At 73.7% G+C, this 56,350-nt stretch carries 59 protein-coding genes (2 of these 59 cut by a window edge); 34 read left to right on the top strand and 25 right to left on the bottom strand.

The genetic code is table 11. The annotated features are described in order from the left end of the window. Positions 1-2,214 carry the 3' portion of a BTAD domain-containing putative transcriptional regulator gene (locus tag BLASA_RS15145; protein ID WP_014377069.1) on the top strand. 813 nt of this gene lie to the left of the window's left edge, so the window shows 2,214 of its 3,027 coding nt (coding positions 814-3,027); its start codon lies off the left edge, out of view; its stop codon occupies positions 2,212-2,214. Between the two features lie 119 nt (positions 2,215-2,333). Here BLASA_RS15145 and BLASA_RS15140 read toward each other — a convergent pair whose 3' ends face one another. Both BLASA_RS15140 and BLASA_RS15135 read right to left on the bottom strand, forming a co-directional pair. Then, positions 2,334-3,404, bottom strand: a complete 1,071-nt coding sequence (locus BLASA_RS15140; protein ID WP_014377068.1) for a class I SAM-dependent methyltransferase — start codon at positions 3,402-3,404, stop codon at positions 2,334-2,336. A 547-nt stretch (positions 3,405-3,951) separates the two neighbouring features. After that, the gene (locus BLASA_RS15135; protein WP_014377066.1) at positions 3,952-4,575 is read right to left on the bottom strand and encodes a hypothetical protein; all 624 of its coding nucleotides are present in this window, start codon (positions 4,573-4,575) and stop codon (positions 3,952-3,954) included. 752 nt (positions 4,576-5,327) lie between these two features. Between BLASA_RS15135 and BLASA_RS15130 the strand changes: the two genes are divergently transcribed. From BLASA_RS15130 to BLASA_RS25145, 6 genes are all read left to right on the top strand, one after another. Continuing rightward, positions 5,328-7,907 (top strand): ATP-binding protein, encoded by a 2,580-nt coding sequence (locus BLASA_RS15130; protein ID WP_014377065.1) that lies wholly within the window; start codon positions 5,328-5,330, stop codon positions 7,905-7,907. Positions 7,908-8,043: 136 nt separating this feature from the next. After that, a complete protein-coding gene (locus BLASA_RS15125; RefSeq protein WP_014377064.1) occupies positions 8,044-8,607 on the top strand; it encodes an OsmC family protein in 564 nt (187 codons plus the stop codon). 30 nt (positions 8,608-8,637) lie between these two features. Further along, complete coding sequence (locus tag BLASA_RS15120; protein ID WP_014377063.1) at positions 8,638-9,417, top strand: methyltransferase domain-containing protein; 780 nt, start codon at positions 8,638-8,640, stop codon at positions 9,415-9,417. Positions 9,418-9,485: 68 nt separating this feature from the next. Next, on the top strand, positions 9,486-10,325 hold the full coding sequence (locus BLASA_RS15115) for a flavin-containing monooxygenase (protein ID WP_083878022.1): 840 nt from the start codon (positions 9,486-9,488) through the stop codon (positions 10,323-10,325). Between the two features lie 63 nt (positions 10,326-10,388). Then, positions 10,389-11,768: an FAD-binding oxidoreductase gene (locus BLASA_RS15110; protein WP_014377061.1), complete on the top strand. Its 1,380-nt coding sequence runs from the start codon at positions 10,389-10,391 to the stop codon at positions 11,766-11,768. Between the two features lie 217 nt (positions 11,769-11,985). After that, the gene (locus tag BLASA_RS25145; RefSeq protein WP_166486558.1) at positions 11,986-12,150 is read left to right on the top strand and encodes a LuxR C-terminal-related transcriptional regulator; all 165 of its coding nucleotides are present in this window, start codon (positions 11,986-11,988) and stop codon (positions 12,148-12,150) included. Positions 12,151-12,709: 559 nt separating this feature from the next. Here the strand turns inward: BLASA_RS25145 and BLASA_RS15100 are convergent. Further along, positions 12,710-13,027 (bottom strand): type II toxin-antitoxin system PemK/MazF family toxin, encoded by a 318-nt coding sequence (locus BLASA_RS15100; RefSeq protein ID WP_014377058.1) that lies wholly within the window; start codon positions 13,025-13,027, stop codon positions 12,710-12,712. After that, positions 13,024-13,224, bottom strand: coding sequence for a hypothetical protein (locus BLASA_RS15095; protein ID WP_014377057.1), 201 nt, complete (start codon positions 13,222-13,224; stop codon positions 13,024-13,026). The genes BLASA_RS15100 and BLASA_RS15095 overlap by 4 nt, the downstream gene beginning before the upstream one ends. Positions 13,225-13,353: 129 nt before the next feature. Here BLASA_RS15095 and BLASA_RS15090 point away from each other — a divergent pair, with 129 nt between their 5' ends. Both BLASA_RS15090 and BLASA_RS15085 read left to right on the top strand, forming a co-directional pair. Further along, a complete protein-coding gene (locus BLASA_RS15090) occupies positions 13,354-13,947 on the top strand; it encodes an HhH-GPD-type base excision DNA repair protein (protein WP_014377056.1) in 594 nt (197 codons plus the stop codon). Between the two features lie 99 nt (positions 13,948-14,046). Then, on the top strand, positions 14,047-14,391 hold the full coding sequence (locus BLASA_RS15085) for a DUF3099 domain-containing protein (RefSeq protein ID WP_231839468.1): 345 nt from the start codon (positions 14,047-14,049) through the stop codon (positions 14,389-14,391). Between the two features lie 7 nt (positions 14,392-14,398). On the opposite strand, the gene BLASA_RS15080 is transcribed toward BLASA_RS15085, so the two are convergent. Continuing rightward, complete coding sequence (locus BLASA_RS15080; RefSeq protein ID WP_014377054.1) at positions 14,399-15,277, bottom strand: carbohydrate kinase family protein; 879 nt, start codon at positions 15,275-15,277, stop codon at positions 14,399-14,401. A gap of 8 nt (positions 15,278-15,285) precedes the next feature. Beyond that, entirely contained in the window at positions 15,286-16,215 is a 930-nt protein-coding gene (locus BLASA_RS15075) for a pseudouridine-5'-phosphate glycosidase (RefSeq protein WP_014377053.1), read from the bottom strand. An 89-nt stretch (positions 16,216-16,304) separates the two neighbouring features. Between BLASA_RS15075 and BLASA_RS15070 the strand changes: the two genes are divergently transcribed. After that, positions 16,305-16,535: a DUF3039 domain-containing protein gene (locus tag BLASA_RS15070; protein WP_014377052.1), complete on the top strand. Its 231-nt coding sequence runs from the start codon at positions 16,305-16,307 to the stop codon at positions 16,533-16,535. A gap of 326 nt (positions 16,536-16,861) precedes the next feature. Here BLASA_RS15070 and BLASA_RS15065 read toward each other — a convergent pair whose 3' ends face one another. From BLASA_RS15065 to ppgK, 5 genes are all read right to left on the bottom strand, one after another. Continuing rightward, entirely contained in the window at positions 16,862-17,920 is a 1,059-nt protein-coding gene (locus BLASA_RS15065; protein ID WP_231839467.1) for a YihY/virulence factor BrkB family protein, read from the bottom strand. 49 nt (positions 17,921-17,969) lie between these two features. Next, the gene (locus BLASA_RS15060; RefSeq protein ID WP_014377050.1) at positions 17,970-20,159 is read right to left on the bottom strand and encodes a VanW family protein; all 2,190 of its coding nucleotides are present in this window, start codon (positions 20,157-20,159) and stop codon (positions 17,970-17,972) included. 142 nt (positions 20,160-20,301) lie between these two features. After that, on the bottom strand, positions 20,302-20,526 hold the full coding sequence (locus BLASA_RS15055; protein WP_014377049.1) for a DUF7455 domain-containing protein: 225 nt from the start codon (positions 20,524-20,526) through the stop codon (positions 20,302-20,304). A gap of 535 nt (positions 20,527-21,061) precedes the next feature. Continuing rightward, on the bottom strand, positions 21,062-22,414 hold the full coding sequence (locus BLASA_RS15050) for an RNA polymerase sigma factor (protein ID WP_014377048.1): 1,353 nt from the start codon (positions 22,412-22,414) through the stop codon (positions 21,062-21,064). 246 nt (positions 22,415-22,660) lie between these two features. Beyond that, a complete protein-coding gene (ppgK, locus tag BLASA_RS15045) occupies positions 22,661-23,404 on the bottom strand; it encodes a polyphosphate--glucose phosphotransferase (protein ID WP_014377047.1) in 744 nt (247 codons plus the stop codon). A 58-nt stretch (positions 23,405-23,462) separates the two neighbouring features. Here ppgK and BLASA_RS15040 point away from each other — a divergent pair, with 58 nt between their 5' ends. Next, positions 23,463-24,293: an inositol monophosphatase family protein gene (locus tag BLASA_RS15040; RefSeq protein ID WP_014377046.1), complete on the top strand. Its 831-nt coding sequence runs from the start codon at positions 23,463-23,465 to the stop codon at positions 24,291-24,293. Positions 24,294-24,303: 10 nt separating this feature from the next. Here the strand turns inward: BLASA_RS15040 and BLASA_RS15035 are convergent, their stop codons facing one another. After that, a complete protein-coding gene (locus BLASA_RS15035) occupies positions 24,304-24,852 on the bottom strand; it encodes a LytR C-terminal domain-containing protein (RefSeq protein WP_014377045.1) in 549 nt (182 codons plus the stop codon). Positions 24,853-24,952: 100 nt separating this feature from the next. Beyond that, on the bottom strand, positions 24,953-25,999 hold the full coding sequence (locus tag BLASA_RS15030; RefSeq protein ID WP_014377044.1) for a phosphotransferase family protein: 1,047 nt from the start codon (positions 25,997-25,999) through the stop codon (positions 24,953-24,955). Positions 26,000-26,290: 291 nt separating this feature from the next. On the opposite strand from BLASA_RS15030, the gene BLASA_RS15025 reads away from it, so the two are divergent. The 6 genes from BLASA_RS15025 to BLASA_RS15000 all read left to right on the top strand — a co-directional run bounded on the left by BLASA_RS15025 (position 26,291) and on the right by BLASA_RS15000 (position 30,254). After that, a complete protein-coding gene (locus tag BLASA_RS15025) occupies positions 26,291-26,590 on the top strand; it encodes a DUF4193 domain-containing protein (protein ID WP_014377043.1) in 300 nt (99 codons plus the stop codon). A gap of 75 nt (positions 26,591-26,665) precedes the next feature. Next, entirely contained in the window at positions 26,666-27,565 is a 900-nt protein-coding gene (locus BLASA_RS15020; protein ID WP_014377042.1) for a hypothetical protein, read from the top strand. A gap of 85 nt (positions 27,566-27,650) precedes the next feature. Further along, entirely contained in the window at positions 27,651-28,157 is a 507-nt protein-coding gene (gene dut / locus BLASA_RS15015) for a dUTP diphosphatase (protein WP_014377041.1), read from the top strand. 1 nt (position 28,158) lies between these two features. Continuing rightward, positions 28,159-28,929 (top strand): DUF3710 domain-containing protein, encoded by a 771-nt coding sequence (locus tag BLASA_RS15010; RefSeq protein WP_014377040.1) that lies wholly within the window; start codon positions 28,159-28,161, stop codon positions 28,927-28,929. Positions 28,930-28,996: 67 nt separating this feature from the next. After that, positions 28,997-29,374 (top strand): OB-fold nucleic acid binding domain-containing protein, encoded by a 378-nt coding sequence (locus tag BLASA_RS15005; protein ID WP_014377039.1) that lies wholly within the window; start codon positions 28,997-28,999, stop codon positions 29,372-29,374. Positions 29,375-29,438: 64 nt separating this feature from the next. Then, entirely contained in the window at positions 29,439-30,254 is an 816-nt protein-coding gene (locus BLASA_RS15000; RefSeq protein WP_231839466.1) for a DUF3159 domain-containing protein, read from the top strand. A gap of 59 nt (positions 30,255-30,313) precedes the next feature. On the opposite strand, the gene BLASA_RS14995 is transcribed toward BLASA_RS15000, so the two are convergent. Both BLASA_RS14995 and BLASA_RS14990 read right to left on the bottom strand, forming a co-directional pair. Continuing rightward, the gene (locus BLASA_RS14995; protein WP_014377037.1) at positions 30,314-30,994 is read right to left on the bottom strand and encodes a potassium channel family protein; all 681 of its coding nucleotides are present in this window, start codon (positions 30,992-30,994) and stop codon (positions 30,314-30,316) included. Beyond that, positions 30,994-31,662: a potassium channel family protein gene (locus tag BLASA_RS14990; RefSeq protein WP_014377036.1), complete on the bottom strand. Its 669-nt coding sequence runs from the start codon at positions 31,660-31,662 to the stop codon at positions 30,994-30,996. The genes BLASA_RS14995 and BLASA_RS14990 overlap by 1 nt, the downstream gene beginning before the upstream one ends. A gap of 172 nt (positions 31,663-31,834) precedes the next feature. Between BLASA_RS14990 and BLASA_RS14985 the strand changes: the two genes are divergently transcribed. From BLASA_RS14985 to BLASA_RS14945, 9 genes are all read left to right on the top strand, one after another. Further along, a complete protein-coding gene (locus tag BLASA_RS14985; protein ID WP_014377035.1) occupies positions 31,835-33,871 on the top strand; it encodes an APC family permease in 2,037 nt (678 codons plus the stop codon). Then, on the top strand, positions 33,864-35,186 hold the full coding sequence (locus BLASA_RS14980; protein WP_014377034.1) for a class I SAM-dependent RNA methyltransferase: 1,323 nt from the start codon (positions 33,864-33,866) through the stop codon (positions 35,184-35,186). Before BLASA_RS14985 ends, BLASA_RS14980 begins: the two co-directional genes overlap by 8 nt. Before the next feature lie 58 nt (positions 35,187-35,244). Further along, entirely contained in the window at positions 35,245-35,475 is a 231-nt protein-coding gene (locus BLASA_RS14975) for a DUF4177 domain-containing protein (RefSeq protein WP_014377033.1), read from the top strand. A gap of 80 nt (positions 35,476-35,555) precedes the next feature. Next, a complete protein-coding gene (locus BLASA_RS14970) occupies positions 35,556-35,924 on the top strand; it encodes a hypothetical protein (protein ID WP_014377032.1) in 369 nt (122 codons plus the stop codon). A 106-nt stretch (positions 35,925-36,030) separates the two neighbouring features. After that, positions 36,031-37,956 (top strand): 1-deoxy-D-xylulose-5-phosphate synthase, encoded by a 1,926-nt coding sequence (gene dxs / locus BLASA_RS14965; RefSeq protein WP_014377031.1) that lies wholly within the window; start codon positions 36,031-36,033, stop codon positions 37,954-37,956. After that, positions 37,953-38,237: a thiamine-binding protein gene (locus BLASA_RS14960; protein WP_014377030.1), complete on the top strand. Its 285-nt coding sequence runs from the start codon at positions 37,953-37,955 to the stop codon at positions 38,235-38,237. Before dxs ends, BLASA_RS14960 begins: the two co-directional genes overlap by 4 nt. A gap of 571 nt (positions 38,238-38,808) precedes the next feature. After that, on the top strand, positions 38,809-39,906 hold the full coding sequence (locus BLASA_RS14955) for a sugar ABC transporter substrate-binding protein (RefSeq protein WP_014377028.1): 1,098 nt from the start codon (positions 38,809-38,811) through the stop codon (positions 39,904-39,906). 146 nt (positions 39,907-40,052) lie between these two features. Beyond that, positions 40,053-40,859: an ATP-binding cassette domain-containing protein gene (locus tag BLASA_RS14950; protein WP_014377027.1), complete on the top strand. Its 807-nt coding sequence runs from the start codon at positions 40,053-40,055 to the stop codon at positions 40,857-40,859. Positions 40,860-40,869: 10 nt separating this feature from the next. Beyond that, a complete protein-coding gene (locus BLASA_RS14945; protein ID WP_014377026.1) occupies positions 40,870-42,153 on the top strand; it encodes a sugar ABC transporter permease in 1,284 nt (427 codons plus the stop codon). 188 nt (positions 42,154-42,341) lie between these two features. Here the strand turns inward: BLASA_RS14945 and BLASA_RS14940 are convergent, their stop codons facing one another. Together BLASA_RS14940 and BLASA_RS14935 are read right to left on the bottom strand one after the other, a co-directional pair. Beyond that, positions 42,342-43,673, bottom strand: coding sequence for an HRDC domain-containing protein (locus tag BLASA_RS14940; RefSeq protein ID WP_014377025.1), 1,332 nt, complete (start codon positions 43,671-43,673; stop codon positions 42,342-42,344). A 40-nt stretch (positions 43,674-43,713) separates the two neighbouring features. Then, positions 43,714-44,343 carry a DUF3000 domain-containing protein gene (locus tag BLASA_RS14935; RefSeq protein WP_014377024.1) on the bottom strand — a complete coding sequence of 210 codons (630 nt, stop codon included), beginning with the start codon at positions 44,341-44,343 and terminating at the stop codon, positions 43,714-43,716. Positions 44,344-44,448: 105 nt separating this feature from the next. Here BLASA_RS14935 and hemE point away from each other — a divergent pair, with 105 nt between their 5' ends. The 4 genes from hemE to hemQ are packed head-to-tail and all read left to right on the top strand — an operon-like array spanning position 44,449 to position 48,700. Then, entirely contained in the window at positions 44,449-45,516 is a 1,068-nt protein-coding gene (gene hemE / locus BLASA_RS14930) for a uroporphyrinogen decarboxylase (protein WP_014377023.1), read from the top strand. After that, positions 45,513-46,913: a protoporphyrinogen oxidase gene (gene hemG, locus BLASA_RS14925; RefSeq protein WP_014377022.1), complete on the top strand. Its 1,401-nt coding sequence runs from the start codon at positions 45,513-45,515 to the stop codon at positions 46,911-46,913. Before hemE ends, hemG begins: the two co-directional genes overlap by 4 nt. 52 nt (positions 46,914-46,965) lie before the next feature. Then, positions 46,966-47,934 carry a hypothetical protein gene (locus tag BLASA_RS14920; RefSeq protein ID WP_014377021.1) on the top strand — a complete coding sequence of 323 codons (969 nt, stop codon included), beginning with the start codon at positions 46,966-46,968 and terminating at the stop codon, positions 47,932-47,934. A 46-nt stretch (positions 47,935-47,980) separates the two neighbouring features. Beyond that, on the top strand, positions 47,981-48,700 hold the full coding sequence (hemQ, locus tag BLASA_RS14915) for a hydrogen peroxide-dependent heme synthase (protein WP_014377020.1): 720 nt from the start codon (positions 47,981-47,983) through the stop codon (positions 48,698-48,700). An 83-nt stretch (positions 48,701-48,783) separates the two neighbouring features. Here the strand turns inward: hemQ and msrB are convergent, their stop codons facing one another. Next, positions 48,784-49,200 carry a peptide-methionine (R)-S-oxide reductase MsrB gene (gene msrB, locus BLASA_RS14910; RefSeq protein WP_014377019.1) on the bottom strand — a complete coding sequence of 139 codons (417 nt, stop codon included), beginning with the start codon at positions 49,198-49,200 and terminating at the stop codon, positions 48,784-48,786. 143 nt (positions 49,201-49,343) lie between these two features. On the opposite strand from msrB, the gene BLASA_RS14905 reads away from it, so the two are divergent. Next, positions 49,344-49,997, top strand: coding sequence for a hypothetical protein (locus BLASA_RS14905; RefSeq protein WP_014377018.1), 654 nt, complete (start codon positions 49,344-49,346; stop codon positions 49,995-49,997). Between the two features lie 76 nt (positions 49,998-50,073). Then, the gene (locus tag BLASA_RS14900) at positions 50,074-50,550 is read left to right on the top strand and encodes a hypothetical protein (RefSeq protein ID WP_014377017.1); all 477 of its coding nucleotides are present in this window, start codon (positions 50,074-50,076) and stop codon (positions 50,548-50,550) included. Between the two features lie 66 nt (positions 50,551-50,616). Here BLASA_RS14900 and BLASA_RS14895 read toward each other — a convergent pair whose 3' ends face one another. Both BLASA_RS14895 and BLASA_RS14890 read right to left on the bottom strand, forming a co-directional pair. After that, a complete protein-coding gene (locus tag BLASA_RS14895; protein WP_014377016.1) occupies positions 50,617-50,820 on the bottom strand; it encodes a cold-shock protein in 204 nt (67 codons plus the stop codon). A 158-nt stretch (positions 50,821-50,978) separates the two neighbouring features. Beyond that, entirely contained in the window at positions 50,979-51,398 is a 420-nt protein-coding gene (locus BLASA_RS14890; RefSeq protein WP_014377015.1) for a hypothetical protein, read from the bottom strand. A 303-nt stretch (positions 51,399-51,701) separates the two neighbouring features. On the opposite strand from BLASA_RS14890, the gene BLASA_RS14885 reads away from it, so the two are divergent. After that, positions 51,702-51,938 carry a hypothetical protein gene (locus tag BLASA_RS14885; RefSeq protein ID WP_014377014.1) on the top strand — a complete coding sequence of 79 codons (237 nt, stop codon included), beginning with the start codon at positions 51,702-51,704 and terminating at the stop codon, positions 51,936-51,938. 43 nt (positions 51,939-51,981) lie between these two features. Beyond that, positions 51,982-52,293: a PilZ domain-containing protein gene (locus BLASA_RS14880; protein WP_014377013.1), complete on the top strand. Its 312-nt coding sequence runs from the start codon at positions 51,982-51,984 to the stop codon at positions 52,291-52,293. A gap of 3 nt (positions 52,294-52,296) precedes the next feature. Here the strand turns inward: BLASA_RS14880 and BLASA_RS14875 are convergent, their stop codons facing one another. From BLASA_RS14875 to BLASA_RS14860, 5 genes are all read right to left on the bottom strand, one after another. Then, complete coding sequence (locus BLASA_RS14875) at positions 52,297-52,812, bottom strand: hypothetical protein (protein WP_014377012.1); 516 nt, start codon at positions 52,810-52,812, stop codon at positions 52,297-52,299. 109 nt (positions 52,813-52,921) lie between these two features. Continuing rightward, the gene (locus tag BLASA_RS26335) at positions 52,922-53,044 is read right to left on the bottom strand and encodes a hypothetical protein (RefSeq protein ID WP_014377011.1); all 123 of its coding nucleotides are present in this window, start codon (positions 53,042-53,044) and stop codon (positions 52,922-52,924) included. A gap of 114 nt (positions 53,045-53,158) precedes the next feature. Further along, on the bottom strand, positions 53,159-54,226 hold the full coding sequence (locus tag BLASA_RS14870; RefSeq protein WP_014377010.1) for a DNA polymerase domain-containing protein: 1,068 nt from the start codon (positions 54,224-54,226) through the stop codon (positions 53,159-53,161). A gap of 36 nt (positions 54,227-54,262) precedes the next feature. Next, on the bottom strand, positions 54,263-55,819 hold the full coding sequence (locus BLASA_RS14865; protein WP_014377009.1) for an alpha/beta hydrolase: 1,557 nt from the start codon (positions 55,817-55,819) through the stop codon (positions 54,263-54,265). 74 nt (positions 55,820-55,893) lie between these two features. Beyond that, on the bottom strand, positions 55,894-56,350 hold the 3' end of the coding sequence (locus BLASA_RS14860; RefSeq protein WP_041775790.1) for an ATP-dependent DNA ligase. It continues 617 nt past the right edge of the window; 457 of the gene's 1,074 nt are visible here — the last part of the coding sequence; the start codon falls outside the window, past its right edge — the gene reads right to left on this strand; its stop codon occupies positions 55,894-55,896.

The raw sequence follows: 56,350 nt of genomic DNA, 5'->3' as shown, positions 1-56,350 counted from the left end.
GTGCGTCGGCCGGGAGGAGTGCCTCGGACATCGAGGGGGACGGTCGACGCCTTGCCCGATGAGGTGACGAGCTTCGTCGGTCGGCAGGCGGATCTCCGGGGCGTCACTGCAGCGCTGAAGGAGAACCGGATCGTGGTGCTGACCGGGGTCGGTGGCGTGGGCAAGAGCCGGCTCGCCGGGCGCGTCGCGCGCGAGCTGGCCGAGGACTACGTCGACGGCGTCGTGCTGTGCGACCTGGTCAGCGCCGAGGACTCGAGCGCGGTTCCGGACGTGGTCGCGACCGCGCTGGGCGTGCTGCCGTCCGAGCGCGGGAGCATCGACAGCCTGCCCGAGGTGCTGCGCGGCCAGCAGGTGCTGCTGGTGGTCGACAACTGCGAGCACGTGCTGGACGGCGCCTCCGAACTCGTGAACCGGCTGCGGAGCGGATGCCCGACCGTGGACGTGCTGGCCACGAGCCGGCAACCGCTCCACGTCGCCGGCCAGCAGGTCTGGCCGGTTCTGCCCCTGGACGTCGTGGATCGCGGGCCGGGCACCGCGGTGGAACTGTTCTGCCAGCGGGCCGCGTCGGCCGACCCCACCGTCGAGTGGACCGGCCCCGACCGGACGGCCGCCCTGGAAGTCTGCCGGAGGCTCGACGGTCTGCCCCTGGCCATCGAGCTGGCCGCGGCGCGGACGCGATCCATGACCCCTACCGACATCGCCGAGCGCCTCGATGCCCGCCTCGACGTGCTGACCGACGGCTCCGGCGTTCCCTCGCCCCGGCACCGGAGCCTGCACGCCATGCTCGACTGGTCCTACGAGCTGCTCCCCGTCGTGACCCGGCGGCTCTTCGATCGGCTCGCGGTGTTCGCCGGCGGGTTCGCGCCGGACGCCGCTGGTCGGGTCTGCGCCGGCGACGGTGTGCCCCCCGGTGCGGTGGCCGACCGGTTGGCCGAACTGGTCGACCACTCACTGGTCGTCGTCGACCGTTCGGACCGGCACGCGCGCTACCGCCTGCTGGAGACCCTCCAGTCCTACGGTGAGGCCCACCTCGAGGAGCGGGGTGAGCTGCCGTCGTGGCGTCGCCGTCATGCCGAGCACTACCTCGTGCTGGCAGCGAACGCTGCGGACGGTCTGCGCGGTCCCGACGAGGCCTCCTGGGTGCACCTTGTCGACACCGAGTTCGCCAACGTCCGGGCCGCGCAGCACCGGGCATGCACTGCCGGACAGCTCGACGTCGCACTCGGACTCCCCGGTCTGCTGGGCGACTACGCGTACTACCGGCTCAGCGACGAGGTGTACGCGTGGGCGGAGCGCGCTCTCGAGCTGCCGGGAGTCTCCACCCACCCCGCCCGTCCGGCGGCCCTGCTCACGGCTGCGATCGGCCGCATGCAACGGGGTGAGCTGGACCGGGCGCTCGAGGACGGTGCCCAGGTGCTCGCGGCGACCTCCGACGAGCAGGTGATTCTCCGTGCCACGCAGCTTGTGGCGGAGATCGCGCTCTACCAGGGCCGCCTGGACGACGTCGATCGGTGGGGGGACGAGCTCCGCGAGCGGGCGCGTTCGGCGGCGAGCGCCTACTTCGAGGCGCTGAGCCATCTCCTGCCTGTGCACGCGGCCGCCTACCGCGGGCAGCCGGAGGAGGCGCGCTCTCGCCTCGACAGCGGCTGGCAGGTCGCCGCGAGGGCCGGCACGCCGAGCCTGCGGGCGGGCTTCAGCTACCTCGAGGGTGAGATCCGGTTGGACGCCGCCCCCGAGGTGGCGCTCGCCGCGTTCTCCCAGGCCATCGAGGCCACCCGTCCGGTGCGCAACCGGTTCGTGGCCGGGGTGGCGCGGGTGTCCGTCGCCTCCCTGGCGGCGCGGCACGGGAAGCCGGAGGAGGCGCTGCTCGCCTTCCGCGAGATCGTCGACTACTGGCGGACCTGCGGTGACCGGGTCCACCTGTGGACGACGCTGCACAACCTCGTGGTCCTGCTCGAGCGCGTCGGAGCCGACGAGGCCGCGGCGGTCCTGCACGGCGCGGTGTGCACCGCCACCACCGGTGCCCCGCCCTTCGGTGCGGACGCCGACCGTCTGCAGGTCGCGGCCGTCGCTCTGCGGCGGTCGTTGGGCGAGGAGACGTTCGCAGCCGCCGACACGCGCGGTCGGTGCATGAGCGACGAGGACGTGGTCACGTTCGTGCTCGAGCAGATCGAGCGTCTGCTGACCGCGCCGTCGGCCGAGGGGAGCGGGTAGCGCCCGAGCCGGCGGTCTCCGGCGAGTGCTCGGCCAGGAAACCCAGCACCACCTCGGCGTACGTGCCCTCCGAGGTCCGGTGCGCGGTGGGCATGTCTGTGTCCTGTCGAATCCGCACGCTACGGACGGGCCTCGAACACCTGGTGGATCGGTGCCTGGGCGATCTGACGGAACTGCGTGTAGCCGGCCTTCTCGAAGATCTCGGCGATCGCCGCGGGGCCGGCCTGCCCACCCAGCGCGTACCGACCCTGTTGGGAGAGCGCGTTGGGGGTGCACACGAAGGTGGACATGCCGTAGCCGAGCCGGCCGATCGGATTGAGGTTGTCCTCGGTGCGGTCGCCGGAACGGATCTCGACGAGCAGCACCGTGCCGCCCTCGGAGAGCGCGTCCCGCGCGTGGACGACGGCTCTCTCCGGGTCGCCGAAGTCGTGGAGGGCGTCGAAGAAGCAGATCAGGTCGTAGCCGGCCGCGGGGACGGGATAGCCACCGGCGTCCGCGACGTCGAAGTGAATCCGCTCGCTGCGGTCCAGCCCGGCCTCGGCGGCACGTCGCCGGGCGGTCTCGATGGAGGCGTCATGGTAGTCGAAGCCCGAGACGGTGGCGTTCGGAAACGCCTGGGCGAGCAGGATCGACGAGGCGCCGTGGCCGCAGCCCACGTCGGCGACCCGACCGCCCGCCTGTAGCCGCCCCGCCACGCCGTCGAGCGCGGGGATCCACTCCTCGACGAGGTGGGCCCGGTAGGCAGGCCGGAAGATCGCCTCCGTCGATCCGAAGAACCGGGGGTTCTGCTCGTGCCAGGCCACGCCGTCCCCCGACCGGAACGCCGACTCGAGCTTCTCCTCGATCGCCCAGATCGCAGCCATCTGCTCGAAGCCGGCGGCCATGTGCACGGGGCTGTCCTCGTCCGTCAGCACCAGCGCGTGTTCCGGTGGGAGCCGGTAGGTGCCGTGCGTGGGCTCGTATTCGACGTAGCCTCCGGCCGCCTGGTTGGCGAGCCACTCACGGACGTATCGCTCGTGCGTCCCCGTGCGCTCCGCCAACTGCCCCGGCGTCAGCTGTCCCGCACCGGCCATCGCCCGGTACAGGCCGAGCCGATCGCCGAGGTGGGCCAGCGCGCTGGAGACCGTGGCGCCGAGGTCGCCGACGACCTGGCCCAGGAACTGCTCGACCTTCTGCTGATCGATCGACATGTCCACTCCTCGTCATCGGGTTCCGACGCCTCGGAGCATCCCCGTAGCGGCTCTCATCCGGCTTTCAGGCACCTGTCGCTGCCGGTCCGTACGCGACCGGGGCCTCGTCCTGCGGCCATGGACCGGGCAGGATCACCCGACGGACGGATGACCTGCAGGCCGACATCGCGTAAGTCAGGCCGAGGATGTGCGCTGAGTGGGAGTTCCAGGCGGCGGAGCTCCCACTCAGCGCACATCGTCCCCGCCGACCACGGCCGCGTCCCATCCGCACCACCGACACCACGCACCGCACGCTCCCCACCCGGCCGGCGGCATCCCGGGCGCCGGTCAGGGTGCTCCCGGTCCCCGCCGAGGGTGCTGTGGCCGGCGGGGGCGGGAGGAGTGGCGGCCGGGGCCGGGGCGGCGGCCGCGCAGTCGGCGCGGGGAGTCGCGGACCTACGACTTCCGCCGCCCGACGAAGCTCTCCAGCGCCGGACCTCCAGATCGCCCAGGACGCCGCGGCCGACGAGCTGCTCGGTGTGTCGCTTGCGCCAGAACAGGTGGTGCGTCACCCCCCTCGGGCCGGGCACGACGTCGAGGTGGAAGCGGTCGAGCAGCTCGTCGGGTGAGGTCCAGAGCCGTACGCCGGGGCCGAACTCCACCGGTGAGACCGCCACGTGCATCGTGTCGACGAGGTCGGCGTCGAGGAACTGCCGGATGACGGTGGACCCACCTCCGAGTCGGACGTCCCGCCCCCGCCCTGGGCCGCCTCCCGCGCCTGGTCGAGGGCCGTGGCCGGGTCGGCGTCGACGAAGTGGAACGTGGTGTCGGAGAGCGTGAACGACGGGCGCGGATGGTGGGTCATCACGAACACAGGGGTGTGGAAAGGCGGCTCGGCACCCCACCAGCCCTGCCGCTCGTGGTCCTCCCAGGTGCCACGCTGGGGACCGAACTTTTTGCGCCCCATCATCTCGGCGCCGATGCCGTGCGCGAAGTCCCGGGTGAAGTAGTCGTCGAGCCCGCGACTGCCTCCTGGGACGGCGCGATTGGGGAAACTTGCCGTGGCGAGGGCCCACGTCATGAGCGCACCGGGATCGGCGTGACCGAACGGCCGCTCCAGGCTCTGGCCCTCGCCGGCACCGAAGCCGTCGCTGGAGACGGTGAAGTTCTGGATTCTGAGCAGCTGGTCCACGTGGCTGCTCCTCGCGCGGTCGATGACAGGTGGACCGTCGGCCAGCGGGGAACTCATCGCCGCCCGGGAAGGCGGGACGCAGGGGGTACCGGGCAGCGGCCGGCGATGCCCGAGCTGAGTGCTCAGGATGCGGTCTGCGCGGCGGGAAGGACGCCGTGTCGGCCGCTGAAGCTGTCCAGCCGTCCGGTCTGCACCTCGGCCTGGCCGCGTGGCAGAGGTGGGCGCCGTCCGTGGCCGGGCGGTGCGCTCCGGTACGCAGCCACCGTGTCGGCGACGGCCGGAGTCGTTCCGCGGCAGCCTGGTCGGACCCACCCTGCCCCCGCGCGATCGAGCCGACTGCTCAGCACCGGGTGCACCGGACCTCTCACAGCCGAGCGGCTTCATCAGGGCTGGCGGTAGCCGGCACAGCGGCCAGACGTCATCCTGTGGGCGGGTGCGGCAGGACTCGAGCGTCCGACCCTGACCATCACGCAGGACCCTGCCGCCGACGAGCTGCTGAGCCGGGACCCGCTCGCCCTGCTGATCGGGATGCTGCTCGACCAGCATATGCGTCGACGAAGCAGCGGAGTGTCCGCACGGCAGCAGATCCACCGGCCGATGCGTTCCTGACGATCGGATGTCCGATCCGACGGAGGGGTACCGAACCGCTGACCGGTCGACCTACCGTGGGATGACCGCATCCATCACAGGACGGGAAGACGGGACTGCAGGGCCCGGACGGTTCCGGGCGAGCAGAGCCCGGAGGAGTGCAGATGCCCGACCTCGTGGAACGCACGGCAGCACTGGACGCGCTCGAGGCCGTGTTGCAGACAGCGGCGGATGGACGCGGATCGGTCGTCCTGGTGACCGGCGAGGCCGGCATCGGGAAGACGGCGCTGGTGACGCACTTCGCCGACCGTCACCGGACCGACGTCAGGGTCCTGATGGGGCTCTGCGACGACCTGGCCACGCCACGGCCGCTGGGGCCCTTCCGCGATCTGGCCGACCAGCTCTCCGGTGCTTGCGCCGAGCTGCTGCGCCGCGAGCCCGCGACGGGTGCTGCCTCGGTGCACCGGATGCTGCTCGACGACCTGCGTCGAGGACGGACGCCGACCGTGCTCGTCCTCGAGGACGTCCACTGGGCGGACCAGGCGACCATCGACGCCATCACCGTGCTGGGTCGGCGGCTCGCCGATCTGCCGGTCCTGCTGGTGCTGACCCTCCGCCTGGGCGAGGTGGATCCCGGCCACCCGCTGTGGTCTGCGATCGACGCTCTGCAGCGGGCGTCCACGGTCACCGTCGACCTCGCGCCGCTGTCCCGCCAGGCAGTGGCCGCACTCGCGGGTGAGGACGCCGACCGCATCTACGCCCTCAGCAACGGCAACCCGTTCTTCGTCGCCGAGCTCCTGGCGTCCGGCGGCGGGCCGCCCCCTCCCTCGCTGGCCAACGCGGTCCTGAGCCGCGTCGCGCGACTGCCCGACCGGCCCCGGCAGCTGCTGGAACTGGTGTCGATGGTCCCGTCCCGGATGCCCACCCGGCTGCTCGACGTCCTCGACCCCGACTGGGCTCCCGCGGCGGAGCCGGCCGAGCGCCGGCAGCTGCTGACCAGCGATCCCCAGCACGTCCGCTTCCGTCACGAGTTGACCCGGGCCGCCGTCCGGTCCAGCGTGCCGCCGGGTCGTCGCCGGCAGCTGCACCGGATGCTGCTGCGGGCCCTGCAGGACATCGGCGCCGAGCCGGCCGAACTGGTCCACCATGCCGAGGCCGCCGGGGTTCCGGACGTGGTGGCCGACTACGCACTGCCGGCTGCGCGGCAGGCGCGAGCGCTGGACTCCCATCGGGAGGCCCTGGCTCACTTCCGGCGCGCCGCGGGCTGCAGCGGCCGGTTCGCTCCGCCGGAGCGGGCCCGCCTCTGGGAGGAGCTGGCGGAGACCGCGCACCTGGTCGGACGCAGTGACGAGGCCGTCGGGGCAGCGGACGCGGCCATCGACCTGGCGGAGGCGGTGGGTGACGAAGAGGCGGTAGCACGCTGCAGGCAGCTGCGGTCACAGCTGCACTGGTTCGCCGGGGACGGGGCATCGGCGTGGCACGACGCGTGCTCCGCGCTGCGGGCGCTGATCCGCAGCGGATCCTCCGCCGAGGTGGCCCGCGGCTACGTCGGCTGTGCCGAGCTGGCGATGCTCGCCAGCCGGGCGGAGGACGCGCTGCGCTGGGGGACGCGGGCGCTGGAGCTGGCTGCCGATGACGACGTCGTCCTCGGCCGGGCTCTTGCCGCCGTCGGCGCGACGCGCATGCAGCTCGACCCGTCCGACACCGGCCTGCTCCACGCCGCCCTGCACGCCGCCCGCAGAACCGGATCCCACCAGCACGCAGTGTTGAGCTACACGGCCCTGGCCTTCTGCAACCTGCTCTGGGTGCGGCCCGAGCAGTCGCTCCGTTCCCTCGAGGAGGGTGTGGGGTACGCCCGCGAGCACGAGGTCGACACGATGGTCGGCTACCTGGAGGCGGTCCGCGCCTGGCTGCTCCTGCGGCGGGGCGAAGGGGATGACGCCTCCATCGTTGCCCGGGCGGCGCTGGCCCGTACGGCCGCCCCCGAGAGCACGGTTGCCGGCCTGGTCGCCCGCACAGTCCTCGCCGAGCGGGCCGTCCGGCGCGGGGACGACGACGCCGACGCCCGGTTGGCCGCAGCGGCGGCGGACGCCGACCGCACGGGAGAACTCAAGCGCATCGCCCCGGTGCTGGAGCTGCAGGTCGAGCGGGCGCTCACCTGCGGTGCCCCCCTGCCGGTGGCCCGGCTGGAGGACATCACCCGGAGGGTCGGCCTTCAGCCGCTGCGCTGCGGTGCGGCAGGCGCGCGGGTCGCGGCCTGGGCCACCGTGTGCGGCGTTCCCCACGACTTCCAGGGGCCGGCCCCGGAGCCGTACGCCGCCATGATGGAACGGGACTGGCGGGCGGCGGCCGATGCGTTCGGCGCCGTGGGCTGGCAGCACGACCGAGCCCTCCTGCTGTCGCTCAGCCACGCCGAGGAGTCGCTGGCCGAGGCCGTCGAGATCGCCCGGGCCCTGGAGGCCCGTCCCCTGGAGGAACGCAGCTGCCGCCGTATGCGGGATGCCGGACTGACCGTGCCGCGAGGGGCGCTCCCCTCCACCCGGGCCAACCCCGCACACCTGACCGACCGCCAGCTGGAGGTGCTCGCCCTGGTCCGGGAGGGGCGCGGCAACGCCGACATCGCCGCGGTGCTGCACCTGTCACCGCGAACCGTCGAACACCATGTGGCCGGCATCTTCACCAAGCTCGGGGTGGCCAACCGCGCCGAGGCGGTCGCGCGCAGCGCCGACCTCCACCTGGTCTAGGTATCCGCGGCCGCCGAGGCCCGTGTGCAGGCGGCCCGATGCCCGTGCAGATACCGATGTGCCGGTCCGGCGTCCTTCCTACGTTGGTTGCGGCGGCCCAACCCGGGCCGCCGACCGGGACAACAGGGAGGACACCATGACCACCACCACCGTCTCCAACGGGATCGACGTCCGGGCGCTCACCGAGACCGTCGAGGCCGTCAAGGACGACCCGAGCCTGGGTGCGTTCACCTTCCGTGCTCGCAGCAGGTGGCAGGACGGGACGTACAACACGGGGGAGATCCACACGTTCCGCCAGGACGGCGGCGAAGACCGCAGCCGGGCGGCCGCCTTCACCCTGCACGGCGACGAGCCGCCGGTGCTGCTGGGCGCCAACCGGGGGCCGAACGCCGTCGAGCTGCTGCTCCAGGCGCTCGCGTTCTGCTACGCGGTGGGCTACGTGGCCAACGCCGCCGCCCGCGGTATCGAGATCACCCGCATGGACTACGAGGTGGAGGGCGACTTCGACGTGCGGCCGTTCCTCGGCCTGGACGGGCCGCGGCCGGGCTTCACCGTGATCCGGGCTCACGGCCGCGTCAGCAGCCCGAACGCCACTCGCGAACAGCTCGAGGAGCTGTGCCGGTACGTCCAGGAAACCTCCCCCGTCCGCGACTCGCTCATCAACCCGGTGCCGGTCGAGACCACGCTCGAGGTCGTCTGACGGGGTCGCACGACCAGAAGGGAGATCGTCATGACGCACGCCACCACCATCGACACCGAGGCGCTCACCGGCAAGGTGCAGGAGATGTACCGGGCCGTGGCCCGGACGCCGCAGCGGGAGTTCCACTTCGAGACCGGCCGGGCGCTGGCCGAGCGGCTGGGCTACCCGCCGGCCGAGCTGGACCGTCTCCCGGACGGGGCGATCGAGTCCTTCGCCGGGGTGGGTTGGTTCTTCGACCTGGCCGACCCGCGCGAGGGGGAGACCGTGGTCGACCTCGGGTCGGGGTCGGGGATGGACGCGTTCTTCGCCGCGCTGCGGGTCGGCCCGGCCGGAGGTGTCGTCGGGGTCGACATGACCGACGCGCAGCTGGAGAAGGCCGAGCGGCTCCGCGCCCAGCACGGCCTCGGCCACGTCACGTTCCGGTCCGGGCGGATCGAGCAGTTGCCGGTCGAGGATGCGAGCGTCGACGTGGTCATCTCCAACGGGGTGATCAACCTGACCCCGGACAAGGACCGGGTGTTCCGCGAGGTGGCGCGGGTGCTGCGGCCCGACGGCCGGCTCGCCATCGCCGACATCGTCACCGACACCGCTCTCACCGACGCGATCGTCTCCGACGTTGACCTGTGGGCCTCCTGCATCGGCGGCGCGCCGCAGCAGCGGGCCTACCTGGACGCCATCGCACGCGCCGGCCTGCGGGTCGAGCAGGTGCGACCCAACGACTACCAGTTCCTGTCCGAGCAGGCGCGCGCGGCCAGCGGCACCTACGGCGTCCGCAGCGTCTCCGTGCTCGCGCGGAAGCAGGCGCCCTGACCAGCGCACCCGCTCCTGGTAAAGCGAGGGGCACGGCGGGTCGAGCGAGATCGACGGAGGTCGCCACGATGACGAGCGACACAGCACGTACCGATTCCGGGGAGATGCTGCCCGTCGTGGTGGTCGGAGCCGGACCGACCGGCCTGGCCACCGCCGCCGCCCTCGACCGCCGCGGGGTGCCGGCCGTCGTCCTCGAGCAGGGGGACGGCGTCGGCGCCGCTTGGCGTCGTCGCTACCGCGGCCTCCGGCTGAACAGCGGCCGGGCCTTCTCGGGGCTGCCCGGGATGCGGATGCCCCGCGGGGCGGGCACCTTTCCGGGCCGGGACGACGTGGTCACCTACCTCGAGGCCTACAGCGCCGCCGCCGGGCTCGACGTCCGCACAGGCGTGCACGTGCGGCGGGTGACCGAGGACCGAGGCCAGTGGCGGGTCGTCACCGACCACGGCGACTGGCGCACCGGGGAGGTCGTCGTCGCGACCGGGCTGCTGGCCCGCGGCGCCGTGCCGCCGGAGTGGGGTGCGGATCGATCCTCGATCCGCACCCTCCACTCCACCGACTACACCGATCCCGTCCCGTTCGCCGGGGCCGACGTGCTCGTGGTGGGGGCCGGCTCGTCGGGGTTCGAGATCGCGCACGACCTGGCGCACGGTGGAGCCCGTGGCGTCTGGCTCGCGGTGCGCACGCCCCCGAACATCCTGCCCCGGTCGGTGGCCGGGAACGGGAACGCCACCGCGTTGCGCGCGCAGATCGGCGTCCCCGTCACCGGAGTCGGCGGCGCCGACGGCGTGCGGCAGGACCTGACGGCGCGACTCGGCGCTGGAGCGACCGAGCAGGGCCTGCGGCGCGGCGCCGGCCTGCCGCTGGCCGAGCTCGTTCCGGACGACGGCGGGCCTTCAGCAGGCGGTTAGCCGACGGTTAGCCCGTCCGGTGACCTTCGGAGGACCGATCCCCCCACGAGAGGACTGGCGACCATGACCCTGACCCCCACCGTGCCCGGCGCGGCCCTCGACGACCTCGGAGAGCGGCTGCACGGCCGACTCGTCCGGCCCGCCGCCGACGACTACGACGCCGCCCGATCGGTGTTCAACGCGATGATCGACCGCCGACCCGCGGCCATCGCCCGCTGCCGGGACACCGCCGACGTGGCGGCCGGCATCGCCTTCGCCCGGGACCACGACCTGGTGCTCTCCGTCCGCGGCGGCGGCCACAACGTCGCCGGCAACGCCGTCTGCGACGGCGGCCTCATGCTGGACCTGTCCGGCATGAAGGCACTGGACGTCGACCCGGAGAAGCTCTTCGCCGGCGCCGGCCCCGGGCTGACCCTCGGGGAGCTGGACCGAGGCACCCAGCAGCACGGGCTGGCCACCCCGCTGGGCATCGTGTCCGCGACCGGCATTGCCGGCCTGACTCTCGGCGGCGGGCTTGGCTGGCTCAACGGCCGCTACGGTCTGGCCTGCGACAACCTGCTCGGCGCCGAGGTGGTCACCGCCGACGGTGAAGTGTTGCGCATCCGGGTGCAGGAACACCCCGACCTGTTCTGGGCGATCCGCGGCGGCGGCGGCAACTTCGGCGTCGTCACCTTCTTCACCTACCGGCTGCATCCGGTCGGCCCGGTGCTGGCCGGCGCCATCACCTACCCCTGGCAGCGGGTCCGCCAGGTGCTGCGGGTGCACGAGGAACTCGTCGCGTCGGCGCCGAACGAGCTGTCCACCGCGGTCTCCCTCGGTCGCGGCCCGGACGGGCAGCCGATGCTGTCGATCATCGCCTGCTGGTGCGGGCCCGTCGAGGACGGTGCACGGGTACTGGCCCCGCTGCGCACGGCCGGCCCACCGCTGGCGGACACCGTCGGCGTCATCCCCTACATGGCGATGCAGAGCGCCCCGGACGAGGGATTCCCGACCGGGCGGCTGCACTACTGGAAATCCGGCTACCTGCGGCACCTGACCGACGCAACCGTCGACGTGCTGCTCGAACACGTCCCCGCGATGCCGTTGGGCTTCAGCGGCGTCGGGCTGCAACGGCTGCACGGCGCCGCCGCCCGGGTGCCGACCGACGCGACCGCGTTCCCGCACCGGGCCGAGCAGTACGACCTGCTGATCCTGGCCCAGTGGGCCGACCCGGCCGACACCGACCGCACCATCGCCTGGGCCCGCGGCCTGTTCGAGGCGCTACGACCGCACCTGCAGGACGCCGTCTACGTCAACAACCTCGGCGCCGAGGGTACCGACCGGGTCCATGCCGCCTACGGGCCCAACCTCCCCCGCCTCGCCCAGGTCAAGCAGACCTACGACCCCGACAACGTCTTCCGCATGAACCAGAACATCGTTCCCCTGGCCGTGGCAGGGGCGTGATGCGTGCTCCCGAGACGCTGTCTGCATGAACCGCTCCCAGATCCGCCCGGGCAGGCGGAGCAGTCCAGGCAGGTGACCGCAGAACCGGCCGCCTTCATCGAGGGCCGAGAACCCCACTCCAGGAGACGGGGACCGCGCAGCTGGAGGCAGCCGAGGTCCATGTCGACGCAGGCCGGCTCGGCAGCGCCCGGCGGGAGCCCGAGGCCGCGCGCATCGGGTGGCCAGAGGCCTGGGCGCGGGGGCCGACCGGTCCAGGGCGGAGCGGCAGCTCGCACGGCTACGGCCGGGTGGTCCCGGTGTTCGCGAGCTCACCGCGCGCGAGCTGGAGATCCTGGTCCTGATCGCCGAAGGCCGCTCCAACGGCGACATCGCCGAGCCCTGATGCTGTCTGGGCGCACGACGGAGCGTCGGTATTCCACTGCCCGACCGTCTCGCTGGCCTACGGCGGAGAGGCTTGGCACGGCGTGGGATGAGCAGCTCGCCCGGCAGATGCTCGCCGAGGCCCTTCGGCTCGGCCGAGACCGCGCACGTGGACGGCGACCCGCTGAACCTCTGCTACGCCGCGCACAAGGACGGCTCCCGAGCAGTCGGCGGCCAGCCCGGCGCCGACCGATTCCCACTGGTGCGGTCGGGCCGTGGTCAGCGTGCACCGCGGCTGCCGTGCCGCATGAGCTGCCGGTAGGCCGCGGTCCCTTCTGCCTGTGCGTGGCGGCGGATGCGTCGCCACCGGGGGCAGCTCTGCTTCGCTGATTGCGGCGGGATCGCCCTACGGCACCATCTCCGATGTGCCGACCCCTCCGCATCGCCCAGGACGCCGCCGCCGACGAACTGCTGAGCCGCGACTCGCTCGCCCTGCTGATCGGGATGCTGCTGGACCAGCACATGGGTGGACGAAGCAGCAGGCTGGCCCTGTCTCAGGGGGCGGTGCGGGCGAGTGCGGATCAGAGGCCGAGGTAGCGGCTGACGGCGACCTCGACCTCCTCGAATTCCTCGCGATGGAGGAAGTAGGCGGGCTCTCCGTGGAGGAACCGCACGTCGATGCTGCGTAGCTGATCGACGAGGAACCGGGTGGGAACTCCGCCCAACTCGATCTCGGGCCGGAAGACGGCCGGCTGTGCCCGTGTCGACGTCGGAACGATCGTGGCGACGCTCCACGCCATGTCGGTCGGGCTCAGGACCAGGCCGTAGCGCCGGCTGCGTTGCTCATGCCCACGCCGCGCCTCGCCGAGGTCGACCCGGTAGACGGCGCCGCGGATCACCAGGCATCGGCCTCGCCTGACAGATCCTCGTCCGCCAGCCGCTCGGCGTCGCCCCGCGCTCGCGCGAGCCACGCTTCGCGGTCCAGGAGGCGGAGCGCGCGGCGGATGACGTCGGCCGTTCGCTCGCCGTCCCGCATCCCCTCGCGGATGATTCGCTCGTCCTCATCGGTCGGACGAAATCCGATGGTCTTGGTCACGCTGTGAGGCTATGCAAATGTTTGACAGCTGTGCAACAGTCGGCAGTCCAGGTGGTCTAATCGCGCAGTGGCCGTTGGGTACCGCCAACGGATGACTGCTGCGGCACGGCTCTACGGCACCATCTTCATGTGCCGACTCTCCGCATCGCCCAGGACGACGCCGCCGACGAGCTCCTGAGCCGCGACCCGCTCGCGCTGCTGATCGGGATGCTGCTCGACCAGCAGTTCCCCATGGAGCGGGCGTTCGGCGCACCGCGGCTGCTCGCCGACCGGTTGCGGGTCGACACGCTCTCGGCCGAGCAGTTGGCGTCGATGGACTCCGACGAGCTCGTGCGCGTGTTCCAGGGACCGCCGGCGCTGCACCGCTACCCGGGGTCGATGGCCGCGCGCGCCCAGGAGGTGTGCCGGGCGCTGGTGGCCGACTACGACGGCCAGGTGGCGGGACTGTGGGCCGACGGTGCGGAGGGGGCGACGCTGCTGAAGCGGCTCAACGCGCTGCCGGGGTTCGGCGCGCAGAAGTCGAAGATCTTCCTCGCCCTGCTCGGCAAGCAGTACGGCATCACCCCATCCGGCTGGCGGGAGGCCGCCGGCGACTACGGCCTCGAGGGCTCCCGGCGCTCGGTCGCTGACATCACCGGTCCGGAGTCCCTGGCCGAGGTGCGCGCCTTCAAGCAAAAGCAGAAGCAGGGGGCGAAGGCGGCGAAGCAGACGGCCGGGAACTGATCGCCGGGCGCCTGCACCGGACCCTGCGCGGTGGCACCATGGGAGTGGTCCGGGAGCCGGCGGGGTGATGCCCGCGGACACCGGCCAGCGGAGGGAAAGGTGCCCGTGGCCTCGAGCCAGCAGTTCCCGCGGTCGCGCAGGCCGGAGCCGGTGCTCATCACCGAGGCGGCCCCGAGCCTCACCGACCAGCAGGCCACCCGCAAGCGGCGGTACGCCATCACGATGGCCATCCGTGGCGTGGCGCTCGTCCTGGCCGCGGTCTTCTACCAGACCGTGTGGCTGATGGTCATCCTCGCCGTCCTGGGCACGGTCCTGCCCTGGATCGCCGTCGTCATGGCCAACGACCGGCCCCCGAAGGCCAGGACCCGCCTCCCGGGCGTCGATGCGCGCCCCGACCGGGTCCTGGAGAACCCGGCGCGGACCGGGCGGATCATCGAGGGCTGAGCGGATCTCAGCGGGCTCCCGGCCGGCGGACCACCTCGGCGGCCCGAGTTAGGCCGGCGTCCAGGGCGGCCGCGGGTGAGCAGCTCCGATCCTTCAGCCACGCACGGAGCAGGCCGGCGGCGAACGCGTCTCCTGCGCCGGTCGTGTCCACGACCGTCGTCGCCACGGCAGGTCGGTGCACCACGGTGTCCCCGGAGGCCCACAGCGCCCCGTCGGCCCCCAGGGTCAGCACGGCGATCGGGTGCCGACGCGCCAGCGCCCGCGCCGCCTCGGCGGCGTCCGCACAGCCGGTGAGCAGCCGCGCCTCGTCGGCATTGGGCAGCACCAGCGTCGCCCCGCCCGTGTCGCTCAGCCACCGGTCCACCCCGTAGGCGCGCAGCGGGCCGGTCGAGGCCGGGTCCACCGAGCTGGTGCAGCCGGCTGCGGTGGCCGCGGCCAGCGCCGCCAGTCCCGCGGCGCGCGGGCCGGGGTCCAGCAGCGTGTAGCCCGACAGGTGCAGGTGGCCACCCGGGGGCGGGGCCGGCACGTCGGAAGGGCGGAGCGCCAGGTTGGCTCCCCGGTCGGCCAGCATGCTGCGCTGCCCACCCGGCTCGACCAGGCTCACGATCGTGCCGGTCGCCGTCCGCGGCACGGTGCGCAGCCGCAGCCGCACCCCGGCGTCGGCCAGCTCGGCGGACAGGTTCGCCCCGGCCGCGTCGTCGCCGACGCAGCCGGCGAGCACCACGGGCACCCCCGCCCGGGCCAGGTGGACCGCGACGTTGGCGCCCGCGCCGCCGCCGCGGGTGCGGATCGACGCCGGCCGGTCCGACCCCGGCGCCGGCTCGCCGGAGAGGACCACCACCACGTCGGTGGCGACGTCCCCGACGACGACGACCGGGCCGGCCACGACCGTGCTCAGGCCGGGGAGGCGGCGAGCGCCGCGGCGATCCGGCCGGCGAGCTCCGCGTTGCGCAGGACCAGCCGGACGTTGACCGCCAGGGTCGCGCCCTCGCTGGCGCGGTGCAGGTGGTCGAGCACGAACGGCGTGACCGCCTTGCCGCGCACGCCGGCCGCGTCGGCCGCCGCCAGTGCATCGGCGATCACCCGGTCGTGCAGCACCGGGTCGAGCTGCTCGTCGGCGGGGAGCGGGTTGGCCACGACGACCGCCCCGCGGGTGAGCCGGCGGCGCACGGCGAAGACCGCGGCCGCCTGCTCGGCGTCGGCGACCGACCAGTCCAGCGTCGAGCCCGAGTCGGCCACGTAGAAGCCGGGGAACGTGGTCGTGCCGTAGCCGACGACCGTGACCGACAGCGACTCCAGCCGCTCCAGCGTCGCCGGGACGTCCAGGATCGACTTGACGCCGGCGCACACCACCACCACGGACGTGCGTGACAGGGCGGTCAGGTCGGCCGACTCGTCGAAGGTCTCGCTCGCCAGCCGGTGCACCCCGCCCAGCCCCCCGGTGGCGAAGACGGCCACGCCCGCCGCCTCGGCCAGCAAGGCCGTGCTCGACACCGTCGTCGCGCCGCTCAGCCCGAGCGCGGCGGCCACCGGCAGGTCGCGGACCCCGAGTTTGGCCAGGTCCGGATCGGCGCACACCCGGTCGACCTGAGCCGGTGTCAGGCCGACGTGCGGAACGCCGTCGAGGACGGCGATCGTCGCCGGGACGGCGCCCCCGGCGCGGACCGCGGCCTCGACGTCGTCCGCGGCGGCGCGGTTGTCGGGCCGCGGCAGGCCGTGCGCCAGCAGCGTGCTCTCCAGTGCCACGACGGGGCCGCCGGCAGCCAGGGCGTCGGCGACCTCGGCGGACAGGACCGGGTGGGGAGGGGAATTCGCGGGGGCCACCCTGTCATCATGGTGGGCGGGTGCGGGAGCACCGCGGCCCCCCGGCCGCGCGCCGACCGCACGACCCGACCGTCGAGCAGGGAGCCCGCATGAGCAGCAGCGACATCCTCGAGCGGCCGGACGTCCGCGAATCGGACACCGGCAACGCCAACGAGGTCTTCCACTACGTCAAGAAGAACAAGATCGCCGAGAGCGCCGTCATGGGCACCCTCGTCGAGGCGCTGTGCGGCGAGGTCTTCCCGGTCACCAAGAGCCCCAAGCCCGGCAGCCCGGTGTGCCCGGCCTGCAAGGAGGTCTACCAGCAGCTCAAGAAGGACTGAGGAAGGCCTGGTCTTCCCGAGTGGACCCCGGAGGGGTCCGCGCAGGGACGACGGAGGCGCTCAGCGCAGCCGGGGGACGGCACCTGGTCGCGGTGCGGTCCGGAGGAGCGCGAGGTCATGGTCCGCGCAGGGACGACGGAGGCGCTCAGCGCAGCCGGGGGACGGCACCTGGTCGCGGTGCGGTCCGGAGGAGCGCGAGGTCATGGTCCGCGCAGGGACGACGGAGGCGCTCAGCGCAGCCGGGGACGGCACCTGGCGGCGGTGCGGTCAGGAGGACCGCGATGTCACGGCGGTGCGGTCCGGAGAACCGCGATGTCACGGCGGTGTCACAGCCCGAGGCGGCGGGCCTCCTGTTCCAGCTTTGCCTGGCGGCGGGCCTTCCGGCGCCGGTCGTGCCGGCGCAGCGGTGCCGGCCAGCGGGACTGGATGGTGGCGTTGAGCTCGGCGCCCAGCAGCACCGCCATGCCGAAGAAGAAGCAGAACAGCAGGGCGGCGATGGGAGCGGCCAGCGCTCCGTAGGGCAGCGCCGTGGTGAGGATGTCGGTGACGTACGCGCGCAGCAGCAGTGCGGCCACCAGGAAGAACCCCAGGCTGAGCAGCGCGCCGGGCAGGTGGCGCCGCCACGGCAGCCGGTTCGGCAGCACGACGTGGAAGAAGCTGGTCAGGCCCAGCAGCAGGCCCACCACCACGATCGGCCAGTAGACCGCGCCGATGAGCATGTCCGTGGTGTTCCGCCAGTCCGGTGGGACGAGTGTGATCAGCACGTCCCGGCCGAGCACCAGCAGCGGCAGCGTGAGCACCGCCAGGAACATCCCGACGACGAACAGCCACAGGGCCTTCAGCCGGGTGCGGATCGGGCCGCGCACGTCCCGCTGGTCGTAGGCGATGACGATGGTGTTCATGAAGGTCGCGGTGGCCGAGGAGCCCGCCCAGAGCGACAGCAGGAAGCCGAGGCTGACCACCTCGAGGCGGCCCGAGCCCAGGATGTCGGTCAGCGTGGGCTGCACCAGGCCGTCGACCACGTCCGTGGTGAGTGCCCGCGCGGAGGCGTCGAGCAGACGCTCCTCGATCTGGCTGACGGCGTCGTTCCCGATGAGGGCACCCAGGTAGCCCAGCGAGCCGAGCAGCCCGATGAGCAGCGGCGGGACCGACAGGATCTGCCAGAACGCCGCCTCGGCCGACAGCCCGAGGATGCGGTCCTGCCACGCCTTCGCCAGCGTCCGGCCGGCCACCTGCAGCGGTACCCGTACCGGCGTGGGCCAGTGGCGCAGCTTCGGAGGTGCCGTGGTGTCCGTCCGCGTCGAGCCGGACGTGGCGGGGCTCGCGGCCGTGGGCTCCCCCGCCCCGGTCCGGGTGGGCGAGTCGCTGGGCAGGACGGCGCTCACCTGCACAGTGTGCACGGCGGGTGGTGTCCGATCGGTCCGGCAGCCGGCGTCAGGCCGCCCGTCCGTGCGCCGGCCGACGTCCGCCGGGCGCCGGCGCGGGGCTGGGGGCGGTGCCCTCGGGAGCCGGCGCGGGCGGCTCGGCAGGGACGCAGTTGATGATCGGCTCGGCGGCGTACCGGGTCACGAAGTTCTCCCGCTTCAGCTCCGCGCCCGTGGTGAGGTCGCGGAAGATGCGGGTCACGGTGATGTCGAAGCCGGTCGACCCCGACTGCGGCTCGCAGGTGGGGCTGTCGGGCTTGTCCTGCACCACGGGCTGCCGGATGTTGTACCGCTCGCTGCTGACCGACTGGATCTCGTAGCGCTCGGTCCCGTAGAAGGTCACGGTGAGCGACTCGGGCGTCCACGCCGTGTCGACGTAGACGCCGGTGTCCCCGTCGTTGCGCCACGTGAGGTCGATCGAGTCGTAGTAGACGGTCGCCTCGCGGCCGGCCGGGTAGCGGCTGATGTAGTAGCTGTGCGGTTTGTGGAAGACGTCCTCGAGGCCGGCGAAGAACACCGCGTTGAACATCGTCGTGGCGAACTGGCTGATGCCGCCACCGACGGCGGTGGTGAACTCGCCGTTGTTGATCACGCCGGCCTCCACGTACCCCTGAGCGGTCCCCCGGGGGCCGGTGAAGCCGTTGAGGCTGAAGGTCTCGCCCGGCATGATCACCGCGCCGTCGACCTCCTTGGCCACCACCCGGATGTTCTCGCCGCTGGCCGGGTTGCCGATCCTCGTGGTGAAGCTCGAGATCTCCTCGCGGATGCCGAGCGCCTCGGCCTCGGCGGTGGTGAACTCCGCCGGGACCGGACCGAGCTCGGCGGTGACGCTCCGCGGCGCCTCGTCGTCGAGCACGGGCAGCAGCTGCTCGACGAGCTGCGCCGGCGCGATCCCGGTCCCGTCGACCGACGGCACGACGGTGACCGCGCCACCGGAGACCTCGAACCGGGCGTCCTGGGCGGGCGTGCCGAAGGCGCCCAGCTCGTCGCCGAGCGCGGCCTGCAGGGCCGGGGCATCCAGCCCCACGGCGAGTTCGCCGTCGTCCTGGGGGGTGAACGTCAGCGCCGCGGCGATCGCCTCGACCGGGACCTCTGCGGAGGTGCCGCCGTCCTGGCTGACGACCCGCACCGGCGCGGACAGCGCCGGGGTGACCGTCTCCTCCAGGACCCGCTCGGCCTCCTGGACGTCGACGTCGACGCGCGTGACGTCGACGGGCAGCTCGATGGGCACGCTGGGGTCGCCGCCGGAGGCCAGCGCGTCGGTGATCGCCTCGGCCGCGCCGTCGCGGTCCAGGGCCCGGCCGTCCGCCGGCTCCACGACCGACGGGGTGGTGCCCTCGATCGCGATCGTCGCGTCCTGGGGGGCGCGGTCGACCTGCGCGGCGATGCCCTCGATCTGGGCGGCCAGCGCCGTCTCCTCGCCGGTGATGACCGGCTCGACCTCGCGGTCGGAGAAGACGGTGACCAGTCGGGTCCAGGGGTTCAGCGGCTGGTCCTCGGCGGCGTCCACGGTGCGGGCGACGTCGAGGGTGATGCCGGCGGTGGCGGGGGAGAGCGTGCCGGTCACGTCGGCCGCGGTGACCGTGTGGTCGGCCACCACGCGGGGAGCGAGCTCCTCCTCGAGCAGTTGTGCCGCGCGCGCGGGAGCGAGCCCACCGACGTCGACGCCGGCCACCACGGTGTTCCGCGGTATCTCGCCGGAGGCTGCCAGCAGGTCCACGCCGTAGGCGGCGGCCAGCACGGCGAGGAGCCCGGCGGGGACCAGGGCCGTACGGCGCCGCCACCACGGGCCACGCGGGCCGCGGGGGCTGCCCGCCGGCGGCCGGTGGTCGGAGGGGGGCCCGGAGGGCGAGTCCCCTCCGGGGTCCAGGGGCGGCACCACGGCGGTCCGCGCGGTGTCGTCCTCCGGTGCCGGCGCGGGGCTGACGCGATCGAAGCGCTGGGTGCCGTCGGCCTCGTCGGCCTTCGCGGTGACGGGGGGGACAGCTGGATCGTCGTCCGTGGGGAGCGCCGCGCGCTCGTCCGTGGGAACGCCCGGCGCGCGCTCAGGGGCGCCGCGCTGCCAGTCCCGGCCGACCGGCCGGGTGTCGTCCGGCTCGGTCCCGAACGCCTGGGACGTGCTGGTCGGCTGCGGGCGCCCGTCGGTGCCGTCGGTCCGCATCCGTACGGTCTCGTCGGACGAGGGGGACTGCTGGGACATGGGGGGTTCCTCCGGTTGCCGCCGACCGGGGGTCCCCGGAGACGACGGAGCCGCCGGCCCGGTGCCCGCACGAGGCGGGGCATCGGACGCGGCGGCGTCGTCGGGTGAGGCGGTCATCGCGGGCGCGACGATATCGCCTCCCTCACGCGGTTACGTGCTGCTCGCCCTCTGTGTCGATGATGTCGACGGCGATGTCGCGGAGCTTGCTCTCGTACTCGCGGGCGTGGTGCCCGCAGAACACGAGATCGCTGCCGCTGGCGAGCACGACACGGACCTTGGCCAGGGCACCACAGCGGTCGCAGTGGAACGGCACGACCAGGTCGTCGGCGGCGGGGGTCGTCGTCAGCGTCTGGGTCATCTGGGTCATCACTCGCTCTCTACCGCACGGACCCGCGGCTGCGGATCGGCCTCCTGCACAGCGCCAGGATGGCCCCTCGGATTCCCGTTCCCGCCCGGATCGTCGTGGACTCGCCGAAAGAGATGAGTCCGTAACACACCGGGCGTGGGCGGAGCGGGTTCAGCAGGGGACGTCACTGGGTGGAACTGGTGGTGCACGTGCTGGTGGTCGTCTGCCCGTCCGGTGGGAACCGGCCGGACCGTGGGTCCGCTGCTGTTCTGACGGCGCCCACGCTACGCCGTCTACCCGACAGGTGTCGGCATACACCGGCCGCTATCAGTCTGTGACCCATCCGGGTCACACCGCGGCCAGGGTGCCGTCCCCCGGTCGTGTGGCGCCATGACACGGGGGTCCTCCGAACCGCACCGCGGCCAGGTGCCGTTCCCGGTGGCGCGGAGCCGCTGCGCCGGCCCTGCGCGGATCCTCCGGGCCCACTCGGGACGACAAGGGTGCGCGACGACGAGGGCCCGGTGTGCGATCGCACACCGGGCCCTCGTGTCATCGCTCAGTCCAGGTAGTCGCGCAGCACCTGGGAACGGCTGGGGTGGCGCAGCTTGGACATCGTCTTGGACTCGATCTGCCGGATCCGCTCACGGGTGACCCCGTAGACCTGGCCGATCTCGTCCAGCGTGCGCGGCTGGCCGTCGGTGAGCCCGAACCGCAGCCGGACGACGCCGGCCTCCCGCTCGGAGAGGGTCTGCAGCACGCTGGTCAGCTGGTCCTGCATCAGCGTGAAGCTGACCGCGTCGACGGCCACCACCGCCTCGGAGTCCTCGATGAAGTCACCGAGCTGGCTGTCGCCCTCGTCGCCGATGGTCTGGTCGAGGCTGATCGGCTCCCGGGCGTACTGCTGGATCTCCAGCACCTTGTCCGGGGTGATGTCCATCTCCTTGGCCAGCTCCTCCGGGGTGGGCTCGCGGCCCAGGTCCTGGAGCAGCTCGCGCTGGATGCGGCCGAGCTTGTTGATGACCTCGACCATGTGCACCGGGATGCGGATGGTGCGGGCCTGGTCGGCCATGGCGCGGGTGATGGCCTGCCGGATCCACCACGTCGCGTAGGTGGAGAACTTGTAGCCCTTGGTGTAGTCGAACTTCTCGACCGCGCGGATCAGCCCGAGGTTGCCCTCCTGGATGAGGTCCAGGAATGCCATGCCGCGGCCGGTGTAGCGCTTGGCGAGGGAGACCACGAGGCGCAGGTTGGCCTCGAGCAGGTGGTTCTTGGCGCGCTCGCCGTCGCGGACGATCCAGTTGAGGTCCCGGCGCATCTGCGGCGAGATCTTCTGGCCCTCCTCCTCGACCTGGCGCAGCCGCTCGGAGCCGTAGAGCCCGGCCTCGATGCGCTTGGCGAGGTCGACCTCCTCCTCGGCGTTGAGGAGGGCGACCTTGCCGATCTGCTTGAGGTAGGCGCGGACGGAGTCCGCCGACGCGGTGAGCTCGGCGTCCTTGCGGGCCTGCCGCAGCGCCTCGGACTCCTCCTCGTCGTCCCACTCGAAGTCGGTGCCGCCCTCGGCGGTCTCCTCCTCGGCGGCGGCGACCTCGACGCCGTCCTTGCCGGTCACGACCGTCTCGTCGAGCTTGAGGCCCTCCGAGCCGGCGTCGACCACGGCGACCGCGGAGTCCTCGGTGGCCACGGCGGTGAGGACCGTGCCCTCACCGGCACCCGGCGACGGGGTGATCGTCGGCTTGGCGCGCCCCTTGGCCGGTGTCTTGGTGGCCGGGGTCTTGGCCGGCGCCTTCTTCCGGCCGGCGGCCGGCTCAGCGGCCGTCTTCTCGGTGCCGGCACGGGTCCCGGCTGCGGCCGTCCTGGCGCGCGGGGTGCTCGCTACGGCTGCTTCCGGTGCTGGCTGATCGGCGGGCACTCAGGTTCCTTCCCGTACTGGGTTCGTTCCCCGGGGACCGTGTGGTCCGCGGGCAGCGGCTCCGCCTGGGCTCTCGAGGACCGGAGGACCCGCGGACCGGCGCGGCGTTTGACCGCGATCGGGACGGGGGAATCCCTCCCGGCTGGAGGGCGACGGGCTGGGGCGTCACCATTGTAACGGCGTCTGCGGGCGAAACCAGCGCCTCGGATCCGAGGCCCTCGCTCGGACGGGGCGGAACCGGTCGGCTCAGCGCTCGGGGCGTTCCGCGGCGGCCAGTGCGGCGCCCACGATCCCGGCGTCGTTCTGCAGCTCGGCCGGCACCACGGGGGTGCGGGTGGACAGCAACGGCACCCACTTGTGCGCCTTCTTGCTCACCCCGCCGCCGACGATGATCAGATCCGGCCAGAGGCCTGCCTCCAGGACGTCCAGGTACCGGTCGACGCGCTTCGCCCACTCGGGGTAGGTGAGTTCCTCGCGCTCACGGGCGGCCGCCGACGCCCGCCGCTCGCCGTCCTCGCCGTCGACCTGGATGTGGCCGAACTCGGTGTTGGGCACCAGCCGCCCGTCGACGAACAGCGCGCTGCCGATGCCGGTGCCGAATGTGAGCATCAGCACGACGCCGCCCCGGTCACGGCCGGCGCCGTAGCGCATCTCGGCCAGCCCGGCGGCGTCGGCGTCGTTGAGCGTCTCCACCGAGCCGGGGATGCGGCTGCTGAGACCCGAGTCCACGTCGGTGCCCAGCCAGCTCTTGTCCACGTTGGCCGCCGTGTGCGCCACCCCGGCCTTCATCACCCCGGGAAACGTGACGCCGACCCGGCCGGCCCACTCGAAGGCGCCGACGATCCGGGCCACGACGTCGTACACCGGTTCCGGCAGCGAGGGCTGCGGTGTCTCGATCCGCTGCCGTTCGCCGACGAGCCGGCCCTGGTTCAGGTCGACCAGGCACCCCTTGATGCCGCTGCCGCCGATGTCCACCCCGAAGCCCTGCACACGGACAGGTTAGTGATCGCGTCCACGGCGTGGTCACCGCTGCGGCAGGATCGGCGTCGTGACCCCGCCCCGTGCCGCCACCCCGGCTTCTCCGGACCCGCGTGCGCTGCTGGAGCTCGCCGTCTCGGCCGCCCGGGAGGCGGGGGCCCTCGTGGCCCGTGGCCGCGACACCGCAGCCCGGCACGTGACCACCAAGTCGAGCCCGGTCGACGTCGTGACGGCGGTGGACGCGGCGAGCGAGGAGCTCCTGGTGCGGCGTCTGCTGGAGGCCCGCCCGGACGACGGGGTGCTGGGGGAGGAGGGCGCCGCCCGGGACGGGACCAGCGGGGTCCGCTGGATCGTGGACCCGATCGACGGGACGGTGAACTACCTCTACGACGTCCCCGCCTACGCGGTGTCCGTCGCTGCGGAGGTCGACGGCGTGGTGACCGCCGGGGTCGTGCTCGACGTGGCCACCGGGGGCCTCTTCAGCGCGACGGCCGGCGGGGGGGCGGAGCTGGCGTCGCCCGGTCGGCCGGTGCGCCGGCTCACGGTCAACCGCCCGGGGGCACTGGACCGGACGTTGGTCGCCACCGGCTTCGGGTACCGGGTGGAGCAGCGGCGCGCCCAGGGAGCGGTCGTGGCACGGCTGCTCCCGCAGGTGCGTGACATCCGGCGGTTCGGCAGTGCCGCCCTGGACCTCTGCGCCGTGGCCGCAGGGCGGGTCGACGCCTACTACGAGCTGGACCTCAACCCGTGGGACCACGCGGCGGGCGCGCTGGTGGCCGCGGAGGCCGGGGCGGTCGTCACCGGCCTGTCCGGCGGCCCGGTGGGCGACCCGATGGTGATCGCGGTGGCCCCCTCCGTGGCCGGCCCCTTCCTCGACCTGCTGGCCGAGCTGCACCGCTGAGGCGACGCTCTCAGCAGGCGGTGTCCGCCTCCTCCTCCGCAGGCGTGAACGCCGCGGCGACCTCCTCCGGCGTGGCCATGCTGTCCGGGAAGACGAACTCCGGCCCGAGGACGATGTCCACCACCGCGTCTGCCCGGGTGTCGCGGTACGTGCCCGCCCCGGGCACGAAGACCGCGAGGAACCGGGCGGCGTCCCGGCCGCGGGGGCCGTACCGGACCTCGCCCACTCCCTCGACCTGCCGGTCGGTCGGGTCGTTGGCGACCTCCCCGACGGTGAATCCGCGCGCCCGCAGGTCCTCGGCGACGCTCTGGGCCAGCCCGCCGGTGTCGGTGGCGTTGAAGACGCGCACCGAGACGGTGGCGGGATCCAGCTGCGGCGGCGCCTCCTCCGCGGATTCACACGCCTGCGCCGCCTCGGCCCGCTGCGCCCGGTCCTCCTGGATGACCGTCCACCACACGGCCCCGGCCGCCAGCGCCAGCACCAGCAGGAAGATGAGCGGCGGCAGCGGGCGCCGCCCGCTGCGTGGGCGCACCGCAGGGCGCACGGAGCGCTCGGTCACGGTGACTCCTCGCGGGTTGCGGGGCGCGGCGCGGAGGGTGCGGGCGCCTACGTCCTGGTGCGGGCGGCTGTCGGTCCGAGCTTAGGGGCCGCGGGGCGGCCTAGATCGAACCGTCCTCCAGCGCGGCGCGTCCCAGCTCCACGCACGGGTCGATGCGTTCCGCGTAGCCGCTGGTGTCCTTGCCCGCCATCGCCCCGGCCGCCGAGCGGGCCAGGATGCCCGCGATGATCGCGGCGAACTTGAAGAAGCCGAACGCCACGTACCAGTTCAGGGCCGACAGGTCGGTCCCGGTGCGCGCCGCGTAGCGATCGGCCACCTCCCGCCTGGTGGGGAAGCCGGGCAGGGTGGTCACCGGGCTCTGCGAGGAGGGACGGTTCTCGCCGGCCTCGGGCCAGTAGACGAGCATCATCCCGAGATCGGTGAGCGGGTCGCCGAGGGTGGACATCTCCCAGTCGAGGACCGCGGCGATCCGGCCGGGAGCGGCCGGGTCGAGCAGGCAGTTGTCCAGCCGGTAGTCGCCGTGCGTGATCCCGGGCCGCTGGGTGACCGGCACCGTCGCGGCCAGCCGGGCCGCCAGCGCGTCGAGGTCGGGGCGGTCGCGGTCGCGGGTCGCCTCCCACTGCGTCGTCCAGCGGCGGACCTGGCGGGCCACGAAGCCCTCCGGCCGGCCGAAGTCGGCCAGCCCCACGGCGGCGGGGTCCACCGCGTGCAGGTCGCCCAGCGTGTCGACGAGCGCGTCGCCGATCGCCCGGCGCTCGGCGGGGGAGTCGGCGTACCCGGCCGGGAGGTCCCGCGCGACGTGCACCCCGGCGACCCGCTCCATCACGTAGAACGGTGCGCCGAGCACCGCGGGGTCCGTGCACAGGTGCAGGGTCCGGGGCACCGGCACGGGCGTCGGCCCGAGTGCGGAGATCACCCGGTGCTCCCGCGCCATGTCGTGCGCGGTGGCCAGCACCGCGCCGGTCGGGGGTCGGCGGAGGATCACCGCATCGTCGGGCGGACCGCCTTCCGGCGTCACCACGTAGGTGAGGTTGGACATGCCTGCCGCGATCAGTTCGACGGTCACCGATCGCCAGCGCTCGTGCCTCAGCACAGCGGCCAGATACGGGCCGACGACGGCTGGATCGGCACCCGGAGAAGTCGCCACGGCGGCAGGGTAACCTCTGGCGCTCCCCAGCCCACCCGACCGTTCCCGGTGCCCGATGTGTCACCTGTCCGGAGGCGGGCACAAATCGGTGCCGGACGGCGTTGGGGGGCCTGCCGGCTTCACCGCGAGGAGGAGCCGGTGAGACGTGGACGGGCGCCCCGGCAGCGGGCTGCTCCCACACCGACCACCGATCGCCCACCGGCGACCGGCCCAGGACGACGGCGCGCACCCCGCGCCGCGTCAGACGAGCGGGCACGACGCCCGCGACGACCCCGGAGGAGGGGCACACCCATGGCCACCGACTACGACGCCCCGCGCCGCAACGAGACCGACGAGCTGGGAGAGGACTCGCTCGAGGAGCTCAAGGCACGCCGGGCCGAGGCCCAGTCGGCGTCGGTCGACGTCGACGAGACCGACTTCAACGAGAACCTGGAGCTGCCGGGCGCCGACCTCTCGAACGAGGAGCTGACCGTCCGGGTCCTGCCCAAGCAGGAGGACGAGTTCACCTGCTCGCGCTGCTTCCTGGTGCAGCACCGCAGCCGGCTGGCCGCCACCCGTGGGAACCAGGTGTTCTGCCGCGACTGCGCCTGAGCCGCCCCCTGACCCCCGCCACGCGCAGGCTCGCGGCGGAACCCTGCGGGGGAGCCGGCTGAGGAGGGACGACCGATGACCGGAGGCCCGCGGACCGGTGCGCCGCGTGACGTTCCGGCCCCGCGGCCGGTGCCGGCTCCGCCGACGCCGACCGGGGCCGAGGACGGCCCGCTGGCGCGCGCCGGCCGGGCGGTCGCCGAGGCGGTCGCCGGCCTGGCGGGCACGGGGGCGGAGAGGACGGGCGCCCAGAAGTCCGCGGGCAGCGGGCTGCGGGACGTCGTGGGGGCCGTCGCAGGCGCGGTGGCCGGCGCCTTCGGCAGCGGGTCCGGGGCCGACGGAGCACCCGGCGCGCGGCCGGCGGACACCGGTCGCACGGGGGTCGGCGAGGACCGCAAGCCGGGTGCGCTGCTCGGCGACCTGCTCGCCGCCGCGGTGCCCCGGCTCCCGATCCGCGACGGCACCCGGATCCGGGCGGCCCACCCCGGGGCGACCGACGCCGAGATCGCCGAGGCGCTGGTCCAGCGCGCCGCCCGGGTCACCTCCGGGATCGGCGCCGCCACCGGGGGGTTGTCCGCGGCGCACTGGTTCGCGCCGGCGTCCCTGCTCGCCGTCCCGCTGGAGCTCGGCGCGGAGACGGTCCTCGTCGCCGCCGTCGAGGTCGTCCTCATCGGGGAGCTGCACGAGCTGCACGGCCGGCCGGCGTGCGGCGACGTGGCCGAGCGGGCGCAGGCCTATCTGCGCAGCTGGTCCGACCAGCGCGCCGTCGTCGGTACGCCGGGGGCGGACCTGGGGTCGCTGCTGGGTACCGCGGGCCTGCGGGCCCTGCGCCGCCGGATGACCCGGCGGCTCGCCGGCGCGGTGCCGTCGGTCGCCTCGGTGCTAGTGGGCGCCGCGCTGTCCAGCCGCGGCAACCGCCGGGCCACCGAGTCGCTCGCCCGCCGCATCCTGGCCGATCTGCGCCGGCCACCGGCCTGAGGGCGGGCTCCCCGGCCTCCCTGCAGGAGCCGGCCGCGAGCGTGCGCGCGGTGGGGCGCAGTGTGGTCCTTATAGGGTCGCGGTCGTGCCCGAACCCTCCGCCGAGCTCGACGTGCCGGTCCTGCTGGCCGTGCCCGACGGTGCGGTCCCGCGCTATGCGGTGGCCGGGGATGCCGGCGCCGACCTGACCGCGGCCGAGGACGTCGAGCTCGCCCCGTTCGAGCGGCGGCTGGTCGGTACCGGGGTCGCCGTGGCCATCCCCGAGGGCTATGCCGGCTTCGTCCACCCCCGCTCGGGGCTGGCCCACCGGCTGGGCCTGAGCATGGTGAACGCGCCGGGGACCATCGATGCGGGGTACCGGGGCGAGATCAAGGTCAACCTCATCAACCTGGACCCGACCACGCCGCTGCGGCTGTCCCGCGGCGACCGCATCGCCCAGCTGGTCGTCCAGCCGGTGGCCCGGGCGCGCTTCGTGCCGGTGGCCGAGCTGCCGGCCAGCGAGCGCGGTGCGGGTGGGCACGGCTCCACCGGCGGGTACCGGGCGGCGGCGCCCGGATCCGGCGACACTCCAGCACTCGAGGGGCGGAACTGACATGCCGTTCGGACGGCGCCGCAATCGGATCGACCGGAGCCTGCGGGAGCGCGGGGTCCCGCCGGAGGCGCAGCAGCGGGTCCGTGACATCCCGGAGACGACCGGACCCTGGGACGAGGCGGACGCCCCGGACGACGGCGTGACCCGCATCGACCTCGGCGCGATCCGGCTGCCCGCGCTGCCGGGCATGGACCTGCGGGTGGAGCTCAACCAGCAGCAGAAGGTCATCGGCGCCACCCTCCGGCACGGCGGTTCCCTGCTGCAGGTCGCGGCGTTCGCGGCGCCGCGGGCGGCCGGGATCTGGGACGACGTCCGCGCCGACCTGGCGCGCACGGCCTCCGGGCAGGGAGCGTCCCTGCGCGAGGTCGAGGGGCCGTTCGGCATCGAGCTGGCCGGGACCGTCGTCGCTGCGCTGCCACCGCAGCCCGGGCAACCGGCCGCGCAGCCGGTCCGGCGGCCGGCCCGCTTCCTCGGCATCGACGGCCCCCGCTGGTTCCTCCGGGGGCTGCTCAGCGGCTCGGTCGCCGAGGGCGGCGAGGCGGAGGCCGCGGCGCTGGAGACGGCGTTCCGGGGCATCGTCGTCGTCCGGGGGAGCGAGCCCATGCCGGTCCGCGAGCCGCTCCCGCTCGCCCTTCCGGCGCAGGCCGCGGCGCAGTTGGCCGCGCAGCAGGTGGCCCGGCAGGCGACGCAGGAGCAGCAGGCGGCGCAGCGCCAGGCGGCCCAGCAGCAGGCGCAGCCGCCGGCCGGTGGCGCGGGTCCCGACGCCGGCTGAGTCGACGCGACGCAGCCGACACCGGTCCGCGGCCGCCTGCGCGGCGCACCGCACTACGCTGGTCGTCGTGACGGAGACCCGATCGGCGGGCTGGTGGTCGCGCACGCTGCAGCGACTCACCGCCGACGACCACACCATCGACGCCCAGCAGCTGCGGGCCGACACGGCCAGTGCCGGCTGCGAGTCGGTCAGTTCCTGCCGCAAGGGTGCGGTGGTCACGGTGACCGGACGGCTGAAGTCGGTCGTCTACACCCCGCGGGAGACCGTGCCGACGCTGGAGGCCGAGCTGTTCGACGGCTCCGGTTCGGTGACGTTGGTGTGGCTGGGGCGGCGCCGGATCCCGGGGATCGAGCCCGGGCGGTCGCTGACCGCGCGAGGCCGGTTCGCCGCCTTCGACGGCCGCCAGGTCATCTACAACCCTTGGTACGAGCTCTGTTCCGGCTGACCCGGGCACGTCGGGTAGCTCCCGCCGCCGGCGGGCCGGAGATCGTCGAACAGGGGGGACGAGGGTGACCGCAGCAGGTCCGCCGGCCGGTGACGAGCAGGGCCACCGGACGGACGCCGGTGCGGACGCGCCCCGATCGATGTTCGACCGCGAGGAGCTGCTCGGCCAGCTCGGCGGCTGGCGCGGCATGGTCGACGTCACCCTCCCCACGCTCACCTTCGTGGTGGCCAACGGCATCGGCGGGCTGCGGGCCGGCATCTGGGCGGCGGTGGGTGCCGCGGTGCTGGTCTTCATCCTGCGGCTGGTCCGCCGGGAGAGCACCCAGCAGGCGGTCAGCGGCCTGCTCGGGGTCGCCATCGCCGTGGCGATCGCCGCGGCGTCGGGGGAGGCCCGCAACTTCTACGCCCCGGGCATCATCCGCAACGCCGGCATCGGCGTGGTGCTGCTCGTCTCGGTGCTGGTGCGCTGGCCGCTGGTCGGGGTGGTCGCCGAGTTCCTGGCGCCCAGCCACCTCGGCGGCCTGGCCGCCGGTGGGGTTGCCGGTCTGCGCGGCAAGGGTGGTACCGCGGCACCGGTCGACGCGCCCGCCGATGGCGGCGGCCGGCCGCGCAGCGCCGACCCGGCGCCGGAGCGGCACTGGCGCGAGGACCGGCGGATGGTCCGTGCCTACTCCTGGCTGACCGTCCTGTGGGCCGGGACCTTCCTCCTGCGGGTCGCGGTGCTGGGCCCGCTGTACCTGGCGGACGAGGAGGACCTGCTCGGCGTGGCCTCGATCGCGCTCGGCCTCCCGGTGACCGCGGTCGCGCTCCTGGTCACCCTGTGGGCCGTCTCCCGGCTGCACCGCCACCGCGCGCCGTCGGTGGACGACCCTGCCGTCTGAAGAAGGACCCCGTCCTCCGCACCCCTCGCATGCTCGGGGCGAGCCTCCGGACGGGGCCTTCAGGCTCCGGCGCTGCCCGGACCGCCGGGGGCGAACACGTACTGCAGTTCCTCCTCGGTCTCGCCGTGCGAGACGAACAGCAGCTCGTCCCCGCTCTCCAGCGGCTCGTCCGGCGACGGGGTGACCACCCGGTCGCCGCGGAGGATCGCGGTCAGGACCGTCTCGCGGGGCAGCGGCACCTCGCGCAGCGGGTGGCCGACCCACGGGGTGTCGTCCCCGAGGGTGATCTCCACCAGGTTGGCCGCGCCCTTGCGGAAGCTCATGAGGCGGACGACGTCGCCCACGGTCACCGCCTCCTCGACCAGTGCGGCCAGGACCCGCGGGGTCGAGACGGCGACGTCGACACCCCATGCCTCGGTGTAGAGCCACTCGTTGCGCGGGTCCTTCACCCGGGCGACGACGCGGTTGACGGCGAACTCCGTCTTGGCCAGCAGGGAGACGACCAGGTTGGCCTTGTCGTCCCCGGTCGCGGCGACGACGACGTCGCAGGTGGCCAGCTGGGCCTCCTCCAGGGAGGAGACCTCGCAGGCGTCGGCCTGCACCCACTCCGCACCGGGGACCGAACGGGTGCGGACCTTGCGGCCGTCCTTCTCGATCAGCATGACGGTGTGGCCGTTCTCCAGCAGCTCGCCGGCGATGGACCGCCCGACGGCACCGGCCCCGACGATGGCGACGCGCATCAGTGCTCGCTCCCCTGGGGACCGCGGTCGATGACCTCGTCCACGCGGGCGGTGAGGTCGTCGGTGGCCGCGACGACGAGCTGGTCGCCGTCCTGCAGGACCGTGGTGGGCGTGGGCAGCTGCGCCTCGCCGAACCGGACCAGCCAGGCGGCGCGCGCGCCGGTGGCTGCCTCGAGGGCGGCCAGCTTCCGGCCGACCCAGCCCTCGGTGACGGTGACCCGCATGAGCAGCACCTTCCCGGTCGGTTCCCGCCACAGCTCGCTGACCTTGACCGACAGCAGCTCGCGCAGGAGCCGGTTCACCGTCCACGGGACGGTCGCCACGCTCGGGATCCCCATGCGCTCGTAGACCTCGGCCCGCTTCGAGTCGTAGATGCGGGCCACGACGTGCTGGACGCCGAAGGTCTCCCGCGCCACCCGGGCGGAGATGATGTTGGAGTTGTCGCCGCTGCTGACCGCGGCGAACGCGCCGGCGGAGTCGATGCCGGCGTCGAGCAGCGTCTGCCGGTCGAATCCCAGCCCCGTGACCTGCCGGCCGCTGAAGTCGGGGCCGAGCCGCCGGAAGGCCTCGGGATCCTGGTCGATCACCGCGACGCTGTGGCCGATCTGTTCCAGGCGCCGGGCGATGGCCGAGCCGACGCGGCCGCAGCCCATCACGACCACGTGCACGTGTCACTCCCCGCAGATCCGGTCGCGCGGGCGTCGTCCGCCCGCGCATTCCGGCCGCGAAGCTACACCCGCGCGGACCCCGCGAACCCGTGGGCGTCCCGCTTCCCCCCGTCGGGGCGGGGTGGGCCGGGTCACCCCCTCCGGCGGCCCCGGCGTCCGTACCATCGCCGCCGTGCCAACCCTGTCCGACCTCGGACAACTACCGAAGCGACTCGTCCTCGGCCGCCCGGTCCGCAGCGACCGCGCCGGGGAGTCGCTGCTCCCCAAGCGGCTCGCGCTGCCGATCTTCTCCAGCGACCCGCTCTCCTCCGTGGCCTACGCCACGCAGGAGATCCTCATCGTCCTGACCCTCGCCGGCACCGCGTACCTGTACCTCACCCCGTGGCTGGCGGCCGGGGTGGTCCTGCTCCTGGCCATCCTGGTGCTGTCCTACCGCCAGGTGGTGCGCGCCTACCCCTCCGGCGGTGGTGACTACGAGGTCGCCCGGCGCAACCACGGCCCGTTCGCCGGGCTGGTCGTGGCCAGCGCGCTGCTCATCGACTACGTGCTGACCGTCGCGGTGTCGGTCGCGGCCGGCACCGACAACATCATCTCGGCGTTCCCGTCGCTCGACGCCCACCGGGTGCTCATCGCGCTGTTGCTGATCGCGGTCCTGGCGGCGGCCAACCTGCGCGGGGTTCGCGAGTCGGGGCGGGCGTTCGCCGCCCCCACCTACCTCTTCGTCACCGCCATCCTGATCATGGTCGGCACCGGTCTGGTCCGGCACTTCTTCACCTCCGCCGATGTCGTGGCCGAAAGCGCCGGCTACGCCGTGACCCCGGACGCCGGCTACGGGGAGGCGGGGGCGCTCGCGCTGGTGCTCCTGGCCCTGCGGGCCTTCGCCTCGGGCTGCACCGCCCTCACCGGGGTCGAGGCGATCGCCAACGGCGTGCCTGCCTTCCGCCCGCCGAAGAGCCGCAATGCGGCCGCCACGCTGGCCCTGATGGGCGGGCTGGCGGCCGTCATGTTCCTCGGGGTGAGCTCGCTGGCTGTCGTGGCCGGTGTCACCTACACCGAGGACGCCTGCGACCTCGTGGGCTTCGCCGACTGCGCGACCGAACCGCAGCGGACCGTCATCGCCCAGCTGGCCGCGGCCACCTTCGGCGGCTCCTCGGTCGGCTTCTTCGTGGTGCAGGCCGCGACCGCGCTGATCCTCCTGCTGGCGGCCAACACCGCGTTCAACGGCTTCCCGCTGCTGGGCTCCGTCCTGGCCGAGGACCGCTACATGCCCCGCCAGCTGCACACCCGCGGCGACAAGCTGGCCTACAGCAACGGCATCCTCCTGCTGGCCGGGTTCGCCGCGCTTCTCGTGCTGATCTTCGACGCCTCGGTCAGCCGGCTGATCCAGCTCTACATCGTCGGGGTGTTCACCGCGTTCACGATCGGCCAGTGGGGCATGGTGCGGCACTGGAACCGGGAGCTGCGCGGCGCACGGGACCGCGCGGCCCGGTCCCGGATGCGCTGGTCCCAGGCGATCAACCTCGTGGGCGGCTCGTTCACCGGCATCGTCCTGGTGATCGTCGTCGTCACGAAGTTCACCAACGGCGCCTGGCTGGTGATCGCCTCCATGCCGGTGCTCGTCGTCCTCATGAGGGCGATCAACCGGCACTACTGCAACGTGGCCGACCAGCTGGTCCCTGACGCCGACTCGCGCACGCTGCCCAGCAAGGTGCACGCCGTCGTGCTCGTCTCGAAGGTGCACAAGCCCACGCTGCGGGCGCTGGCCTTCGCGCGGGCCACCCGCCCCGATGCGCTGACCGCGCTGACGGTCAACGTCGACGACGAGGAGACCCGCGCCCTGCAGGCCGACTGGCAGCGCTTCGACATCCCGGTGCCGCTGACCGTCCTCGAGTCGCCGTACCGGGACGTCCCCCGCCCGGTGCTCGACTACGTGAAGGGGATCCGCCGCGACAGCCCGCGGGAGCTGGTGGTGGTGTTCGTACCGCAGTACGTCGTCGGCCACTGGTGGGAGAACATCCTGCACAACCAGACCGCCCTGCGGCTCCGGGCCCGGCTGCAGTTCCAGCCCGGCGTGATGATCACGACCGTGCCGTGGCAGCTGGAGAGCACGGCCGGCCACGAGGACGACGAACGCCGGGACGGCCCGGCCCCGGGCGACCTCCGCCGTGGCCTCACCGACGATCCGGTGGACGTGAGCCCGTATGGCTGAACGACGGCGCGCCGATCGCCGGGGCCGTCGGCCGGCGCCCCCGCGGGAGGACCGCGGCGGCGGCTGGACCGGCCGGGAGTTCGAGGTCGAGGTGGGCGCGGTCGCGCACGGCGGGCACTGCGTGGCCCGGCACGAGGGGCGGGTCGTGTTCGTCCGGCACAGCCTGCCGGGCGAGCGGGTCGTGGTCCGGGTGACCGAGGACCGCCACCCCGGCTTCTGCCGCGCCGACGCCGTCGAGGTGCTGACGGCGGCGCCCGCCCGGGTCGAACGGCCGTGCCCGTACAGCGGTCCGGGGAAGTGCGGCGGCTGCGACTGGCAGCACGTCGACCCGGCGGAGCAGCACCGGCTCAAGGCCACGGTCGTCCGGGAGCAGCTGGTGCGGCTCGGCACGCTGGACGCCGGCGATCCCGTGGTCGCCGGTCTCGCCGTCGAGCCGCTGCCCGGCGGCGCGCTGCGCTGGCGCTCGCGGGCCCGGTTCGCCGTCGACCGCACCGGGGCGCCGGGGTTGCGCCGGCACCGGTCGCACGACGTCGTCGTCCTCGACGACTGCCCGATCACCGTCGAGCCGGCCGCCGCCGCGGTGCTGAGGCGGAGCTGGCCGGGGGCCGGCGCGGTGGACGTGTCGATCGACTCCACCGGCGCGGTGACCACCACCCGGCTGGACCGGCGCGGTCGTCCGCAGTCGGCCGCGGTGCTGCAGGCGGGGGAGGAGCTGCCCGCAGCGCCGGCCGGCCGCGCCGAGCGGCGGGCCGGGGGCCGGGACTGGGAGGTCGAGGGCACCGGCTTCTGGCAGGTGCACCCGGCCGCCGCGGACGCGCTCGTCGCGGCCGTCGCCGAGTTCGCGGCGGTCCGGCCGGCGGAGAGCGTGCTGGACCTCTACGCCGGGGTAGGCCTGTTCGGGGGCGCGCTCGCTCCCGCAGCCGGCGGGCAGGGCCGGGTGGTGTGCGTGGAGTCCGACCCGGCAGCGTGCGCGGCGGCCGACGCGAACCTCGCCCACCTGCCGCAGGCGGAGGTCTGGCAGGGCGAGGTGGAGGCCGACGGGCTGACCGAGCTGCTCGCCGAACTCGGTTCGGCCCCGGACGTCGTCGTCCTGGATCCGCCGCGCGCCGGTGCCGGCCCGGCGGTGAGCCGGCTGCTGGCCGGTACCGGGGCGCGCGCCGTCGTCTACGTCGCCTGTGATCCGGCGGCGCTGGGCCGGGACGTGGCCGCCTTCACCGGGGCCGGGTACCGGCTCGCCGCCGTCCGCGGTTTCGACGCCTTTCCGATGACCCAGCACGTGGAGTGCGTCGCGCTGCTGGTCCCCGCCGGGCGGTAGCCGGCCCCTCCCGTCCGCTGCCGGTACCTGCGGTACGGCCATTGGATACCGTCTGGGGGTGCCCACGTGGGAATACGCCTCGGTCATCACCGCCAACGACGCGGAATCGCAGCGGGCCGGTGTGAGCGTCAAGCTCCCCGGTGGTCCGTCGGAACGGCAGCAGGGGGACACCAGCTCGGTCCTGAACAAGCTCGGCGCGGAGGGGTGGGAGCTGGTCAACTACCACTCCAGCGGCGCCGGCACCTGGGGCTTCGAGCAGTTCTGGCTCAAGCGGCAGACCGGCTCCTGAACACGGGCGTCGCCGGGCGACCCTGAGGGGCTGCGGCACCTCGTCGAACGCTTGTTCGATGCGTGCGGCAGAATGGCCGGGTGGACGCGACGCTGCCGCCGGGCTGGCCCGAGGAGGTGCGCCCGCCGGGGGCGCCCGACTGGGAGCACACCGCGGTCGTCTGGCTGTTCGACCTCGTTCCACCGGACTACCGCGCGCACGAGGTGCTCCGCCGGTACCCGGTGCTGCTCGCCCGGTTCGCGGCCGACCACGTCTCGGCCGGCCTGGAGGCCGCCCGCACGGGGTGGCGGACCCTCCGGGTCGAGCTGGCCGACCAGTTGCCGGCCGAGGCCGTCGAGGCCGCGATGGTCGCCTACGAGCGCGAGGGTGCGCGGCTGGCGGCGGCCGCCCGTGGGGTGGAGGTCGTGGCGGGGGCGCTCCGCGGGGAGCGGTGGGTCCCGCGGCTGTGAGTGCATCCGGTCGGACCGCTCGACCGGAAGTCCTGGGAAACCGCGGTTACAGTGGGTCGGCGGCTGCCGAGCAGCTGCCGCCCGACCGAGAGGACACCGCCGCACCGTGCCGCTCCTGCGATCGCTGCGGGGCCCCGACGATGTCAGGGCCCTCCCGTCCGAGACGCTTCCCGCCCTCGCGGCGGAGATCCGTGACGCGCTGGTCACCAGCGTGGCCAAGACCGGTGGTCACCTCGGTCCCAACCTCGGCTGCGTCGAGCTGACCATCGCGCTGCACCGGGTCTTCGACTCCCCGCGCGAGCCGATCGTCTTCGACACCGGCCACCAGTCGTACGTGCACAAAATGCTCACCGGCCGGGTCGAGGGCTTCCAGCGGCTCCGCCAGCGCGGTGGGCTGTCGGGTTACCCGAGCCGGGCCGAGAGCGAGCACGACTGGGTCGAGAACAGCCACGCCTCGACGTCGCTGTCCTACGCCGACGGGCTGGCCAAGGCCTTCGCCATCCGCGGCGACAAGCGCCCGGTCGTCGCCGTGGTCGGCGACGGTGCGCTCACCGGCGGCATGGCCTGGGAGGCGCTGAACAACATCGCGGCGGCCCAGGACCGCCCGCTGATCATCGTGGTCAACGACAACGGCCGGTCCTACTCGCCGACCATCGGCGGCGTCGCCGACGCGCTGGCCACCCTGCGGCTGCGGCCCGGCTACGAGAACGCGCTGCTCCAGGTGCGCCAGGCGCTGCACAAGGCCCCGGTCGTCGGCTCGGCCCTCTACGACGCGCTGCACGCGATCAAGAAGGGCCTCAAGGACGTCCTGTCCCCGCAGGGCATGTTCGAGGACCTCGGCCTCAAGTACGTCGGCCCGGTCGACGGGCACGACATCGAGACGGTGGAGTCGGCGCTGCGCCGGGCGCGCTCGTTCGGCGGGCCGGTCATCGTGCACGCCGTCACCACCAAGGGCTTCGGTTACCCGCCGGCCGAGACCGACCAGATCGACGCGTGGCACGCGACCGGGGTCTTCGACCCGGACAGCGGCGCCAGCGTCCGCAAGACCGGGCTCGCCTGGACCGATGCCTTCTCCGACGAGCTGGTGCGCGTCGGTGCCGAACGGCCAGACGTCGTGGCGGTCACCGCGGCGATGCTGCACCCGACGGGCCTGGCGCCGTTCGCCGAGCGGTTCCCGGAGCGGACCTTCGACGTGGGCATCGCCGAGCAGCACGCGCTCACCTCGGCGGCCGGCATGGCGATGGCCGGGCTGCACCCGGTCGTGGCCGTCTACTCGACCTTCCTCAACCGGGCGTTCGACCAGCTCCTCATGGACGTCGCGCTGCACCGCCAGCCGGTGACCGTCGTCCTCGACCGCGCGGGCGTGACCGGCGACGACGGTGCTTCGCACAACGGCATGTGGGACATGTCGATCCTGTCCGTGGTGCCCGGCCTGCACCTGGCGGCACCCCGCGACGAGTCGACGCTGCGCGAGGCGCTGCACGAGGCGGTCGACATCGCCGACGCGCCGTCGGTCATCCGCTTCCCCAAGGGTGTGCTGCCCCCGGACATCCCGGCGCTGGAGCGGCGGGGGCCGGTGGACGTCCTGCGCCGGGGGGAGCGGCCGGACGTCTTGCTCGTCGCAGTCGGGTCGATGGTGCCGATGTGCCTGGCGGTGGCCGAGCGGGCCGCCGACCACGGCATCGAGGTCACCGTCGTCGACCCGCGGTGGGTGCTGCCGGTCGCCGACCAGCTCGTCTCGCTGGCGTCCGGTTACCGGCTGGTGGTCACCGTCGAGGACGGCGGCCGGGCCGGGGGAGTGGGCACCACGCTCACCCAGGCGCTGCAGGACCGAGACTGCGACGTGCCGGTACGCACCGTGGGCCTGCCGCAGCGGTTCTTCGAGCACGGCAGCCGCGGCCAGGTGCTCGCCGACGTAGGACTGACCGAGCAGGACGTCGCCCGGCGGATCGCCGAGTGGACCGCCGTGCTCGCCGAGCGCGCGGAGGACCGGGCGGCCGTCGCCGAGCCGGCCGTGGAGGAGCGGGCATGACCGTCATCGCCGAGATCCAGGTGGCGCCCTCGCCCCCCGGCACCGCGGAGAACCCGCACGCGCACGTGGAGGCGGCGATCGCCGTCATCCAGGCCTCCGGGCTCCGCTACGAGGTCGGCGCGCTCGGCACCACGCTCGAGGGCGAGGCCGACGAGGTCTGGGGTACCCTGCGGGCCGCGCACGAGGCGATGCTGGCCGCCGGCGCCACGGCCGGGCTCTCGCACATCAAGATCGCTTCGGTGAACCGCACGATGGACAGCCTCACCGCCAAGTTCCGCTGACCCACCCTGTTGATCAGGTCACCTGATCAACAGGGGTCCTGGCTCACCGTCGACAGTGAGCCAGGATCCCTCATGCTGAGCCAGGACGGCGTCAGGCGGGGAGCGAGGCCGCGCCCTCCGGCAGGAACCGGGCCCCGGTGACCTGCTCCGAGACCCCGGCGCGGTCCAGATAGGCGCAGATGCCGCCAGCCAGAACGGCCACCCGGCGCCGAGGATCATGCACAGGTCTCGCGGATCCAGCGGACGACCAGGTCGTCGGCGCGCGTCGCGGCGTAGCTGCCCTTCGGTCCGGCCTTGCCGAAGGGGGTGCGTGCGCCGTCGACGAAGACGACCTCACGCAGCGAGTGGAACCTGGGGTCTCCGCGGAACTCGACACCGCCGGGCAGGGGCCGCGCAGGAGTCGAGTCCCCGTCGGTAACCGGCCGCCCACGGCAGCTTCCACGCGAGGGTCCGGGGTGCTGTGGTCACGGTCCGGCAACAGCCGAGGGGGGGCCGTTGCGGTGTCGCGCGACCGGCGCGCAAGATGACGCGCTGGAATTTATCTGTAACCCCAACGAATAGAGGTCCCCTCATGGCGCGACGGCGCACTGTGACGACGGCGATCGCAGCAGCCATGGTCTTCGGCCTGGCTGCGTGTGGTGGCGACGACGGCGGCGACGCCGGCAGCGGCGGTGGCGACACCGGCGGCGGGGAGGCGGCCGGCAAGGTCGGCGTGATCCTCCCCGACACCGCCTCCTCGGCCCGCTGGGAGTCGGCCGACCGCCCGCTCCTCGAGGCCGCCTTCGAGGAGGCCGGTGTCGAGTACGACATCCAGAACGCGCAGGGCGACGCCCAGCGGATGGCCACCATCGCCGAGCAGATGATCACCGAGGGCGTGACCGTCCTGGCGATCACCAACCTCGACTCCGCCTCCGGTGCGGCGATCCAGCGCCAGGCCGAGCAGCAGGGCGTGCAGACGATCGACTACGACCGGCTGACGCTGGGCGGCGAGAGCGACTTCTACGTCTCCTTCGACAACACCGAGGTCGGTCGCCTCCAGGGCGAGGGCCTGGCCCAGTGCCTCGGCGACGAACCGGCGAACATCGCCTTCCTCAACGGCTCGCCGGACGACAACAACGCGACCCTCTTCTCCCAGGGTGCACACGAGGTCCTCGACGAGATCGACGCCTACACGCAGGTCGCCGAGCAGGCCGTCCCCGAGTGGGACAACCAGCAGGCCGCCACCATCTTCGAGCAGATGTACACCCAGGCCGGCGGTGACATCCAGGGCGTCCTGGCCGCCAACGACGGCCTGGCGAACGCCGTCGTCTCGATCCTGGCGCGCAACAACGTGGCCGGGCAGGTGCCGGTGACCGGGCAGGACGCCACCGTCGAGGGGCTGCAGAACATCCTCGCCGGCAACCAGTGCATGACGGTCTACAAGCCGATCGCCGAGGAGGCGCAGGCCCTGGCCGACCTGGCCGTCGAACTGGTCAGCGGTCAGGAGCCGACCGTCGCCGGCTCGGTCGAGGACCCGGAGGGCGGCCGTGAGGTGCCCTCGGTCCTGCTCGAGCCGGTCTCGATCTTCCGGGACAACGTCAAGCAGGTCATCGACGACGGCTACCAGAGCGCCGCCGACGTCTGCACCGGCGAGTTCGCGGCTGCGTGCCAGGAGCTCGGTATCTCCTGAGCCGTCCGGGCCGGGGCATCCGCCAGCCGGGTGCCCCGGCCGTCTGCTCCTGCCCTGCGGGTCCCGGTGTGCCGGCACCAGCAGGGCGTCAGACTGTCGCCCTCCGGTCCGTCCCGCGACCGGCCCCCTGCAGGAAGGACGCATCGGTGTCCACAGCGGAACCGACCTCGACCACCACGACCCTCGACCGGCCGACGCTGAGCCTGCGCGGGGTCACCAAGAGCTTCGGGGCCGTCCAGGTCCTGCACGACGTCCACCTCGACGTCTATCCCGGCAAGGTCACCGCACTGGTCGGTGACAACGGCGCGGGCAAGAGCACCCTGATCAAGGGCATCGCCGGTATCCACCCGTTCGACTCCGGAGAGATCGAGTTCGAGGGCAAGCAGGTCACGCTGCACGGCCCCCGGGACGCCGCCAAGCTCGGTATCGAGGTCGTCTACCAGGACCTCGCGCTGGCAGACAACCTCGACGTCGTCCAGAACATGTTCCTGGGCCGTGAGCGCAAGCGCGGGATGCTGCTGGACGAGCAGTCCATGGAGCAGGCCGCCCGGGACACGCTGACCAAGCTGTCGGTGCGGACCCTCAAGTCGGTGCGCCAGCTGGTCTCGAGTCTGTCCGGCGGTCAGCGGCAGACCGTCGCGATCGCCAAGGCCGTGCTGTGGGAGTCCAAGCTGGTCATCCTCGACGAGCCGACAGCGGCGCTGGGTGTCGCCCAGACCCGCCAGGTGCTCGACCTGGTCCGGCGGCTGGCCGACGCCGGGCACGCCGTCGTCCTGATCACCCACAACATGGTCGACGTCTTCGAGGTCGCCGACCGCGTCGCAGCGCTGTACCTGGGCCGGGTCGCGGCGGACATCCCGATCGACCAGGTGGACCGGACCCAGGTCATCGAGTTGATCACCTCTGGCCGCTCCGGTGACCTGGGCCTCTCGGCCGAAGACCTCGAGGACTGAGAGGACCATCATGTCGAGCAACACGCTGACCGCCGCCGAGGCGAGCGGACCGCACAAGCCGGCAGCCGGCTTCGAGGGCGACCGGCAGGACAACACCGTGGGCGGCGCCGTCCGCGGCTACGTGGACAAGCTGCGGGGCGGTGACCTCGGGGCGCTGCCGGCGATCCTGGGCATCATCACCCTGGGCGTCCTGTTCACGGCCCTGCGGCCGGACACCTTCCTGACCCCGCTGAACCTGGCGAACCTCGCCGTCCAGGCGACGCCGATCATCGTGCTGGCCATGGGGCTGGTCTTCGTCCTGCTGCTCGGCGAGATCGACCTGTCGGCCGGTGTGGTCAGCGGGGTCTGCTCGGCGGTGCTGGCGCAGATCCTCGTGCAGACCGGGTTCGGCTGGCCGGTGGCAGTGCTGGCCGCGATCGTCGCCGGTGCGGTGATCGGCATGTTCACCGGCAGCCTGGTCGGCATCATCGGCATCCCGTCGTTCGTGGTCACCCTGGCGCTCTTCCTCGGTTTTCAGGGCGTGACCCTGCGACTGATCGGCCAGGGCGGCACCGTGCCGGTGCGCGAGCCGGTCATCCGCGCGCTGGCCAACGAGAACGTGCCGGTCACCATCGGCTGGGTCCTCGCGGTGCTGGTCGCGCTGGCGTACGCGGGTGTGGAGCTGTACCGCTGGCGGGCCAAGCGGTCCCGGGACCTGGCCCACCAGCCCCTCGCGCTGGTGATCGCCCGGATCGTGATCATGGCCGTCGTGATCCTGGGTGCGACGGCGATCCTCAGCGTGGACCGCGCGCTGGCCGCGGCCGTCGACCTGGTCGGCATTCCCTACGCGATTCCGCTGGTCGCGGTCCTGCTGCTCGTCTTCACCTTCGTGCTGTCGCGGACCAGCTTCGGTCGGCACATGTACGCGGTCGGGGGCAACGCCGAGGCAGCCCGCCGGGCCGGCATCAACGTCACCCGCATCCGGGTGGCGGCGTTCGTGATCTCCTCCAGCCTCGCCGCGATCAGCGGCATCCTCGCCACCTCACGGCTGAGCTCGGTCACCCCCGACGCCGGCGCGGGCAACACGCTGCTCTACGCCGTCGGTGCCGCCGTCATCGGCGGGACCAGCCTCTTCGGTGGGCGGGGCCGCGCCCGGGACGCCGTCCTCGGTGGCCTGGTGATCGCGATCATCGCCAACGGTCTGGGCCTGCTCGGGGTCGCCGCCTACCTCAACTTCGTGATCACCGGCGGGGTGCTGCTGCTGGCCGCGAGCGTGGACGCGCTGGCCCGCCGGAGGGCCGCCACGGCCCGATGAGAACCCCTGCCGCCCGCCGTGCTCCGCGCCGGCGGGCGGCAGGCGCCCACGACGACGCCGGGAGCACGCGCGCACCCCCGCACCCCGGCTCGCCGATCGCACCGGGCAGTCGGGGCACGCGGGCATAGGAACCTATGCCTACGGGTCCGGGCACCGATCCGTAGGCATAGGTTCCTATGCCCAGCGGTTCAGTCGCGGCCGATCGCGTCGGTCAGGACGTCGAGGGTGAGCTCGATCTGCCACTCCCGGGCGCCGCCGTCGCGCAACGCGTCGGTGACCGCCGCGGCATCGCGGGGCCGGGGTGGGCTCCACATGATCCGGCGCACCAGGTCGGGGGAGACGATGTTCTCGACCGGCACGGCGTGCTTCTCCGACAGCTCGGCGAGCCCGGCGCGGGCCACCTGCAGGCGGGCGGCGGCCGCCGGATCGCGGTCGGCCCAGCGGTTCACCGGCGGCGGACCGTCGCCGGGCTTGCTGTGCAGCGGCAGCTCGTCGTCGGGCTGTGCCTTGCCACGCGCGAGCGCGGTGAACCAGTGCGCCACCATGCGCCGGTTGGCCCGGCCACGGAAGACCGGCAGCTCCAGCAGGGCGCCCTCGTTCTTCGGGTCGGCCTGCACGGCCGCGACCATCGCCGAGTCGGGCAGCACCCGACCGGGGGCGATGTCGCGGCGCCGGGCGAGGTCGTCGCGCGCCTCCCAGATGGCTCGCAGCATGCCCAGCTGACGGCGGCTGCGCAGCCCGTGGACGCCGGAGGTCCGCCGCCACGGGTCCTGCTTGGGCGCCGGCGGACCGGCGGCCAGGATCGCCTCGAACTCCTGCCGGGCCCACTCGGTCTTGCCCTGCTCCCCGAGGATCGCGGCCAGCGCGTCCCGCAGGTCGACCAGTACCTCGACGTCCAGAGCGGCGTAGACCAGCCACTCCTCGGGCAGGGGCCGGGTGCTCCAGTCGGCAGCCGAGTGCCCCTTCTGCAGCGAGTACCCGAGCAGCGACTCGACGACGGCGCCGAGGCCCACGCGGGGCAGTCCGGCCAGCCGGGCGGCGAGCTCGGTGTCGAAGATGCGCGCGGGCACCAGGCCGATCTCGGCCAGGCACGGCAGGTCCTGGTTGGCGGCGTGCAGGACCCACTCGGTGTCGGCGATGGCCTGCTGGATGACCGACAGGTCGGGGAGCGGGACGGGGTCGACCAGGCCGGTGCCGGAGCCGTTGCGGCGCAGCTGCACCAGGTAGGCCTTCTGGCCGTAGCGGTAGCCGGAGGCGCGTTCGGCGTCGACGGCGACCGGGCCGGTGCCCGCGCGGAGCGCCGCGGCGTACTCCACCAGCTGGGTGGAGGTCTCGATGACCGGCGGAAGCCCGTCCCGGGGGGCGAGCAGCGGGATCGCCTCGGGTACGTCGTCCGGCGGCTGGGGAGTGGGCTCGGTGCTCAGTTGCCGTCCACCTTCTTGCCGGTTCTCGTCTGTCGGTCCACGCGCTCGGCCGCGGTCCGCCGTGACGCAGCCTGCGGATCCCGGGACGAGGAGCACCGGCTCAGTGGGCTCCGGACCCGCTGTGCCAGGAACGATGTTAGAGAGTCTCGCTACCGACCCGGTCGGAGGGACCCAGCAGCCGCACGCCGGGCGGCGGCAGGCCGGCCGCATTGCCGACCACCTCCAGCCAGGCCAGCAGGTGCCGGTCGAGGTCGGTGTCGCCGGCCGTCCACGACGCCCGGATCTCGACGTCGACCGAGTGCTCGGGGCCGGCCAGCTCGCCGAACCGGGTCGACGCGGTGCGGGTGACCGTGCCGCCGACGGTGTGGTGTGCGGCGCCGGAGTCCCCGAGCGCGTCGGTGAGCCAGCTCCAGGCGACCTCGGAGAACATGGCGTCGTCGACCAGCTCCTCGTCGGTCGCCGCGGAGAGGTAGCCGACGCAGCGCATCGTCCCGTGCCAGGCTTCGTGACCCTGCGGGTCGAACAGCACGATGAAGCGCGCGCTGGCGATCTCGTCGTCCTCGTCCTCGCCGTCCGGATCGGGCACCCGGGCACCGATCGCGTGGGCGAAGGGGGCCAGCCGCTTCGGTGCGGGGATGTGCTCCAGCTCGATCTCCGGCCGGGCCCGCACCCCGGCCAGCGCGTCGAGGGCGGCGCGGAACGCGGCGGGGACGCCGTCGGCATCCCCGCTCTGCTCCTGGGCGCCGGCCAGGTCGCGTGGCTCCACGTCTCGCAGAGTAGGCCGGGAACCGGCACACGGGCGCCGACGCGCCGCACGCCGGCGGGACGCGACGATCGGGCCGCCGGCGGGCGTCTGGGAGGATCGGCGGTCGTGAGTCCCGCTCCCGTGTCGGCGTCCCCGGCCGATTCCGACCTCGTCCGCGCCGCACGTGGCCTCCCGGTGAGCCGCACCCCGGTCTGGTTCATGCGCCAGGCCGGCCGGTCGCTCCCGGAGTACCGCGCCCTGCGGGCCGGCACGGCGATGCTCGCCGCCTGCCAGGACCCCGACCTGGTCACCGAGATCACCCTGCAGCCGGTGCGCCGGCACCAGGTCGACGCCGCGATCCTGTTCTCCGACATCGTGCTGCCGCTGGTGGTCGCCGGGGTGGACATCGAGATCAAGCCCGGCGTGGGCCCCGTGGTGGCGAACCCGGTGCGCACCGTCGCCGACGTCGACGCGCTGCCCGACCTGGAGCCCGAGCGGCTGTCCTTCCTGCAGACGGCGGTCCGTCAGCTGGTCGCCGAGCTCGGTGCGACGCCGCTCATCGGGTTCGCCGGGGCGCCCTTCACCCTCGCGACCTATCTCATCGAGGGCGGGCCGTCGAAGGAGCACGCGCGCACCAAGGCGTTCATGTACGCCGAACCCGAGGCCTGGGCGCGGCTGCTGCAGCGCCTCTCGGTCTCGGCGACGACGTTCCTGACCGCGCAGGTGGACGCCGGCGCCTCCGCCGTGCAGCTGTTCGATTCGTGGGCCGGCGTCCTCTCGGCGGCCGACTACGCGGAGCGGGTGCTGCCGCACTCCCGCGCGGTCTTCGACGGGCTGGGCGAGGGGCGGGCGGGGGAGGACAGGGTGCCGCGCATCCACTTCGGCGTGGGCACCGGTGAGCTGCTGCCGCTGATCGGTGACGCCGGGGCCGACGTCGTCGGCGTCGACTGGCGGGTGCCGCTGGACGAGGCAGCCCGGCGGGTGGGCCCCGCGCGGTCGCTGCAGGGGAACCTCGACCCCGCCGTCCTGCTGGCGGACCGGGAGACCGTCGACCGGGAGGTGCGCCGCGTGGTGCAGCAGGCGTCGACCGCCCGCGGGCACATCTTCAACCTGGGACACGGCGTGCTGCCCGACACCGATCCGGATGTGCTCACCCACGTCGCCGCGCTGGTCCACGAGCTGACGGCGCAGTGACTCCGTCCCGCCCCACCACCCCGGCGACCAGCCGCCGCCTGGTCGTCGTCGGGGCGGGTATCACCGGTCTCGCCGCCGCCTTCGAGTGGCGGCGCCGGCGGCCCGACGACGAGATCGTCGTCCTCGAGGCCGGGGACCGGATCGGCGGCAAGCTGCACCGGATCCGGCTGGCCGGGCACTGGTACGACACCGGGCCCGAGGCGATGCTCGCCCGGGTGCCCGAGGCCGTCGGGCTGGTCGAGGCGCTGGGGCTCGGCGACCGGCTGGTCTCCCCGGGGACCACGCAGGCGTCGGTGGTGCTGCCCGAGGGGCGGTTCCCGCTGCCGGCCGGCACGGTCCTCGGGGTCCCGGCGTCGGCCGACGGGCTCGACGGTTTCCTGTCACCGGACGGCGTCGCGCGGGTCCGGGCGGAGGCCGACCTCCCGCCGCTGGTCCTCGACGGTGACGTCGCCGTCGGCGGCCTGCTCCGCGAACGCCTCGGCGACGAGGTGGTCGACCGGCTGGTCGAGCCGCTGCTCGGCGGTGTCTACGCCGGCCGGGCCGACGAGCTCTCCCTGCAGGCCACCATGCCGGCCCTGGCCGCGCAGCTGACCGCCGAGCGGTCGGTGCTCGCCGCCGCCGCGGCCGCGCGCGCGGCCGGCGACCGCAGCCGGGGCGACGCGGACGGCCCGGTGTTCCGGACGGTCGACGAGGGCATCGGCTCGCTGCCGGCCGCACTGGTCGCCGCCGCCCGCGCCGAGGTCCGGCTGCACACCCCCGCCCATGCCGTGCGCCGGACGCCGTCGGGTCTCGAGGTGTCCATCGGGCCGACGGCCGCCCCCGAGTTGTTGACCGCCGACGCCGTGCTCGTCGCCGCCCCCGCGGGCAAGGCCGCCCGGTTGCTGGGCGAGGTCGCCCCGGGCGCGGTCGAGCCGCTGCAGGGCATCCCGTACGCCTCGATGGCCGTGGTGGCGATGGCCTTCCCCGCCCAGGACGTCGACGCCGGCTCAGGCCTGCTGGTGCCGCCGGTGACCGGCCGGCTGGTCAAGGGCGTGACGGTGTCGTCGGCGAAGTGGCCGCACCTGGGCGGTGACGTGCTCCTCGTCCGCTCCTCGGTGGGCCGGTTCCGCGACGAGTCCGAGCTGCAGCGGACCGACGACGACCTCGCCGCCGCCGTGGTGGCCGACGTCGCCGACCTGCTGGAGCTGTCGCGGCCCGGACCGGTGGAGACGGCGGTCGCCCGCTGGGGCGGGGGACTGCCGCAGTACCTGGTCGGCCACCCGGCGCGGGTGGCCGCGATCCGCCGCGCGGTCAGCGACGTACCGGGCCTGGCCATCGCCGGAGCCGCCTTCCAGGGCGTGGGCATCCCGGCCTGCGTCCGCGACGCGCACTCCGCGGTGGACGCGCTCCTCGGCTGACCGGCGCACCGGCACGGCTTGACGTCGCCGTCGCACCTGACAGGGTCGGTGCATGACCGGGACCTTCGCGCGGGGGCTTGCCGCAGGTGCGGCCGGCAGCGTCGCGCTCAACGCCGTCAGCTACCTCGACATGGCCCTGCGGGGACGTCCGGCGAGCACGGTGCCCGAGCAGGTGGTCGACGCTCTCGCCGCGCGGATGGAATGGGAGATCCCCGGCCGGGGCGCGGTCCGCGACGCCCGGCGGACGGCGCTCGGCGCGCTCGCCGGCACGGCCAACGGTCTGGGCGTGGGCGTCCTGGCCAGCGTCGTCCGGTCGCTCGGCGTGCGGCTCCCGGCGCCGGTGGGCGCGGTGCTGGCCGGCGCCGCGTCGGCCGCGGCCACCGACGGCGCGGTCGCGGCCCTCGGCGTCGGGGACCCGCGGACGTGGTCGGCCGGGGCCTGGCTGACCGACGCCGTGCCGCACCTGGCCTATGGGGTGGGGGTGCAGACGGTGCTGGGGGCGGTGCCCACCCCGCGCGAGCGTGCGGTGGTCCCTGCACGCGCCGGCCTGGTCCTCCGGTCGGCCGTGCTCGGGCTGGCCACCGGAAGCCGCAGCGCCCTGGGATTCGCGGCCCCGATCGTCACCGCGCCGACAGCGGCCGGGGCACCGGGCCGGGTGTCCACGAAGCGGAAGGTGTTCAGCGTCGCCGGCGTCGTCGTCGAGATGCTCGCCGACAAGCAGCCGGGCATGCCGCCGCGGACCGACGGCGCCGCCATGGTCGCGCGGCTGCTCGCCGCGGCCGAAGGGGGTGGGCGGCTGGCCGCGCGGGACCGCGCCAACGGCGCACTGCCGGTGACGGTGGGGGTCGCCGGAGCACTGGCCGGGTCCTACGCGGGGCTGGGCTGGCGGCGCTGGGCGGCCGGGCGGCTGCCCGACACCGCGGCCGCGCTCATCGAGGACGGCGTCGCGCTGGCGCTGGCTGCGCTGGCCTGCCTGCCCGGACGCAACCGCCGGCACCTGACCGTGATCCCGCACACCTGACCCGCCCGGCCCCCGTGCCGCCCTGGCCGCGGAGGAAGATGAGGTCATGAGCGAGCAGCAGGTGGAGGAACGCAGCCTCGGCAAGCGGGCGAACGAGCTGAACGAGATCGTCCGCTACACGATGTGGTCGGTGTTCAAGCTGGCGCGGCCCTTCGGGGACGAGCAGCGCGGGGCGGCTGCCGACGAGGCCGCCGCGCTGGTCGAGGAGCTGGCCGGCAAGGACGTCGTCGTCCGCGGCACCTACGACGTGAGCGGGCTGCGGGCCGACGCCGACCTGATGGTCTGGTGGCACTCGTCCTCGGCCGAGGCGCTGCAGGACGCCTACACCCGGCTCCGGCGCACCGCGCTGGGCCGGCGCCTGGAGCCGGTGTGGTCGCAGATGGCGCTGCACCGGCCGGCGGAGTTCAACCGCAGCCACATCCCCGCGTTCCTGGCCGACGAGGAGCCGCGCCGGTTCGTCTGCGTCTACCCGTTCGTGCGGTCCTACGAGTGGTACCTGCTGCCCGACGCGGAGCGGCGGGACATGCTCAAGGAGCACGGCATGCAGGCGCGGCCGTACCCCGACGTGCGGGCCAACACGGTGGCGTCGTTCGGGCTGGGCGACTACGAGTGGATGCTCGCGTTCGAGGCCGACGAACTGCACCGCATCGTCGACCTGATGCGCGACCTGCGGGCCAGCCGCGCCCGCCGGCACGTGCGCGAGGAGGTGCCGTTCTACACCGGCACCCGCAAGCCGGTCGCGGAGCTGGTCGACGACCTGCCCTAGAGACACGCCTCTGGGGGTGTTCCTCGCGCCGGCGGGGTCCTGCAGGACATCCGGAGCGCGGGCAACACCCCCAGAGCGGCTGGCTACTCCGCCGGGGCGAGCCGGATCGAGACGCTGTTGATGCAGTAGCGGTCGCCGGTGGGCGTCTGCGGCGCGTCGTCGAACAGGTGGCCCAGGTGGCTGTGGCAGGTGGCGCACAGCACCTCGGTGCGGACCATCCCGAGGCCGCGGTCCTCGCGGAGGATCACGTTGTCCTCGGCGGACGCCTCGTAGAACGACGGCCAGCCGCAGTGCGAGTCGAACTTGGTCTCCGAGCGGAACAGTTCGGCGCCGCAGGCCCGGCACTCGTAGACGCCGACGGTCTTGGTGTCGACGTACTCGCCGGTCCAGGGGCGCTCGGTGCCGGCCTGGCGGAGCACCGCGTACTCCTCCGGGGAGAGCTGCGCCCGCCACTCCTCGTCGGTCCTGCTGACCTGGGGCTTCTGGGGGGAGGTCGTCATGCCTGGTCGAACGGAACCGGCAGCACCGCCATTCCCCGGGCTCAACGGAAGGACGCTGCGCCCTGGAGGCCCGGGACGCGCCCCGGCCACGGTTCCGGTCAGGCGGTGCGCAGTGCACCGCACGACGACGACGGAGAACCACGATGTCTCTCAGTAGCTCCCCGGCGCCCGCCCGCACCGACACGGTCGCCGCGACCCCGGCGCCCCGGACCTCGACGCGACCGGTCGCCTCGACCCGGCTGGTCCGCGCCGCCGGTACTGCCGTCGCCACCGGCTCGGCCGCCTGGGCGGCCGGCATCCTCGCCTTCGACGTGGACCCCGCCCCCGGCTGGCAAGGCACCCTCTTTCGACCTTCCTCGTTGCTGTTCCAGCTCGGTCTGGCCGCGCTGGTCACGGTGCAGCTGCGCACCGGCGCGACCGGCACCGGACGGCTGGCGCGGGGATTCCTGCACGCCGAGCACCTGCTCCTCGGGCTGGCGATCACGTCGACGCTGACGTGGATGTTCTTGCGCGAGCACGAGGACCAGGCCTGGTTCATCGCCCTCGACGCCTTCTGGCCGCTGTCGATGCTGGGCATGGCCGCCATCGGGGTGCGGATCGCCATCGCCGGTCGCTGGCAGGGCCGGGCGCGCTCCTGGCCGCTGGTGGCGGAGAGCTGGGCGCCGGTCACCGTCCCGACCGCGTTCCTCCTGCCGGCGATCACCCAGTACGTGCGCGCCGCGCACCTGCTGATCGGGTACGTCGTCCTGGGCGTCATCCTCGCCACCCGGCCGCACCTCACCGGCGCCCGCGACTGAACGACCGACCGCCGCCCCGTCTCCCGCCCGGGAGGCGGGGCGCCGTCGTGCCCGGGGCCCGGAGGAGACTAGGGGGGTGACGCCCGCCCCCCAGCCGCCCGACGGCCTCCTGCCCGATGTCTGGTTCACCCGTGACCTGCCGGTGCTGCGGGCCACCGCCCGTCTGGTCGACGAGCCCAAGCACGGCGGCGCGCCGTACCTCCTCGGCTCGGTCGTCCCCGCGAGCGGGCTGCCGAAGGCGGAGGTCATCGCCGCGGCGAAGGCCCTGGCGTCGGCCGGCTACATCGAGCCGTTGACCAACCACGCCGGCGACATCGTGCGGATCACCGCCATCTCCGCCGAGGCGCGGCGGCTCGCCGGCCTCTGGCCGACCCCGCAGGGGGAGTGGGAGCGGCTGCTCGAGCAGTTGGCCGCCCGTGCGCAGCGGGCGCCCGCCGACGTCGAGCGGCAGCGCTGGCGGGCCTTCCTCGACGCGGCGGCGGCCGTGGGGGAGCACGACGGGGCGCTGCTCATGTCGGCCCTCATCGGCGGCTACGTGCCCCGGGCCCGGTAGCCGGCCCCCGGAACGACAGCGCCCCCGACCGGAGATCCGGGCGGGGGCGCTGTGCTGATCAGGAGATCAGAGGGGCGTCACGTTCGCCGCCTGCGGGCCCTTCTGGCCCTGCTCGATGTCGAACGCGATGCGCTGGCCTTCATCGAGCGAGCGGTACCCGCTGGACTGGATGGCCGAGTAGTGGACGAACACATCCGGTCCGCCACCGTCGGGGGTGGCGAAGCCGAACCCCTTCTCGGCGTTGAACCACTTGACAGTTCCTTCGGGCATTGCTCGCTCCTAGCTGAGGTGGTGCGCCGGGGTCCTGCCATAGCGCAGGGCCTTCCCGACGGCACAACCCTAGCCAAAGATCTCCAGAAGGGAACACCGACGCCGCACAACTGTGACCTGCGCCTCTCCCGCCACAGCGGTGCCGGGACGCACGGGGCTCACAGCAGGTGGCCGGGCTCCTCCGGGAACGACGGCGCCAGCCGCCGCCCGCGCCGGCCCGTGCCGGAGCCGTAGGCGCCGACGGAGTACGTGCTGCGGCCCGGGGCGGGCGCGGGTGCCGCGGCCGGGAGGGCCGGCGGCGCCGGGCGCCACGAGCGGACACCGATCGGGCGCTCCGGGTCGGCGGGGGCGACGGCCGCGGCCGGTCGCCCGGCGAACAGCGGCGCACTCCAGCGCCGTGCCCCCAGCTGGGCGGCCAGCAGGACCGCCAGCGCCACGGACACGGTGAGGAAGGCGTCGACGAGCGCAGCGGCCACGTCGAGGGCGGTGAGCTGCGGCCAGCCGATCCGCTGGAGAGCGGAACCCGTCAGCTCGATGACGACGTACAGCACGCCGTACACCAGCAACCAGACCCTCACCCGTTCTCCTCTGCCGCGACCTCCACGTCCATCGGCCACGGTCACCTGCTGCTGGAGCGCCGGCACGTCCCGGGCGGGGCGCCTCACCCGTCCGGGTGGACGGGACCGGCCGTCCGTGGGTTCGGGGCGCCGGCGCTGCTACCGAGGGACACCGAGCCCGCACCGACCCGCAGCGGGCCGGCGTCGCCGGGGCGACGGTCTTGCGGGAACCCTGCGCTTTCCTCGGCGGCGTCGTGCGGCTGGTCCTCGACGGTGAGAACCAGCCGGACCGATCCGGCGCGTCACCGATCCAGGAGAACCGTCATGCAGCACCTCGCCACCTCGCCCGCATCCGCCCCGACCGCCGTCCCCGTCGTGCTGCGCGACATCGAGGACCTGCACGACGCCGACCTGGACCTGGTCCTGGCCGACCGGCTGACGGAGTCGGCCGACGCGCTGCGGGCGGTGGCGGCGGCCACGGAGCTGGCCGTGCAGGTCGCGGCACCGGCCGCCCTGCGGGCGCACTCCCTGGGGGCGGTCGCCCGGCGCCTGGTCGGCTGAGCTGTTCCCGCTCGTCCGGCCGGAGGGCCTGGCGCGGGCGCGCGTGTCACTCGACGTGACGCTGCCGTGGGCCGGTGGCCTCGTCACCGGCACGACGGTCGACCTCAGCGAGGCCGGGCTGCGTGCGCTCGTGGACGGCTGGGGGCTGCCTCCGAAGCCCGGGACGGCGACGCAGGTCAGCATCACGGTGGATGACGACACCCTCGACATCTCGGGTGAGATCGTCCGCCAGCAGGTGCAGGGGCCGCGGTGGCTGCTGTCGATGCAGTGCCACGAGATGCCGGAGAAGACGGCGGACCTGCTCCGCCGCCGCGTCTTCCGTGCGCTGCGCGAGGAACGAGCCCTGGCCGACTGAGATCTACTGCGCGGGCTCGAGGATGGTGGCGACGAGGTAGATCTCGTCCTCCCATTCCTCGAGCTGCTGCTCGTCCAGGGACATGCCGAGATCCTCGGACACGGTCCCCGCGTCGAAATCGCCGACGGGCGTCGCCGCGATGAGCAGCGATTGCCCAGCTTGCGGATCGACGTCCCCAGCGTCCGCGGTCGCCACCACCAGCACCGGTTCCAGCTCGCTGCCGTCGGGAGAGGTGACGGTGAAGACCCTCGGGGAGATCACCTCGGCCACGTCGGCGAGGAGGGTCACCTCGATGTCCTCATAGGCATCCAGGTCCTCCCGGAAGGCGGGGTCGAGCAGACCGCTGTAGGCATCGTCGATGTCCTCGGCCCCGCGGATGTCCGGAAGCTCGGCAGGGGCGTACGGCGCCAGCGGGTTGTCGTCGTCCATCCCCCCGCAGGCCGACAGACCGGCGCCGGCGAGGGCCATGACGGCGGCCAGCCCAGGTCCGGTCAGTCGCTGGGACCGAGGCTTCACCATGGCTGCGTCTCCCTTCGCCGTCGCGCGCGAGGTCTGACCACGACGGGCACATGCGCTGGCGCTCGATCGAGCACGTCGGGGAAGTAACCAGCGTTCCTGCAGTCAACCGTCATACGGGTCGCCGGCTGCGGGCGCAGGCGTCCTCCCGCAGGATTTCCGGGTACGAGGTCTCGGCCATCCAGGCGGCGATCGCGCGCCGGGTCAGCTCGTCGAGGTCCGGCCCGCGGCGCATGGGAGGCGGCGCGCAGCAGCCGCCGGAAGGATGCCAGCAGGTCCTGCAGCCGGACGGTCACCGCGGCAGGTCATCCGGGGAGTGGACGCTGCCGGACCGTCGGCCACGCCACGCTCATGACTCTTCGCTGGTAGGACGCCTGGCGCGGCTGGGTTGGACCCGCATCGGCTCGCCCGGCATCTTCGGGTAATCGGGGGGATAGGGCAGGTCGCCGAGGCCGGCGTCGGTCTCCTGCTTCTCGGCCAGCTCCAGCAGCGGCTCGATGCCGAAGGCGTGCTCGGCGAGACCGGCGTGCTTGTCGCCCACCTCGCGGAAGCGGGTGGGCATGGTCAGGACGTCGAAGTCGAATGGCGAGACATCGGGCAGCTCGTCCCAGTCCACCGGCGCGGAGACCGGGGCGTGCGGCTTGGGCCGGATGGAGTAGGCCGAGGCGATGGTGCGGTCCCGGGCCATCTGGTTGTAGTCGAGGAAGATCTTCTCCCCGCGCTCCTCCTTCCACCACGACATCGTCACGTGGTCGGGCAGCCGGCGTTCCAGCTCCCGGCCGAAGGCGATCACCGCCCGCCGCACCTCGGAGAAGGTCCAGCGCGGCTGGATCGGCACGTAGATGTGCACCCCGCGCCCGCCGGATGTCTTCGGCCAGCCCTGCATGCCGAATTCGTGCAGCAGTTCACGGACGTGCGGGGCCACCCGGACGGCATCGGCGAAGTCGGTGCCCGGCTGCGGGTCGAGGTCGATGCGGATCTGGTTCGGCGACTCGACGTCGGTCCTGTCCACCGGCCAGGGGTGGAAGGTCAGCGTCCCGAGGTTCGCGCACCAGGCGACGACGGCCACCGAGTCGGGAGCGATCTCGTCCGCCGTCCGACCGCTGGGGAAGGTGATGTGCGCGGTCGGGACCCACGGCGGGGCGTTCTTCGGCACCCGCTTCTGGTAGAACGCGTCTCCGGTGTTGTCCGTGCGCGTGGAGATGCGGGCGCCCTCCACGACCCCGCCGGGCCAGCGCTCCAGCGTCGTCGGCCGGTCCTCCAGCGCGAAGAGGATCCCCTCACCGACGGCCACGAAGTACTCGACCACGTCGATCTTGCGGATGCCGCGCTCGGGGAAGTACGGCTTCTCCGGGTTGGAGACCCGCACCTCGTGCCCGTCGACGTCGAGGACGACGGCGTCCTTGCTGCTGGCCATCAGGAGCTCTCCCTCGTCGTGGGCGCCAGGCCAGTCTCACGCAGGGCAGGTGAGGCCGTCCATCGGCACGGTGAGGTCGATCAGGTAGGCGTTGACCGCGGCGGTGACGCACTCGGTCTTGGGGTAGGCGGTGTGCCCCTGGCCCTGCCAGGTCAGCAGGACGCCGTTGTCGAGGTCCTCGGCCAGGTCCACCGCACCCGGCAGGGGGGTCACCGGGTCACCCTGGTTGCCGATCACCAGGATCGGCGCGCTGCCCTCGGCGTCGCGCTCCGGGACCGGCGTCCGCTCGGCGTCCCACACCGAGCAGGTGAACAGCCCGGCCGCCGACCCGGCGCCGAACAGCGGGTACGTCGCACTCCACTCGGCGACGAGCTCGCGGACGCGTTCCTCCTCGACGGTCTGGTCCGTGTCGGCGCAGTTGATGGCCAGGTTGGCGTCCAGCAGGTTCGAGTAGGTGCCGTCCTCGAGGCGGCCGCTGTAGTCGTCGGCCAGCGAGAGCAGCGCCGTGGCGTCGCCGGCGCGGGCGGCGGCCAGCCCCTGGGCGAGCTGCGGCCACGAGGCGGTGTCGTAGAGCCCGGCCTGCACCGCGGTGAGGATGACGCCCGGCGTCGCCTGCCGGGTCTCGCCGGGCTCGCTGCTGGGGATGGGGGTGGCCTGCGCCTGGGTGAGCAGCTCGTCGAGGAAGAGCCGGGGGTCCGGGCCCAGGGGGCAGCCGGCGATCAGGCTGGTGCAGTTCGCGGCGAAGGCGTCGAAGCCGGCCTCGAAGCCGGCAGCGCTGGCCTCCGCGTCGGCGATCAGGTCGGTATCGGGGTCGACGGCGGCGTCGAGCACCATGGCGCGTACCCGGTCCGGGTAGAGCTCGGCGTAGGTGGAGCCCAGCGTGGTGCCGTAGGAGTAGCCGAGGAAGTTCAGCTGCTCCTCGCCCAGCGACTGCCGCAGTTGCTCCATGTCCCGCGCGGTGTCGACGGTGTTGAAGGTGCCGAGCGCCTCGCCGTACTCCTCGGCGCAGCCCTCGGCCACCTCGCTGGAGATCGCGAAGACGTCGTCGAGCTGCTCCTGGGTGGTCGGGCGCGGCTCCGCGGCGATCGCCCGGTCCTTGAGTTCCTTGGGGATGCACTCGACCGGCGTGGACAGGCCCACTCCGCGCGGGTCGAAGCCGACGATGTCGAACCGGCGCAGCACGTCCTCGGGAAGGGTGAGCGCCAGCCCGATCGCGGCGTCGGCACCGGAGCCGCCCGGCCCCCCGGGGTTCACCATGAGCGACCCGATGCGGTCGGTCTGCCCCGCGAGCTTCGCGCGGACGAGGAACAGCGGCAGCGTCGCGCCGGCGGGCTCCTCGTAGCTGATCGGCACCTCGGTGCGGCCGCACTCGAAGGCGATGTCGCGCTCGCTGCCGGGCTGGCCCCCGATCAGCGGCTGGATCTGCGGGTCGCAGTCGGTCCACTCGATGGGCGCGACCTCGGGCTCCGTGGGCGTCGAGCTCGCGGCCGTCGGCTCCGCGGCCGGCTCCTCCGAGGTGCAGCCGGCCAGTGCCAGCGGGAGGGCCAGGAGCAGGCCGGACGCGGCGGCCGACAGGCCACGGTGCAGACGCATGATCACGAGCGTAGGAGGCCCGCGCCACCGATGCAGGCGTGCGGTCGCCGATCGGGTGACCGGCCCGCGCGCCGTCAGCCGTCCAGCACCTCGGCCAGGTCGTAGCGGACCGGCACGTCGAGCTGGTCGTACGTGCAGCTGCGGGGGTCGCGGTCGGGGCGCCAGCGGAGGAACTGGCCGGTGTGACGAAGTCGACGGCCCTCGAGCTGGTCGTACTTGATCTCCACGACCAGCTCCGGGCGCAGCGGGACCCAGGAGAGGTCCTTCTTGGCGTTCCAGCGGCTCACCGCTCCGGGCATGCGGTGCTCCCCGCCGGCGCCGGTCTCGGCGTTGGCCCAGTCCCGCCACTGGTGGCCGTCGAGCGCCTCCGCGCGGTAGGGCGCCAGCTCCTCGACCAGTTCGGCGCGGCGCTTCATCGAGAAGGAGGCGGCGACCCCGATGTGCTGCAGATCGCCGGCGTCGTCGTAGAGGCCGAGGAGGAGCGAGCCGACGATCGGCCCGCTCTTGTGCCAGCGGAACCCGGCGACGACG

This window comes from Blastococcus saxobsidens DD2, assembly GCF_000284015.1.
Classification (GTDB): Bacteria; Actinomycetota; Actinomycetes; order Mycobacteriales; family Geodermatophilaceae; genus Blastococcus; species Blastococcus saxobsidens_A.
Note: the sequence above shows the minus strand (reverse complement) of the source record. Positions and strands in the feature narration are given on the sequence as shown.

Coding starts and splice junctions, on each gene's coding strand:
- BLASA_RS15140 (WP_014377068.1), bottom strand. CDS start 3,404: ATGTCGATCGATCAGCAGAAGGTCGAGCAGTTCCTGGGCCAGGTCGTC.
- BLASA_RS15130 (WP_014377065.1), top strand. CDS start 5,328: ATGCCCGACCTCGTGGAACGCACGGCAGCACTGGACGCGCTCGAGGCC.
- BLASA_RS15125 (WP_014377064.1), top strand. CDS start 8,044: ATGACCACCACCACCGTCTCCAACGGGATCGACGTCCGGGCGCTCACC.
- BLASA_RS15120 (WP_014377063.1), top strand. CDS start 8,638: ATGACGCACGCCACCACCATCGACACCGAGGCGCTCACCGGCAAGGTG.
- BLASA_RS15115 (WP_083878022.1), top strand. CDS start 9,486: ATGACGAGCGACACAGCACGTACCGATTCCGGGGAGATGCTGCCCGTC.
- BLASA_RS15110 (WP_014377061.1), top strand. CDS start 10,389: ATGACCCTGACCCCCACCGTGCCCGGCGCGGCCCTCGACGACCTCGGA.
- BLASA_RS15070 (WP_014377052.1), top strand. CDS start 16,305: ATGAGCAGCAGCGACATCCTCGAGCGGCCGGACGTCCGCGAATCGGAC.
- BLASA_RS15060 (WP_014377050.1), bottom strand. CDS start 20,159: ATGTCCCAGCAGTCCCCCTCGTCCGACGAGACCGTACGGATGCGGACC.
- BLASA_RS15055 (WP_014377049.1), bottom strand. CDS start 20,526: ATGACCCAGATGACCCAGACGCTGACGACGACCCCCGCCGCCGACGAC.
- BLASA_RS15025 (WP_014377043.1), top strand. CDS start 26,291: ATGGCCACCGACTACGACGCCCCGCGCCGCAACGAGACCGACGAGCTG.
- BLASA_RS15020 (WP_014377042.1), top strand. CDS start 26,666: ATGACCGGAGGCCCGCGGACCGGTGCGCCGCGTGACGTTCCGGCCCCG.
- BLASA_RS15010 (WP_014377040.1), top strand. CDS start 28,159: ATGCCGTTCGGACGGCGCCGCAATCGGATCGACCGGAGCCTGCGGGAG.
- BLASA_RS14995 (WP_014377037.1), bottom strand. CDS start 30,994: ATGCGCGTCGCCATCGTCGGGGCCGGTGCCGTCGGGCGGTCCATCGCC.
- BLASA_RS14980 (WP_014377034.1), top strand. CDS start 33,864: ATGGCTGAACGACGGCGCGCCGATCGCCGGGGCCGTCGGCCGGCGCCC.
- BLASA_RS14960 (WP_014377030.1), top strand. CDS start 37,953: ATGACCGTCATCGCCGAGATCCAGGTGGCGCCCTCGCCCCCCGGCACC.
- BLASA_RS14955 (WP_014377028.1), top strand. CDS start 38,809: ATGGCGCGACGGCGCACTGTGACGACGGCGATCGCAGCAGCCATGGTC.
- BLASA_RS14945 (WP_014377026.1), top strand. CDS start 40,870: ATGTCGAGCAACACGCTGACCGCCGCCGAGGCGAGCGGACCGCACAAG.
- BLASA_RS14920 (WP_014377021.1), top strand. CDS start 46,966: ATGACCGGGACCTTCGCGCGGGGGCTTGCCGCAGGTGCGGCCGGCAGC.
- hemQ (WP_014377020.1), top strand. CDS start 47,981: ATGAGCGAGCAGCAGGTGGAGGAACGCAGCCTCGGCAAGCGGGCGAAC.
- msrB (WP_014377019.1), bottom strand. CDS start 49,200: ATGACGACCTCCCCCCAGAAGCCCCAGGTCAGCAGGACCGACGAGGAG.
- BLASA_RS14905 (WP_014377018.1), top strand. CDS start 49,344: ATGTCTCTCAGTAGCTCCCCGGCGCCCGCCCGCACCGACACGGTCGCC.
- BLASA_RS14895 (WP_014377016.1), bottom strand. CDS start 50,820: ATGCCCGAAGGAACTGTCAAGTGGTTCAACGCCGAGAAGGGGTTCGGC.
- BLASA_RS14885 (WP_014377014.1), top strand. CDS start 51,702: ATGCAGCACCTCGCCACCTCGCCCGCATCCGCCCCGACCGCCGTCCCC.
- BLASA_RS14875 (WP_014377012.1), bottom strand. CDS start 52,812: ATGGTGAAGCCTCGGTCCCAGCGACTGACCGGACCTGGGCTGGCCGCC.
- BLASA_RS26335 (WP_014377011.1), bottom strand. CDS start 53,044: ATGCGCCGCGGGCCGGACCTCGACGAGCTGACCCGGCGCGCGATCGCC.
- BLASA_RS14870 (WP_014377010.1), bottom strand. CDS start 54,226: ATGGCCAGCAGCAAGGACGCCGTCGTCCTCGACGTCGACGGGCACGAG.
- BLASA_RS14865 (WP_014377009.1), bottom strand. CDS start 55,819: ATGCGTCTGCACCGTGGCCTGTCGGCCGCCGCGTCCGGCCTGCTCCTG.